General features: G+C 33.8%; 49 protein-coding genes, 1 pseudogene and 2 riboswitches. Of the genes and pseudogenes, 7 read left to right on the forward strand and 43 right to left on the reverse strand.

Annotation, left to right across the window (positions count from 1 at the left end; genetic code table 11):
• On the forward strand, nucleotides 1-229 hold a 229-nt coding region (locus tag BLP68_RS11500), incomplete at its 5' end, for a transposase (RefSeq protein WP_176758958.1).
• A 238-nt stretch (nucleotides 230-467) separates the two neighbouring features.
• Here the strand turns inward: BLP68_RS11500 and BLP68_RS11505 are convergent.
• Together BLP68_RS11505 and BLP68_RS11510 are read right to left on the reverse strand one after the other, a co-directional pair.
• The gene (locus BLP68_RS11505; protein WP_091543602.1) at nucleotides 468-857 is read right to left on the reverse strand and encodes a hypothetical protein; all 390 of its coding nucleotides are present in this window, start codon (nucleotides 855-857) and stop codon (nucleotides 468-470) included.
• 29 nt (nucleotides 858-886) lie between these two features.
• The gene (locus tag BLP68_RS11510; RefSeq protein ID WP_091543605.1) at nucleotides 887-1,297 is read right to left on the reverse strand and encodes a hypothetical protein; all 411 of its coding nucleotides are present in this window, start codon (nucleotides 1,295-1,297) and stop codon (nucleotides 887-889) included.
• A 236-nt stretch (nucleotides 1,298-1,533) separates the two neighbouring features.
• Between BLP68_RS11510 and BLP68_RS11515 the strand changes: the two genes are divergently transcribed.
• The gene (locus BLP68_RS11515) at nucleotides 1,534-2,577 is read left to right on the forward strand and encodes a YeiH family protein (protein WP_091543607.1); all 1,044 of its coding nucleotides are present in this window, start codon (nucleotides 1,534-1,536) and stop codon (nucleotides 2,575-2,577) included.
• Nucleotides 2,578-2,655: 78 nt separating this feature from the next.
• On the opposite strand, the gene BLP68_RS11520 is transcribed toward BLP68_RS11515, so the two are convergent.
• Both BLP68_RS11520 and BLP68_RS11525 read right to left on the reverse strand, forming a co-directional pair.
• Nucleotides 2,656-3,342 (reverse strand): phosphoribosylaminoimidazolesuccinocarboxamide synthase, encoded by a 687-nt coding sequence (locus BLP68_RS11520; protein WP_091543609.1) that lies wholly within the window; start codon nucleotides 3,340-3,342, stop codon nucleotides 2,656-2,658.
• Nucleotides 3,343-3,569: 227 nt separating this feature from the next.
• Nucleotides 3,570-4,109: a DUF5698 domain-containing protein gene (locus tag BLP68_RS11525; protein ID WP_091543611.1), complete on the reverse strand. Its 540-nt coding sequence runs from the start codon at nucleotides 4,107-4,109 to the stop codon at nucleotides 3,570-3,572.
• 620 nt (nucleotides 4,110-4,729) lie between these two features.
• Between BLP68_RS11525 and BLP68_RS11530 the strand changes: the two genes are divergently transcribed.
• Nucleotides 4,730-5,686, forward strand: a complete 957-nt coding sequence (locus tag BLP68_RS11530; RefSeq protein WP_091543615.1) for an NAD(P)-dependent oxidoreductase — start codon at nucleotides 4,730-4,732, stop codon at nucleotides 5,684-5,686.
• Nucleotides 5,687-5,759: 73 nt separating this feature from the next.
• Here the strand turns inward: BLP68_RS11530 and hcp are convergent, their stop codons facing one another.
• The 16 genes and pseudogenes from hcp to BLP68_RS11610 form a co-directional block, all read right to left on the reverse strand.
• Nucleotides 5,760-7,406: a hydroxylamine reductase gene (hcp, locus tag BLP68_RS11535; RefSeq protein WP_091543617.1), complete on the reverse strand. Its 1,647-nt coding sequence runs from the start codon at nucleotides 7,404-7,406 to the stop codon at nucleotides 5,760-5,762.
• Nucleotides 7,407-7,617: 211 nt separating this feature from the next.
• A complete protein-coding gene (locus tag BLP68_RS11540; RefSeq protein ID WP_091543620.1) occupies nucleotides 7,618-9,360 on the reverse strand; it encodes a methyl-accepting chemotaxis protein in 1,743 nt (580 codons plus the stop codon).
• A gap of 42 nt (nucleotides 9,361-9,402) precedes the next feature.
• On the reverse strand, nucleotides 9,403-10,110 hold the full coding sequence (locus BLP68_RS11545; RefSeq protein ID WP_091543622.1) for a zinc metallopeptidase: 708 nt from the start codon (nucleotides 10,108-10,110) through the stop codon (nucleotides 9,403-9,405).
• 73 nt (nucleotides 10,111-10,183) lie between these two features.
• Nucleotides 10,184-10,924 carry a GTP pyrophosphokinase gene (locus BLP68_RS11550; RefSeq protein WP_091543625.1) on the reverse strand — a complete coding sequence of 247 codons (741 nt, stop codon included), beginning with the start codon at nucleotides 10,922-10,924 and terminating at the stop codon, nucleotides 10,184-10,186.
• Between the two features lie 105 nt (nucleotides 10,925-11,029).
• Entirely contained in the window at nucleotides 11,030-12,112 is a 1,083-nt protein-coding gene (locus BLP68_RS11555) for an AI-2E family transporter (protein WP_091543627.1), read from the reverse strand.
• 321 nt (nucleotides 12,113-12,433) lie between these two features.
• On the reverse strand, nucleotides 12,434-13,723 hold the full coding sequence (locus tag BLP68_RS11560) for a sensor histidine kinase (RefSeq protein ID WP_091543630.1): 1,290 nt from the start codon (nucleotides 13,721-13,723) through the stop codon (nucleotides 12,434-12,436).
• The gene (locus BLP68_RS11565; RefSeq protein WP_091543633.1) at nucleotides 13,720-14,394 is read right to left on the reverse strand and encodes a response regulator transcription factor; all 675 of its coding nucleotides are present in this window, start codon (nucleotides 14,392-14,394) and stop codon (nucleotides 13,720-13,722) included. The genes BLP68_RS11560 and BLP68_RS11565 overlap by 4 nt, the downstream gene beginning before the upstream one ends.
• Before the next feature lie 253 nt (nucleotides 14,395-14,647).
• Nucleotides 14,648-15,697 carry a P1 family peptidase gene (locus BLP68_RS11570; RefSeq protein ID WP_091543635.1) on the reverse strand — a complete coding sequence of 350 codons (1,050 nt, stop codon included), beginning with the start codon at nucleotides 15,695-15,697 and terminating at the stop codon, nucleotides 14,648-14,650.
• A 306-nt stretch (nucleotides 15,698-16,003) separates the two neighbouring features.
• A complete protein-coding gene (locus BLP68_RS11575) occupies nucleotides 16,004-17,395 on the reverse strand; it encodes an alanine/glycine:cation symporter family protein (protein WP_091543638.1) in 1,392 nt (463 codons plus the stop codon).
• A 133-nt stretch (nucleotides 17,396-17,528) separates the two neighbouring features.
• Complete coding sequence (locus BLP68_RS11580; RefSeq protein ID WP_091543641.1) at nucleotides 17,529-18,698, reverse strand: M20 metallopeptidase family protein; 1,170 nt, start codon at nucleotides 18,696-18,698, stop codon at nucleotides 17,529-17,531.
• A 485-nt stretch (nucleotides 18,699-19,183) separates the two neighbouring features.
• On the reverse strand, nucleotides 19,184-21,037 hold the full coding sequence (locus BLP68_RS11585; protein ID WP_242876971.1) for a sigma-54-dependent Fis family transcriptional regulator: 1,854 nt from the start codon (nucleotides 21,035-21,037) through the stop codon (nucleotides 19,184-19,186).
• A gap of 160 nt (nucleotides 21,038-21,197) precedes the next feature.
• Nucleotides 21,198-21,950 (reverse strand): ABC transporter permease, encoded by a 753-nt coding sequence (locus BLP68_RS11590; RefSeq protein ID WP_091543645.1) that lies wholly within the window; start codon nucleotides 21,948-21,950, stop codon nucleotides 21,198-21,200.
• Entirely contained in the window at nucleotides 21,925-22,935 is a 1,011-nt protein-coding gene (locus tag BLP68_RS11595; protein WP_091543648.1) for an ABC transporter substrate-binding protein, read from the reverse strand. The genes BLP68_RS11590 and BLP68_RS11595 overlap by 26 nt, the downstream gene beginning before the upstream one ends.
• A gap of 28 nt (nucleotides 22,936-22,963) precedes the next feature.
• Nucleotides 22,964-23,674 carry an ABC transporter ATP-binding protein gene (locus BLP68_RS11600; protein ID WP_242876972.1) on the reverse strand — a complete coding sequence of 237 codons (711 nt, stop codon included), beginning with the start codon at nucleotides 23,672-23,674 and terminating at the stop codon, nucleotides 22,964-22,966.
• 38 nt (nucleotides 23,675-23,712) lie between these two features.
• Nucleotides 23,713-27,720 (reverse strand): annotated as a pseudogene (locus BLP68_RS11605) (acyl-CoA dehydratase activase).
• Nucleotides 27,721-27,924: 204 nt separating this feature from the next.
• A complete protein-coding gene (locus BLP68_RS11610) occupies nucleotides 27,925-28,554 on the reverse strand; it encodes a Crp/Fnr family transcriptional regulator (protein ID WP_091543654.1) in 630 nt (209 codons plus the stop codon).
• A 145-nt stretch (nucleotides 28,555-28,699) separates the two neighbouring features.
• On the opposite strand from BLP68_RS11610, the gene BLP68_RS11615 reads away from it, so the two are divergent.
• From BLP68_RS11615 to BLP68_RS11625, 3 genes are read left to right on the forward strand one after another with little or no spacing between them, the layout of a single operon-like run.
• A complete protein-coding gene (locus BLP68_RS11615; RefSeq protein ID WP_091543657.1) occupies nucleotides 28,700-29,404 on the forward strand; it encodes a GTP-binding protein in 705 nt (234 codons plus the stop codon).
• A gap of 2 nt (nucleotides 29,405-29,406) precedes the next feature.
• Nucleotides 29,407-30,183: an ATP-binding cassette domain-containing protein gene (locus BLP68_RS11620; RefSeq protein ID WP_091543659.1), complete on the forward strand. Its 777-nt coding sequence runs from the start codon at nucleotides 29,407-29,409 to the stop codon at nucleotides 30,181-30,183.
• Nucleotides 30,173-31,117, forward strand: a complete 945-nt coding sequence (locus BLP68_RS11625; RefSeq protein ID WP_091543662.1) for an ABC transporter substrate-binding protein — start codon at nucleotides 30,173-30,175, stop codon at nucleotides 31,115-31,117. The genes BLP68_RS11620 and BLP68_RS11625 overlap by 11 nt, the downstream gene beginning before the upstream one ends.
• On the opposite strand, the gene BLP68_RS11630 is transcribed toward BLP68_RS11625, so the two are convergent.
• The 4 genes from BLP68_RS11630 to BLP68_RS11645 all read right to left on the reverse strand — a co-directional run bounded on the left by BLP68_RS11630 (nucleotide 31,107) and on the right by BLP68_RS11645 (nucleotide 34,401).
• Complete coding sequence (locus BLP68_RS11630; RefSeq protein WP_091543813.1) at nucleotides 31,107-31,841, reverse strand: ABC transporter permease; 735 nt, start codon at nucleotides 31,839-31,841, stop codon at nucleotides 31,107-31,109. The two genes, BLP68_RS11625 and BLP68_RS11630, sit on opposite strands and share 11 nt — an antisense overlap.
• Nucleotides 31,831-32,679, reverse strand: coding sequence for an ABC transporter ATP-binding protein (locus tag BLP68_RS11635; protein ID WP_242876969.1), 849 nt, complete (start codon nucleotides 32,677-32,679; stop codon nucleotides 31,831-31,833). The genes BLP68_RS11630 and BLP68_RS11635 overlap by 11 nt, the downstream gene beginning before the upstream one ends.
• A gap of 19 nt (nucleotides 32,680-32,698) precedes the next feature.
• Nucleotides 32,699-33,091, reverse strand: coding sequence for a 4Fe-4S dicluster domain-containing protein (locus BLP68_RS11640; protein ID WP_207647914.1), 393 nt, complete (start codon nucleotides 33,089-33,091; stop codon nucleotides 32,699-32,701).
• 144 nt (nucleotides 33,092-33,235) lie between these two features.
• Nucleotides 33,236-33,432, reverse strand: a riboswitch (cobalamin riboswitch).
• A 192-nt stretch (nucleotides 33,433-33,624) separates the two neighbouring features.
• Nucleotides 33,625-33,810, reverse strand: a riboswitch (cobalamin riboswitch).
• 159 nt (nucleotides 33,811-33,969) lie between these two features.
• On the reverse strand, nucleotides 33,970-34,401 hold the full coding sequence (locus tag BLP68_RS11645; protein ID WP_091543667.1) for a flavodoxin: 432 nt from the start codon (nucleotides 34,399-34,401) through the stop codon (nucleotides 33,970-33,972).
• 140 nt (nucleotides 34,402-34,541) lie between these two features.
• Here BLP68_RS11645 and BLP68_RS11650 point away from each other — a divergent pair, with 140 nt between their 5' ends.
• Nucleotides 34,542-35,222 carry a Crp/Fnr family transcriptional regulator gene (locus BLP68_RS11650; protein ID WP_091543670.1) on the forward strand — a complete coding sequence of 227 codons (681 nt, stop codon included), beginning with the start codon at nucleotides 34,542-34,544 and terminating at the stop codon, nucleotides 35,220-35,222.
• A gap of 315 nt (nucleotides 35,223-35,537) precedes the next feature.
• On the opposite strand, the gene BLP68_RS11655 is transcribed toward BLP68_RS11650, so the two are convergent.
• The 19 genes from BLP68_RS11655 to BLP68_RS11735 form a co-directional block, all read right to left on the reverse strand.
• Nucleotides 35,538-36,305: an N-acetyltransferase gene (locus BLP68_RS11655; protein WP_091543673.1), complete on the reverse strand. Its 768-nt coding sequence runs from the start codon at nucleotides 36,303-36,305 to the stop codon at nucleotides 35,538-35,540.
• Between the two features lie 89 nt (nucleotides 36,306-36,394).
• Nucleotides 36,395-37,297, reverse strand: a complete 903-nt coding sequence (locus BLP68_RS11660) for a helix-turn-helix transcriptional regulator (RefSeq protein WP_091543676.1) — start codon at nucleotides 37,295-37,297, stop codon at nucleotides 36,395-36,397.
• A 342-nt stretch (nucleotides 37,298-37,639) separates the two neighbouring features.
• Nucleotides 37,640-39,115 carry a protein adenylyltransferase SelO gene (locus BLP68_RS11665; protein ID WP_091543679.1) on the reverse strand — a complete coding sequence of 492 codons (1,476 nt, stop codon included), beginning with the start codon at nucleotides 39,113-39,115 and terminating at the stop codon, nucleotides 37,640-37,642.
• A 257-nt stretch (nucleotides 39,116-39,372) separates the two neighbouring features.
• On the reverse strand, nucleotides 39,373-39,972 hold the full coding sequence (locus BLP68_RS11670) for a class I SAM-dependent methyltransferase (RefSeq protein WP_091543681.1): 600 nt from the start codon (nucleotides 39,970-39,972) through the stop codon (nucleotides 39,373-39,375).
• A 91-nt stretch (nucleotides 39,973-40,063) separates the two neighbouring features.
• Nucleotides 40,064-40,405, reverse strand: coding sequence for a hydrogenase maturation nickel metallochaperone HypA/HybF (locus BLP68_RS11675; RefSeq protein ID WP_091543682.1), 342 nt, complete (start codon nucleotides 40,403-40,405; stop codon nucleotides 40,064-40,066).
• Between the two features lie 45 nt (nucleotides 40,406-40,450).
• Nucleotides 40,451-41,365 (reverse strand): DUF5692 family protein, encoded by a 915-nt coding sequence (locus BLP68_RS11680; protein ID WP_091543685.1) that lies wholly within the window; start codon nucleotides 41,363-41,365, stop codon nucleotides 40,451-40,453.
• 109 nt (nucleotides 41,366-41,474) lie between these two features.
• Complete coding sequence (locus tag BLP68_RS11685; protein ID WP_091543688.1) at nucleotides 41,475-44,162, reverse strand: FAD-dependent oxidoreductase; 2,688 nt, start codon at nucleotides 44,160-44,162, stop codon at nucleotides 41,475-41,477.
• A gap of 37 nt (nucleotides 44,163-44,199) precedes the next feature.
• Complete coding sequence (gene hypB / locus BLP68_RS11690) at nucleotides 44,200-44,868, reverse strand: hydrogenase nickel incorporation protein HypB (RefSeq protein ID WP_091543689.1); 669 nt, start codon at nucleotides 44,866-44,868, stop codon at nucleotides 44,200-44,202.
• A gap of 341 nt (nucleotides 44,869-45,209) precedes the next feature.
• Nucleotides 45,210-46,460, reverse strand: coding sequence for an FAD-dependent oxidoreductase (locus BLP68_RS11695; protein WP_091543692.1), 1,251 nt, complete (start codon nucleotides 46,458-46,460; stop codon nucleotides 45,210-45,212).
• Between the two features lies 1 nt (nucleotide 46,461).
• Complete coding sequence (locus BLP68_RS11700) at nucleotides 46,462-47,520, reverse strand: helix-turn-helix domain-containing protein (protein WP_091543695.1); 1,059 nt, start codon at nucleotides 47,518-47,520, stop codon at nucleotides 46,462-46,464.
• Between the two features lie 421 nt (nucleotides 47,521-47,941).
• Nucleotides 47,942-48,355, reverse strand: coding sequence for a stalk domain-containing protein (locus tag BLP68_RS11705; protein WP_091543698.1), 414 nt, complete (start codon nucleotides 48,353-48,355; stop codon nucleotides 47,942-47,944).
• 23 nt (nucleotides 48,356-48,378) lie between these two features.
• A complete protein-coding gene (locus BLP68_RS22270) occupies nucleotides 48,379-48,510 on the reverse strand; it encodes a hypothetical protein (protein WP_278278221.1) in 132 nt (43 codons plus the stop codon).
• 81 nt (nucleotides 48,511-48,591) lie between these two features.
• The gene (locus tag BLP68_RS11710; protein ID WP_091543699.1) at nucleotides 48,592-49,908 is read right to left on the reverse strand and encodes a Gfo/Idh/MocA family protein; all 1,317 of its coding nucleotides are present in this window, start codon (nucleotides 49,906-49,908) and stop codon (nucleotides 48,592-48,594) included.
• Between the two features lie 332 nt (nucleotides 49,909-50,240).
• Nucleotides 50,241-50,417, reverse strand: a complete 177-nt coding sequence (locus BLP68_RS21790; protein WP_176758991.1) for a hypothetical protein — start codon at nucleotides 50,415-50,417, stop codon at nucleotides 50,241-50,243.
• Nucleotides 50,418-50,651: 234 nt separating this feature from the next.
• Nucleotides 50,652-51,296, reverse strand: a complete 645-nt coding sequence (gene pcp / locus BLP68_RS11715; protein ID WP_091543702.1) for a pyroglutamyl-peptidase I — start codon at nucleotides 51,294-51,296, stop codon at nucleotides 50,652-50,654.
• Nucleotides 51,297-51,373: 77 nt separating this feature from the next.
• Nucleotides 51,374-52,372: a 2,5-dihydroxypyridine 5,6-dioxygenase NicX family protein gene (locus BLP68_RS11720; RefSeq protein WP_091543705.1), complete on the reverse strand. Its 999-nt coding sequence runs from the start codon at nucleotides 52,370-52,372 to the stop codon at nucleotides 51,374-51,376.
• 23 nt (nucleotides 52,373-52,395) lie between these two features.
• Nucleotides 52,396-53,340, reverse strand: a complete 945-nt coding sequence (locus tag BLP68_RS11725; RefSeq protein ID WP_091543710.1) for a DUF979 domain-containing protein — start codon at nucleotides 53,338-53,340, stop codon at nucleotides 52,396-52,398.
• On the reverse strand, nucleotides 53,337-54,035 hold the full coding sequence (locus BLP68_RS11730) for a DUF969 domain-containing protein (RefSeq protein ID WP_091543712.1): 699 nt from the start codon (nucleotides 54,033-54,035) through the stop codon (nucleotides 53,337-53,339). The genes BLP68_RS11725 and BLP68_RS11730 overlap by 4 nt, the downstream gene beginning before the upstream one ends.
• Nucleotides 54,036-54,080: 45 nt before the next feature.
• The gene (locus tag BLP68_RS11735; RefSeq protein WP_091543716.1) at nucleotides 54,081-57,341 is read right to left on the reverse strand and encodes a M14 family metallopeptidase; all 3,261 of its coding nucleotides are present in this window, start codon (nucleotides 57,339-57,341) and stop codon (nucleotides 54,081-54,083) included.
• Nucleotides 57,342-57,671 lie beyond the last annotated feature (330 nt).

A 57,671-nucleotide genomic window follows, 5' to 3' on the forward strand; every position in this document is an offset into this window, starting at 1 on the left:
AGACTTAGCCGATAAGGCTAGAAGATTTATGAAAACTGAAAAAGGTAAGCGTTACTATAAACGCAGAAAAGAAACCGTGGAAAGAATCTTTGCTGACGCAAAGGAATTGCACGGCCTTAGGTATGCCCACTATCGTGGACTCCATTTAGTTCAGATGCAGTGTTTAATGACTGCTACTGCACAAAATATCAAAAAAATAGCCACTAAGCTATCAAAAGTCCAGGAATAATCTTGGGTTTTTGATAGTTTAGTAGCAGAAACAATTAAAAATTTCATTTAAATCAATTTACAAAGAATTTAACCACCAGATTAGATAAAATCTGGTGGTTTGTAATCAACCTCAGGAAAGTAGAACTTTCCTATTAAATAAAAAAACACAAAAACGGTTGTTATTGAAAAATAAGCAGCCGTTTTTATTCTTTTAATTAAATTCATATATAAAGCATTATAAAGACCTATTATTATATTTATGGTTTTAGAATATCATTCCATTTAGCTAGCTCTACTTTGTCATTACTTACATCTTTAATATTAATAGAAGTCTTGAATTCATTAAGCTTCTCTCTAGCTATTCTTGCTGTTTTTAAGACATCCTTATTCTTAGATGTTGATGTTCCTCTAATTAGCTCTATTAAAGCTGCATCATTGATTATTATTACTATCTCTTTATCCATATATATTTCTAATTCCTTCAATAACGTTATTAAAGCATATAAATTTACTACCGCTGGTTTCTTATACTCCTTAAGTATAGATTTTTTGCTTACCAGTTCTCCATCATCATAGATACGATATCTAATCTCTATATCCTCACCCTCATAATATCCTGAAATTGCCACCAAATAGGCTGTAATCATTTCAAACCACTCCTTAATTTTCTTATCTATTACTCTTTAGAAATTCTTCTATTAAAGGTAAATCTATACCCTGAGCTCTCATTTTCATTAATATAGTATCTATAAAATGTTCGAGTGCCACTTTTTCTATCCTTCATTACATTATTTTTTCCTATTTTATCAAATAGTAAAGTTTTAAGGTCATCTTCCCCCGTTAAGATATACTGCAATTTCAAGCCATCGAATCCTCCTTTTATACCCTCCATACATTTAATAGAGAAGAATTTAAGGTGGGCTTTAATAATAGTGTTGGTGGCATTATCAATAATCTCAATGGGTAATTCTTTATTCATGGTATACACCAAGGCTCTTAGAAAGGTTCCATAGTCAGTAGTGGATATTTTCGTAGAATCACAATATGCCAGCAAATTATCTAATTCTTCAGAAGTAATTATTCTCATTTTAACATCCCTTCTTTAATTTAACATTAGTACTATATTAAATATTATTAGCATTGTGTAGTTTTTCTTTTCATTGCATTTTTAGTATTAATTGGATTTTTCTTCTTTTTAATAATACACTAAATATAAAAATTTAGATACATTATGTTATTTATTATAATTCAATTGATTTTGTTTCCATAGATTTTATTCTAATTTGGTGATAGAATCATGTATAGAATAAAGGAGTGGATTTCATGACTTATATTAAAAGCATTACAGGAGGAACTCTACTTGCTGTAGCCCTTGCATTATTATCAATTTTTATAAGCAATCTAATGGCAAATCATATAATAGGTGCAGGGGTTTTTGCATTGCTTATCGGCATGTTATTGAATCCTGTGGTTTCCAAGTATGATATATTTGAAAATGGCTTAAGCTTTACATCGAAAAAGATTTTACGCTTTGCAATTATCCTTATGGGCTTTACCCTTAGCTTCTCACAGGTTATAGAGATTGGCAAATTCTCCTTGATAGTTATGGTGTTTACACTTTTCACAGCATTTGCCGGTGGATACTTATTGGGAAGACTGCTTAAAATGGATTGGAAACTGTCAGGCCTAATATCGGCAGGTACAGGTATATGTGGTGGTTCTGCTGTGGCGGCTATTGCGCCAGTTATTGATGCTAATGATGGTGATATTGCTTATGCAATTTCTGCAACCATTATATTTGATATTATAATGGTTATCCTTTTTCCTTTAATGGGCACATACTTTGGTATGACCGATTTAGGATATGGACTTTGGGCAGGTACAGCCATTAATGATACATCATCTGTAGTTGCGGCAGGGTATGCATTTTCTGACGTGGCGGGTAATTTTTCTGTTATTGTTAAACTTACACGTACTTTTTCAATTGTTCCCGTTGTACTTGTGTTTTCCTATATAAATGCAAGTGTTAAAAGAAGATCCTATAATACTGTTTCTGAGGAAAATCAAGTAGAAAACCCTAATAGAAACAATAAGGTGGACATAAAAAAGATTTTTCCTTGGTTTATTTTAATGTTTCTTGGTATGGTGGCAATTAAAAGCTCAGGTGTAATACCACAAACGGTAAGTGACACCATATCAAGTACTAGTAAATTCTTGATGGTAATGTCCCTAGGAGCCATAGGCCTTAAAACAAATTTCAGTAGTCTGTCAAAATCTGGGTTTACTCCTATACTCCATGGCTTCGTTATTTCTTCATTGGTTGTTATGGTGTCATTTTTTGTTCAAGTGACCCTCGGGCAGGTTTAACCTATCCATGAAAACAACAAAAATTCCCTTAGTCCACCAATCTAAGGGAATAACAATTTCTTAACTACTTTCAAAATACTACTCTCCTAAAACTAATCTCTCTAACTCCAAAGGTTCTATATATCTTCCGTCAGAATAGGCTCGCATATTTCCTCCTGATATTTCATCAATTAGTATTATTTCTCCTGTCTTTTTATCTCGACCAAACTCAAATTTTATATCATATAATTCTATTCCTTTATTAGAAAGCTCCGACTTTACAATATTTCCAATTTTCTTAGTAAGCTCTTTTAGTACTGAGTATTCTTCTTTAGAAAGGATTCTCAGCATATCTAATGCGTCTTCTGAAATAGGAGGATCTTGTCTTATATCATCCTTAAGGGTGATCTCCATAAATGCATCCAACGGTTGTCCTTCTACAACGTATTTACCATAACGTCGAAGAAAGCTACCTACAGCTCTATAACGGCAGATAACCTCAAGTCCTTCTCCAAACACAGTAGCTGGTTTTACCTTCATAGTTGCTTTTTCAATGTTTGCATCGACATAATGGGTTGGTATATCCTTTTCATTAAGCCTTTCGAAAAAGAATTTTGTTAATCTAAGGCCAGCCTTACCTGCACCTTCTATGGTTAGTCCAACTGTATTGGCACCTGGGTCAAATTTGCCGTCTTCTCCCGTTACATCATCTTTAAATTTTAGTAAATAGTTACCATCATCTAATACATACACATTTTTCGTTTTACCCGTATAAATAAGTTCCATTTCTATTAGCTCCTTTTTGATTATTTTTTATCTCTATTTACAATAATATTAATTATACACTATTTTTTTGTTTTTACATATATTTTTAAATATTTTTATGATAATGTTTGTGCTAAAGCTATTTTTATGCCAACTTAGTTAATTTTAATTCGTATTTTGTTGTAATGAATTACAATTGAGTACCTCTTGAATAATAATAGGACGTGATACATTCATCACGTCCCTTTTTATATTGCTTTTACATTTGTAACAGAAATTTTCCCTTCTACCTTATTCAAGTTTTTTATCTTTAAAGTAGGATCTGTTACACCACATTCCTCCATAATACCTTCAAGTATTTTGAATTCTTTTCTTCTAATAACAACCTCTATCTTGTATCTTCTATGTCCATGGCTTCCTCTTGCTAAAAAGTTGTTAACTGTATATCCTTCTTCTCTAAGTTTTTCTGCTATTTGTATCATCTTATCTTTATTATTTAAGAATACATCTACTTCTAAAATACCTAGGGCCAGCTTATCTTCGATTCTATTACCGATGAAAACTCCTAGGGTTTTTCCTAGAGCATATGCAACTGCAAAATGAACTCCTTCTGAATTAGCAACCTTTCCAACAACTGCGGCAAAAATTATTGCATCTGCAAATACTAAAAAATACACTGGATTCATAATCTTCTTTGCCAGCAATATACTCTTTAATGTTGCCAAAATATTGGTCAGTGCTGTTATTAAAAATAAACCCATAAGCGTCAATAATATATGTTGTGTCATCAAGACACCTCCCTTTCAATTACATTTATTCTTCAATTAATGAATATGTTTTGTTAGTATAGTTTCTCTGTAGGTAAGTATAGCAACAAAAAAACTAACATTATATAAATGTTAGCATCGAGTTTCCACAACCAAATAATTAATTCCAAATATTTCAAAGTATACATCACTAATATTACAAGGAAATATCAGTCATTATACTTTAATGAACTAAGAATTAATACAATTATTTATTTTTAATAATTCATATATTGAAAATCAAGAATAGAATAAATATACTTTCATTAGAAATAGAAACATCTCTAATACGCACTAAGGAAGGCATCTAGGTTCTAATAAACCTTAGAGTCAAATAAAAGCATCTTCATATTAATATTGAAACCAATGATAAAATTATTGCAAAATATATAACCAATAAACTAACTTTTTTATTATATCATACATTGTAAATATTTACAAATGATATTTTCAAGTCTCTAAGTCAAAGCTATTATTTCGAAAATTGAACATAATATAAAGACACCCTTTTTCAGTTTTACTTTCTTAAGTTTTTAAATATATATTTATTGTGTATAATATAATTATCAATTTCAAAATATTAAGAAACTAGGGGGGTAACTATGGAAAGAACAGTTTTTCTAAATTCATCAAAGTTAGACTTCGACAACCAACTGGACTTTTTACCATTAAAAGAAATTTGTACTTTCACTAAATATGATGATAGTAGCCATAAAGAAATTTTAGAAAGAGTGAAAAACCAAAATATTATTATTACCAAGGAACTACCACTCACTAAAGATTTAATTGAGCAATTTCCGCCTTCCGTTAAGCTCATTTGTGAGGCTGGTACTGGGTATAATAATATCGATATTGAAGCAGCAGCAAATAAAAGGATTACCGTCTGCAATGTGCCAAGCTATAGCACAGAGGCTGTGGCACAGTTGACAATTACGTTTATACTAAATTTAAGTTCCACTATGATTCTACAGCAAAACATGATAAAGCAGAATAACTTCTGTAATTTTACCGATCGACTACAAGTACCCCATTTTGAGGTGAATAACAAAACCCTTGGAGTTATTGGTACAGGTTCTATAGGCCAACAAGTAATAAAAATCGCACGTGTATTAGGGATGAATATTTTAGCATATAATCGAACTCGTAAAAAATATGATGACCCAAATATAAAATCTGTTTCTCTAGATGAATTGTTAATAGAAAGTGACTTTATTTCAATCCACTGTCCATTAACGCCTAATACAAAACATCTTATTGATCAAAATAAGCTGCAGCTTATGAAACCAACAGCTTTTATTATTAACACTTCCAGAGGTCCAATAATTAAAGAGACTGATTTGATTGAAGCCCTACAAAGAGGTACAATCGCTGGGGCTGCTCTTGATGTTCAAGATCCTGAACCTCCAGAATTGAACAACCCATTGTTTACAATGGATAATGTTATTCTCACACCTCATATAGGGTGGAAATGCTTTGAGTCGAGGCAAAGGCTTATACATCTTTTAGCAAAAAATATATCATCCTATATTAATGGAAATCCGATAAATGTTGTAGGTTAGTAGATTGATGTTAAAATGGAGTAAAATAGAAAAGAGGATCTAAATCTAGATCCTCTATCTATATGATATTTAGTTATTTCATAAGGGAGTTATTCAAATCTTCATCTACATTACCAATAGGTTTAATATTAAAATTATCCACTAAGTATTTTAATACATTGGGAGATATAAAGGCTGGTAGACTTGGACCTAAGTACATTCCTTTAATACCAAGAGACAATAATGCTAGCAAATCAGCAACTGCCTTTTGCTCATACCATGAAAGCACTATGGTGAGTGGCAATGAATTCACATCCGTTTCAAAGGCATCTGCTAGGGCTGTGGCGATTCTAACTGCTGAATACGCATCATTACATTGCCCAACATCTAATAGCCTTGGTAATCCAGCTACTGTTCCAAAATCCAGTTTATTGAATCTATATTTACCACATGCTAAAGTAAGAATTGCACAATCTTGTGGTACCTTTTCTGCAAATTCTGTATAATAATTTCTTCCTGGTTTTGCTCCATCACAACCTCCTATTAGGAAAAAATGCCTTAACTTCCCTTCTTTAACCGCATTTACTATGGTTTCTGCATGGGTTAAGGTGGCATGATGGCCAAAACCTACTAAAATTTCCTTATCCGCTTGATCTTCTTTAAAACCACCTAAATCTAAAGCCTTATTTATGATTTCACTAAAATCCTTTGTACCATCTGCTTTTTCTTCTATGTTCTTAACACCATCCCAACCTACAACGTTAGTACTATATATTCTGTCCTTATAGCTTTCCCTTGGTTTCATAAAACAGTTAGTAGTCATCAATATACATCCTGGTATATTATCGAATTCCTTCTGTTGATTTTGCCAAGCAGAACCGAAGTTACCTATTAAATGCTTATATGCTTTAAGGGACGGATACCCGTGTGCCGGTAGCATTTCGCCGTGAGTATAAATATTAATTCCTTTACCTTCCGTCTGTTGAAGCAACATTTCTAAATCCCTTAAATCATGTCCTGATATAATGATAAATGGTCCCTTTTTTATATTTACATTTACTTTATGAGGTGACGGATTATTGTATGTAGTAGTATTAGCTTCATCCAATACCCTCATGACTTCTACACTCATTTCCCCTGTTTTCATGGTCATACCTATCATATCTTCAACAGTTAAATTATCATCGGTGGTGGCCGCTAAACCTAGAAAGTAATAATGATCTACTTGGTCACTATGATATTTGATAAATCTTGCTTGATGTCCATATGCACTGATTCCCTTTAATCCAAATAGTATTGTGGATCTTAAAGAACGAATATCCTCATCAATGTCTTGGTCATACATAATTCCAGCTCTTACTGAGTCCTTTAACATCTCTTCTTTAGTATTACTAAGGTTATAGGTTGCTGCATCTGGATATTTCCCTTCAGGTGCTTTATCTCTTAATTTTTCTTTTATCCTTTGTGATTCCCTTAAAAGTTTTACATGAACCTCCACCTCAAAATTAACATTAGTTAATGTTGTAAATAATGAATTCTCAACAAATTTGACGATATCCTTATCAATTAGCTCTCCTTGTTCAATAAGAGGTTTTGCATAGCAGGATATTCCTTTCAACTGGAATAGCAGCAAATCTTGTAAATTTGCAACTTCTGGAATTTTTCCGCAGACCCCACTTCTAGTACATCCTTTTCCACCCATAGTTTGTTCACATTGGTAGCAAAACATTGCATTTTCCATATTTAGCTCTCCCTTATAAAATATTTTTCTTCTAAAGACCTATATAATATGTTTAATACCACTTCTCTCCATATATAATCATTTCACGAGATTATAATTAACTGAGTTTAAAGAGAGTTAAAAAAAGAGGTTATTGACAACAATAATGTCAATAACCCTGTTAATAATATACCTTAATGCACAATATTTCTATATTAATAACTTTAAAAGACTATTTAAGCTTTAGTTCACTTAGACTTGCATTTAGCTCATTGGATTTTGCCTCCATAAGAACTACCAACTGGGATAAGTCATTTATGGTTTTTGCCTCGTTATCTATACTTGTTGCAATCACTTCTACAGATGCAGAGTTTTCTTCTGAGGCTAGCTCCAAGCTTTCCATACCGTCTGAAATTATCGCAGTACTTGATGTTATTTCCTGTGTAGATGCAGATACTTCCTCCACCATAGATGAAACCTGCTGTATTGAAGCTGTTATGCTCTCAAATCGCCTCATTACATCCTCTACTTGTAGATCACTAGCTTCTTTTTCCAGTGTCAAGTCTTTCATAGATTTAGAGGCATTTTTAATTCCTCCCCGTATTTCTCCTAAAAGCTTAGATATTTCCCCTGCTGATTTAGAGGATTCCTCTGCTAGTGTTCTTACTTCATCTGCCACCACAACAAATCCTCTTCCATGCTCTCCTGCTCTGGCAGCCTCTATTGAAGCATTAAGTGCCAAAAGATTTGTTTGTCTAGCAATTGCAGTAATGGCATCCACAATACTATTAATTTCATTTGAGTGTTGATCTAGTTTCATCATTAATTCAGTGGTATCCTTAACAGCCCTACCTACATTTTCAATTTGATTTTTCATATTTTTAATAGATTCATTACCTTTAATTGCATTTGTCTGGGTATGTGAGGCTTCAATAGTTACCTGCTGCGAATACTCCGCTATTTCGTTAATAGCTTGATGCATTCCTCCAATTGATCCTGTCATTTTAGACATTTCATCAGTTTGTCCTATAATTCTATCCGTTACATTGTTTACTGTAGAATTCACTTCTTTAAAGGATAGATTAACCTGTTCAAATGAGCGTGAGAAGTGTTTACTATTATTTAGTAGGTGTTTCGAGTTTTCATCCACCTTCAACAGAAGGTTTTGTATTGTATCCAGCATTTGATTGGTGCACATTGCCAATTCACCAATTTCATTGTTTTCTTCAATATCTATTCGTTTAGTAAGGTCTCCCTTTAATTCAGTCATTTCCTTCATTTTTAATACAAGCCTCTCTATTGAGCGACTTTGTTTCATAGTCATAAAACGAACTATCCACCATATAATAAATAGGCTTATTACCATTATAACTACTAAAACACCCAATAAAATCATTTGTAATCTTATAAGTACATCTGCATTTACATCTATCCCTAAAATAGCAACCACTTCATCATTTTGAACTATGGGTATATATGCTGCGACATATGCTTCTTGCGAGATAAAATCCTGCTCTATTTTCGTTATATGTACCTTCATAGTATCATATACCAGATCCCTTTCTATATTATCATAGGGAAAAGCTTCACCTAGCTTTGGTTGATCTTGTTTAGATGCATCTGCAACATAAATCCAGTTGTTGCTACTATTCTTTGCAAAAATATATATATTGGGCAGTATATCTTCTGTTCTTTCAATTATACCCTGTAGAGTATTTGTCATACTATTGTAGTCTATCTTGCTTATGTCATTGTTATCAATAAGCTCTTTGATATCATATTGAGATAGCTCCCTTGCAGCCATTTTACCCATCCCATCCAGCGAAAGGGTCAACATCTGATGTGCAGCCATATTAACCGTCTTATAAATAAAGAAACCAAATCCTAAAAACAGAACTGTAATAAGGGCCATTATATTTCTTGACCATTGCTTACGTAGCGTTGTTTTTTTCTTGCTTTTCATTAAAAGATTCATAAGTTCCCCCCCTAGTAGCACTCAAATACTATTGAATAATTTTTACCGTCTACTACTTCTATTCCTGATTAATATAAGTCGAAGTAGTTGTGCAATTCCACTTGCCATTGCTGCCACATATGTTAATGCTGCAGCTCGAAGCACCTTCCTAACTCCTTTGCCTTCATCACCCACTATAAAGCCATTGGTATCAATTAATTGCATAGCTCGACTGCTGGCATTAAATTCTACTGGTAGTGTAATGATTTGAAAAGCAACTGCTGCTGCAAAGAGGAGAATACCTACATCCATTAGTCCTCCCAAACTAGGAATAAATAACCCTATCATTATAAAACCCCAAGCAGCAGATGATCCGAACCTTGCTACCGGAAAAATCATATTTCTTATTGATAATGGTATATATCCATTTGCATGCTGAATTGCATGTCCCACCTCATGGGCCGCTACACCAACAGCGGCTATAGAGCTCCCTTGATATACTTCTCCAGATAACCTTAGTACTTTTCTTATAGGATCATAGTGATCACTTAATTGCCCTCTTGAAACTTCAATTGGTATATGCTGTAAATTATTCTGATCTAATAGAATTCGCGCTACTTGAACTCCTGTGTACCCCTTTTTTGTTGATATACTTAAATACTTGGCAAAATTTGATTTTACTTTACCTTGAGCATAGAGGGTAAAAATAATAGCGGGAATTAAAATAATCATTGTGGGATCAAATCGAAAAAAACCATAGGGATAAAACATTTTTATCACTCCTTTATATAATTTCTAAACTTAGTTTTACTGGAAAAATACATCTTAATTTAATATTAAATAATTATCTATTTCCCGTACTAAAATGCTGTGTTAGAAAGTCGTAGGGAAGATAGAATCGTTCATTATTAATAAATATTTCTTGCGTACCATTATTAATGTCTATTACTTCTTTAAGTTGTTTTATTTCTTTATGAATGTTCTCCATTCGCTTATCTAATTGCGAAACCGAACTTGCTGCTTCCTTAAGCTCTTTTACCAATCTTACAGGAATGTCTTTATCATACTTATAGTAAATTTTGTGTTCTAAGCTTGCCCAAAAATCCATAGCAATTGTTCTAATTTGCACTTCAACATAAGTCTCTTCTACTCTGTCAGACATAAAAATAGGAATTTGCAATATTAAATGTAGACTTTTATAACCATTGGGCTTAGGGTTTTTTATATAATCCTTACATTCGATAACCTTTAGATCACTTTGATTTTGAAGCATATCACTTAATTCGTAGATATCTGAAATAAAAGAGCAAGTAATTCGTATACCAGCAATATCATGAATATTTTCTTTTATAGAAGATAATGAAATCTCGTAACCTTTTCTATTAATTTTTCTTACAATACTCTCTGGGGTTTTAAGCCGTGATTTAACATGCTCGATTGGATTATAATCATGAACATAGTGAAATTCTTGTTTCAAAATATCAATTTTTGTATTTACCTCATCCAGTGCAAATTTATAGGACATCATAAATCTAGTTAAGTCTGTTTTTATTTTCTTTAAATCTATGTTTTGTTTAATTTCCATTTTCTATCGACTCCTTGTTACTTGTCATTTACCAAGCTGTTTATATTTTACATAACTCTATACTAACTCCCATATATGAACTAATTATGAACTTAAGTCAATATCCTAAAACTTTTCTTTTGATTTTAGCTTCCAGATTTGTATGCCGCGGGTGACTATCACCTTGCAAATAGCAAAGATAGGAACAGCCAGTATCATACCAATTAGACCTACTAAACGACCTACTATTAATATTAGAAACATTATTGTAATAGGATGTATTTCTAGCCTTTTACCAATCACTTGAGGTGCAATAAGATTACTCTCAATTTGTTGAATAATAATAACAGTAATTACTATAATTAAAGCAATTACAGGCGATTGGAACAAACCTACAATAACAGCTGGTATTGTACCAATCCATGGACCGAAATAAGGTATAATATTAGTTATGCCTGCTATCACAGCTAGTAATAATGCATAATTTAATCCAACAACAAGAAAAGCTACATAGCATAAAGCACCCACACATAGACAAACAATTCCCTGACCTTGTATATAGGAACTAAGGGTTTTATCAATATCTCTAAAAATTAATATAACATCTTCCCTTTGACTTTCATTAAAGATACTTAAAATATACTTAGAAAGCTTTTCTCCATCTTTTAACATGTAGAAGAGAGTAAAGGGAACAATTACTAAAGAAAGAACAGTATTTGCCAACATTCCTATAAAGTTTGCCATGTTTATAGCAAGGCTTTTGCCCAGTTGGTTTACAAAATCACCTAATTGAAGAATAAGCCCTTCTATATTTAATGATCCGCTCAGCTGATAACGTTGAAGAGTTTCGCCTTGCTGAATACTAACGAACCTCCGTTGAACATCCGAAATAATTAATGGCATGTTATCTGTTAAACTATAAAACTGCCTCTGTAATATAGGAAAAATTATAATCAATAAACCTATGAGAACAGCAACCAAAATAAGATATACTAATAAAATGGATATAGTTCTTTCTAATTTTTTATTTAGAATATTTACTAGAGGTCTAAGTAAATAATAGAGAAATCCTGAAAGGATAATAGGAATATATAAGGTCTCAAATACAACAACAAGTGGTCGAAATACCCAGTCTATTAATGATGCAATGTATATAATTAAAAACAAGAGCAGTATACCTTGTCCAGTTTTGATTATTTTTGTATTCATTATATTCGCCTCCTTTAATCTAAAAATCATACTAATATTACTTAATGAATGCTTTTCTTCAATTACTTATAAATAATTAAACTTCTTTTTATAAAAGTAAATATCTCTTGTCTTTATTATAAAAAATGGATATGAACTAGATATGAACAATTTCATTAAACCCCTTTATTGAATATAAAAATACTTTTTCAAAAAACAAAGATGTTGCCTATTCTAAATGGTATATACAACCAAAAGAACAGCACAACATCCTAAACCACTATAGAAATTTTTAATAGAATTAACCTATTTTAATTGCTTACTACCTTTTCAATTTTTTCATTATAGTGGTAGCTCAATAGTAAAGGTAGTTCCTGTATTAAGTCTACTTTCAACATAAACATTGCCTTCATTTAAATCTACAATTCGCTTCACAAGAGGTAATCCTAATCCATTACCCTCATAGGAATGAGCTTTATCTCCTTGATAAAACTTTTCAAAAATACGTAATATGGTTTCTTCACTCATACCAATACCATAATCTGTTATTTTTATGCATGTTATTGTAGCTGTTTGTTTAAGACTAATTTTAATTATGCTGTCTTTACTTGAAAACTTAATGGCATTACTTAAAAGATTAATCCAAACCTGTTGTAGTAGTTCTTCATCTCCTTGATACTGGACTTTATCAAGTTCAAGATCAAATTCAATATTCTTTTTGCTCCATTCATATTCCAATAGTAAAATGCATTTTCTTATTTGTTCATCCAAAGAGAATACAGCCTTTTTATCAACTATCTCTTGATTTTCAAGCTTTGATAGTTTTAATATATTAGAAGAAAGATTAGACAATCTTGATGTTTCTTCAACAATAATATTGGTGTATTCCTCCTTCTCCTGCTCTGATAAATTGCCCTTTTGCAGTAGTTTAGCAAAGCCCTGAATTGACGCTATTGGTGTTTTAAACTCATGAGAAACATTAGTGATAAAATCCTTGCGAAGATATTCTATGTTTTTAAGCTCCCTAGTCATCTTATTAAAGTTGTGTGTAAGCTGTCCTATCTCATCTTTACTCTCATTTCCAACCTGTATATCAAAATTACCCTTTGCGACCTCTTGAGTAGCTGAGGTTAGCTTTAATATTGGCTTAACCACTCTTTTAGCTAATAGCATTATTAACAATGTTCCTATTAGAACGTATAAAAGTATCGAAAACCATACACGAGATGCAACAATTTTAAAAATTGTGTTATTAGGATAGAGACTGATTTTAAAATATGAATCCTCTACCATTAGTATTGTGGTTGGATCATAGAATCTATTGTGGGCAACAAAAACAATTTCATGCTTTTGGATTCTTTCAAATTCCTCATTGGTTATTTTCATCAAATCAATATCTTCTATTCTACGGACATCATACATAGAAGTAGGCATAATATTAACAATATCGTCTACAGTTAAATCGGTTTTTTCATCTAACTCTAATATGGCAATTGCTGTTGCCTCCTGATTTATCTTTACTTCACTTACTATATTATTTGTATAAAGTGTTGATACTAAAAATGACAAGAGTGAGGAGATACATATTAGAACAATAAAAAACAAGACTAATTTTACAGCAATCTTTTTCATACTTTTATCTCCGCCTTATAGCCAAGACCTCGGACTGTAATAATCTCAAATTCATTTGAATCAGCAAATTTTTCCCTTAACCTTTTAATATGCACATCTACTGTCCGTTCATCAGCTTCTGAATCCATACCCCATATTTCATCCATAAGTTGTTGCCTTGTAAATATATGCTTCGAGTAACTAAGAAGTTTAAATAGTAGATAGAATTCTTTTTTAGGTAAAATAGTAGCCCTGCCATTTTTACTGATGGTTAAAGCATCATAATCAAGCTCTATGTCACCAATTATTAACCGACGCTCATTGATTATTCGTGACCGACGTAATAAGGCTGCTACCCGTAAAACCATCTCATCCATATCAATAGGTTTTACCATATAATCATCGGTTCCCACAATAAACCCCTTCTTTTTATCATCAAGTGTTTCCTTAGCAGTTACCATCAGAATCGGTAAATTATAGTTGGATTTTCTAAGTGCATCAGTCAAATCATATCCATCCATATTTGGCATCATTATGTCACTAATAATTAAATCCACATGGGAAGTGTCCAATATATCTAAAGCTTCCAGGCCGTCTTTCGCACTTAAGACTTGATACCCATGTTGCTTTAAGACAGCCACCATCAATTTTTGAAGATTTTTATCATCCTCTACCACTAAAATATTAACCATGTTTACCCCACCTACCTAATGTATTTCTTGCAACTATATAACTCTACACCAACCTTTGCTTAATAGTTATATATCCTATAATAAAAAATCAATATGAACTCAGTATGAATAAAATCTTTTACTTAATAAATTTAAAATATTCTTCAACAGTGATACCAAATATTTTGGCAATATCCATTGTTAGCTTTAAACTCCTGTGTAACGAAAGAATCCCCTAACCTTTTTTTGGTTTGAGGGGATATAAGTACATTTGTCACTTCAGGATATTCAATAATTTATCTTGAGGTATTGCGTATACCTGTCTTTGTTTTTGCCCTTTTATAGTTTCTGCCATACACATAGAATTAATTATAGCTTCTTCAACTGCTTCAATTGCCCCTTCAAAGATTGCATCCAGTTGCTCTGAGGGAAACATTTTTATAGAATAAATTTCTTCATTACCATAAGAGTAGCAATTACCTGTAGAAAAAGTAATAAAAAAATCTCCACTACCTTCTTCTCCAATACCTCCCAATTTTGCCATTGCCAATGCAGCTCTCTTAGATATTCTTTTACACTGTAAAGGTACTAAAGGTGCATCTGTTACCAAAGTAACCAATAACGAACCATCATTCTCTGGGGTATCCCAGGGTAGAGGAACTTCCTTCTCATTTAATACCTCTCCAACTGGTTTGTTGTCAATAACAAGGTCTTGTCTTCTACCAAAGTTCGTTTGCACAAGTGCACCAACAGTAAAGCTTCCACAATCACATTCAATTATTCTAGAAGACGTTCCTATTCCACCTTTGAATTCAAAACAGATCATTCCTGTTCCGCCACCTACATTGCCTTCTTCAACCACTCCTGACTTAGCATTTAGTATTGCTTCCTCTATGTCTTCATATTTAACTGAGGTTTTTTCTAAATCACTTAACCAACCATCCCAGGTTTCAGCAACTATTCCATTAGAAAATGGCTCCAGATTATTAATCCTTCTTGTGGCTAATGAAAGATGGTGGTGTGTTAGTCCTAGCAAATGACTACCTGTAAAAACGATGGGCGTCACCAATGTCCCCGTTTCATCTATCCAATGACTACCTGTAAATTCACCTGTTCCATTAAAGGCAAAAAATCCTGCTGGGAAATGACTTCCTTGTAGTTTTCCGTTATTGGGCATTATAACAGTAAGTCCTGAACAAACATCTTTTTCAATAATTGATTTATGTCCTACAATAATACCTTCTACATCTGTAATTGCATTAAATTTTCCTGTTTTTAATTTACCAATATTAACACCTAATTCTCTTAATCTTTTTCTCTGCATTATGTTCTCCCATCCTGTTATGTATTTGACTATAAACTGAAAACTGTTAATCATATTAAATAGTCTACACTCATATTTTATTTTAAGCTATTATTACCTTTATATTTGCATTATTCATAGATATAATTTCCCTTTATATGAACAATATACCATGTGATACTTTTACACAAACATTATATTTCTTCAAGATATTCTTGTCAACAGCCAAAGCTAATAGCCAAACTACTCCTGATGATATGAAAGTAACCGCATTAAAAGGTGATCATTTGCGACCACCTTTTAAGTAAATTGCTTTAATTTTATCCTTTAGCTACTTCTCTCTGCACTTTTTCCTATATCCTTCAGGTAATATTTTGTTGAAGTAAAGAACTCGTTTTTCAGTTCAATTACTTCACTGCTTAATAGCAATATTGCGATCATATTGGGAATCACTATTGCTGCTAAAGTAATATCTAAAAACTGCCAAATTATTTTAGCTCCACCTATGGCTCCAATAAATATTGAAGCAACATAAATATACTTCATAAACCTTGAGAACTTTAATCCAAGCAAAAATTCAGCTTGTTTCTCTCCATAATAGATTAGTACTACTATAGTTGAAATAACGAATAGTAACAGAGATATCGTAACAATCATACCACCTACATTACCTAATGCATTGGAAAATGCTATCGCCGTTAAGCCTGATGCATTATCCATAGCTCCTGGAGATGTCCATACGCCTGAAACCAACACAGCAAATGCCGTTGCAGAACAAATTACTATAGTATCAACAAAAACCTCTGCTACAGACCATAGCCCTTGTCTTACAGGATGATCTGTTATGGCACTGGCATGGGCGATTGGAGCGGTGCCTAACCCAGACTCATTTGAATAAACGCCTCTTGCAAATCCCCAGCGTATTGTTGATGCAATTACTGCTCCAGCAAATCCACCTACTGGTGCCATTGGTCTAAAAGCATGGGTGAAAATTAATCCTATAACTGAAGGTATTTGTCTAAAGTTTAGCATAATTACTAAAAAGGCTGTACCTATATATAAAAATGCCATTAATGGAACATATTTTTCTGTAAACTTTCCTATTCGTTTAATTCCACCGATTACAATCAATCCAACAACCACCAATGCTAAAATACCAGAAACAGAAGGATTAATATTAAATGTAGCTGCAGCAGAAGCCGCTACTGAATTTGCCTGTACCATAATACTTGGTATTACTTCTATCATAAGTCCTAAGGCAAACCATACTGCTAACCATCTTTTATTTAACCCCTTATTGATATAATATTGTGGTCCTCCAACAAATTCCCCTTCTTCGTTCTTTTCTCTGTATTTTACTGCCAAGACAACCTCTGTAAACTTAGCTCCCATTCCGACCAATGCAATAACCCACATCCAGAAAATTGCTCCAGGTCCTCCAAACATAATGGCGGCTGGTACACCAACTATATTACCTGCACCCACTGTACAAGCTATAGCTGCTGTTAATGCTTGGAAAGGCGATACTGTCCCCTCTCCTCCCTCATGTTTTTTAAACATTTTACCAAAGGTTTGACTAAATATATAGGAAACATACTTAAATTGAAAGAATCCAAGTTTTACAGTTAAATACAATCCACCGAAAACCAATAAAATGATTAGAGGCGGTCCCCAAAGCCAGTCTGATATAACTCCAATCCAATGCATAAGCATATCCATTTGTTTTTCCCCCTTTTTTATGTTTTTCATTAATTCTTCATTCTATTATACAAACTTAAGTCCATCATCCCCCTTCAAAATTATTGAGATACTAATTCGCAATTCCCCTTTCATTTTTAAATTAATTTGATGTCTATTTTCTGTTTAGATATTCCAACGCTCCTCTAATGTGCATTTCTACTCCTATAGGAAGTACATCTTCATCAATATTAAAGAAGGGATGATGATGAGGATAATTGGTGTTTTTCTCTTTATTTCCTACACCCAAAAAGTAAAATGCACTAGGTACTCTTGCAGCAAACTCTGCAAAATCTTCTCCTAACATAACATTTATATTTGATTGAGTAATGTTTCTAGGACCAACTACTTCCATTGCAACCACTTTTACCCTTTCCGCCATGATAGTATCATTATTTAATAAAATATTTCCACACTTGATTTCCAATGCATACTCTGCTTGATGGGCTTCACAGGTGCATCTTATAATACGTTCAAATCTTTGTTTGACTTCTTCAAACCCTTCATGCAGGCACCTTATTGATCCCTCCACCTCCAATTGCTCAGGTATAATAATAGGAGAAGACCCAGCCTGTAGCTTACAGAAGGTTATAATAGTTGGAGCTAATGCATCTACTTCCCTTGTTTGAATTGCTTGCACTGCTTGCATAACATGCATGCCACAATTTATAGGGTCAATTGACAGATGGGGTGCTCCACCATGACCGCCTTTACCTTTAATAGTCAATTTAAAATAATGACTTGAGGCCATAATAGGTCCGTTACCAATTCCAATTTTACCGCTTTCAATTGGAGACCATAAATGCAGGCCAAGAGCAGCATCCACTTTGGGATTTTCCAAGACACCCTCATTAATCATTATTTCTGCACCTGCATCCTCTTCATTTGGTTGAAAAATAAATTTTATATTTCCTTTGATTTCATTCCTATGCTTCGATAATACTTTAGCAGCAACCAACAACATTGCTGTATGTCCATCGTGACCACAGGCATGCATCTTTCCTTCATATATAGATTTATAAGAAATATCATTTTTTTCTTGTACCGGCAAGGCATCAATATCTGCCCTTAGCATGATGGTAAAACCAGGTTCACTCCCCTTTAGCAACCCTACAACACCTGTCTTCGCTATATTTTTTACTTCCAGATTGCATTCCTTTAGATAGTTAGCAATTATTTCTGATGTTCTAAATTCTTCAAAGCCTAACTCAGGATGCTTATGAAAATCTCTTCTAAGATCAATTAATTCCTGATTAAGCTCAGCTATCTCCTTCTTAATGTCCACAAAACCCACTCCTTAGATTAATAATGTAAATATCGAATTCTGAATTAAATAAGCTGCATATAAATATTAATTCTGAATTTTCAGTTAATTATTACCAATGATTCATTAATCATATTTATTCATCAGACCCCTCAAACACCGATTTATACCTATGTTTCATAATAAAACCCCTCACTACCATTTCATGGTAATTAGACTTTACGAAACTATTATTGCAAGTTACGCGCCAAAAATGTTCAATTTTTATGTCATTCAGAAATAGTCTAAATTTTTCCTCTGGATTCAATGCTAGTAGAATCTTTTTTATTTGATATATTTATTGAATTTCTATCTGTATCTACTATATAAATAAAACCCTTGCATTCTATTAAAAAAAGATCTACAATTTTAAGTCAAATTCAACTTAAAATTGTAGATCATATTACTTTTTTCATATTATAGATGCCTTAAGTCATTAGTGATTTAACAAGTCGCCAACAACTTACTTATTGATTCTCAATATACTGTCTTATTTTTCTACTGGCTGTTGTTTGGCTTATTTTTAATACTTTAGCGACTTTGTAGCTGCTTGGATACTTTGAATAGGCCATCTTAACAAGTTTTTTCTCTAATTCTTCCTTAGCTTCTTCTAGAGGCATAATATTATCTGACAGGTTGGAATGGGTGCTATAATTATTGAATAATTTCAAATTAAAAATATTAGATTTATCATTATCTTTTTCAATTATTGCTGAAGGGTTTGTAACCACTAAACATTCTATAGCATTTTCAAGCTCCCGTACATTGCCTAGCCAATCATATTGTATCATCATATCCAATAGGCTCTTTCCCATTACAACTTCTTTACTATACTTTTCATTATACTTCCCTAAAAAGTACTTAATCATAGCCAGAATATCTGATTTTCGCTCCCTTAATGGAGGGATATTTATAGGAATGACATTTAGCCTATAAAATAGATCTAATCTAAACTTACCCTTATTTACCATTTCCTGTAGGTTTTTGTTTGTTGCTGCGATAATTCTAATATCTACATCTATTGGTTCTGTTCCACCTACACGTATTATTGATTTTTCTTGAATAACCTGAAGGAGCTTCACCTGTAATTGCAAGGACATTTCTCCTATTTCATCTAAGAAAAGTGTTCCGTTGTTGGCCAATTCAATTAAGCCTCGTTTTCCACTTTTTTGAGCTCCGGTAAAGGCTCCTGCTTCATACCCCAGTAATTCAGATTCCAATAAGGTTTCTGGAATAGCACCACAGTTTATTTCTACTAATCTTCCTTTTTTTCTTATACCATTATTATGTATATATCTTGCTATAACACCCTTTCCTACTCCTGATTCACCTGTTATCAAAATAGTTGAATCTATATCCTTTAATTCATTTGTCAACTGTATAATATTTTTCATGCTTTCGCTTTCATAAATAATTTTTACATCATGACTCATCTTACTTGTGTTGTTTTCTTTTTTTTGTTTTATATAGTACTGGTTTATGGTATTTACTTCCTTGATATCTACTGCATTAGTTATTATCCTAAATATCTCCCCTTTATCATCAAATACTGGCACTCCCGTCACCAATGCTTCTTTATCATTTTTAATCTTTTGTATTACAGAAACCTTGCGCTTTTCTTTCCTCACAAGACTACCAACTGCTGGGCTATACATACCCCTTTCTTCCATCTTTTTTACATCTATACCTATAGCTTCTTCTCTTTTTATGTCAGTAATATTTTCAAAGGCTTTATTTACTCTTAATGTAACACCTGTACCATCTAGAACAGCAAATGAGTTAGGTGAGTATTCAAATATTTGATTTAATTCCTTATTCCACAAATTCATCTGATTCAGGTCATTAATTAATCCCTCAATATTATATTCTCTGATGCTATAATCATCATTAGTATATTCTTTTTTAATTTCGTCAGTTCTATTTTTTTCAACTTTAAACTCTTGGATCTTTTTCTTAGCTTCCTTATAAAAATAGTTTATAACTACTTCCCTTGTTATTACTTCTTTTGGCTTTAGTGATTTACTCAAAACAATAATATATCTATTTGAATCTTCCTCCAAAATGTTGGTTATTTCATCTAATTTATAATTATGATTGGCAAAGGCAATATTATTATTTGTAATGTTTTTAACACCTGTATTTAAGGGGATACCAGAAAAATATGCTTCTAATAACTCGTTTTGAGTAACAATTCCCATTAAATTTTCATCTTGAGAGACTACAATGAATTTAATATTTTTTTCCTCAAATATTTTTGAAACAGCTTTTATTGAGGTCTCAGAGTTAACATTTTTAGCCTTAAAGCCTTCCATATTTTCCATAGACACAACAGTACTCCCCCATTCAATATTTTATTTGTATATTCTCCATCTTGGCCTACATCCCTTTTTACTTTCAAATAAAATATTAAATAAAGAAAAGAACCAGCTGGAGTGTTATTGCTAACCTCCCCTTGTCTGGTTCTTGTTTATAATACTGACTCTAATGCTTTTTCATTAATTTAAGTGTTTGCTCTAAAATTCCTGCTAAAAGTATAGTTATGAGGGCCCATGCAAATACTCCTGCTGTATTAAGACTTGCTTTTTCAATTTGAAAACTAGTTCCCATTGATATTCTTGGCTGACTTAGAACCTCTGCTGCAATTATTATTTTAAGATTCAGGCCCATGGCTGCAACCATTCCACCGTAAAGATAAGATCTGATTGAGGGAACATATAGATCTTTCAATCTGTCCAATTTACCAACACGATATATATTCATCATTTCAACCAGTTTCACATCAACATTCCTAATTCCTTGGACTACATTTTCATATATTACCGGGAATATGACTACAAATCCTACTAATATAGGGGCTTTTTCTGATTCTAGCCATATGAGGGCAAGCAATATCATGGCCATTGTAGGTACTGCTTTATTAATTAATACAAAGGGTCTTAGAAGATAGTATATTGGTTTTGAAAAGCCCCCCATCATTCCTAAACTGATTCCTGCTGCTAACGCCAGCAAAAATCCTATTAGCGCCCTTTTTAAAGTGTTCATGACTGATACTAAAAAATTAGTCGACCTAATAATTCTTATAGTCTCAATAAAAGTCTTTTCTGGGGAAGGAATCAAAATTTCCTTATCCACTACCATCGATAGTATCTTCCAAAATATTAATAGTATTAATATAGATAGTATTGAATATAATAATTCCTTTGAATTATTAGTTTTCAAAATAGAAGCCTTCATCTGGAAGCTTCCCTCCTATTGATTCTGGAGAATATTCCAATAGAACCTTTAAATATTGTTCAATGGCTTCTCTAGCTCCATTTGTACTACGGTATTGTATATTAGACCTTTGGAGTCCATTGACAACCGCTGCTTTTGATAATCCTGTTTGAAGCTCTTCATTATATTCCCCTGCCTTTTCAGCATTGGTAGATAACCAGTTGATGCTGTTTCCATATTCTTGTAAAAACATTTCTACAAACTCTGGATTTTTTTCAATAATTTCATTCTTAATAATTAAAGAAGCTTGAGGATAACTTAAGTCACCTTTATTCAATTTGCTCCATTCCTCCTGTATATCTAACAATATCACAGTATCTTCTTTTTTCATCATAACATTTGAAAGTACCGGTTCAGGAATAACTGATATAGCACTTTTTCCTGCAACAAAAGTTGAAGCCAGCTCTGTAGCATCTGCCATATATGTTAATGTTACATCATTGTCAGGATCTATGCCATTACTAGATAGAATATATCTTAAAACTATGTCTGGTGTAAGACCTCTTCCTAGAGTGTAAATTTCCTTTCCTTTTAATTCTTCCCAATCGTTAATTTCTTCATTTCCAACTACGTAAAGAACACCCCACACACTTGATGCAGCCAGCTTATAATCTATACCCCTATTATAAAGTGTGGCAGCTAGATTGGTAGGCACCACTGCAATATCAATTTCTCCAGAAATAATTCTTGAAGCCATTAAATCTGGTGATTGTACAGACTCGTAGCTTATTTCCACATGTTCTCCAAGGGATGGATTTTCTTTGAACATTCTTATCATGCTTAGGGTGGGGGCACCAGAGGGGGCAGCTACCTTAATACTAATATTTTCAACCTCTTTAACATCAACCTCCAATGGTTCAATTACTTCCTCCACCTTAGATGTGCATCCAGATAGTATTGCTAATGCTACACTTAAAATCAAAATAATAGAAATTACTTTTTTCATTATTATACACTCCTCATATTTTATATTTTTAGGCACTCTTAAATGTGCTTTCTTTCTTTTGCTTTGAAAGTATTTTTATTAGCCTAGTTCTTACCCCTATTAATTCTCTATCATCAAGGCTCCTTAAATGCTGTGGGATATTTATATTTACTATGGTGTCAACAGTGCAAGGATTTTTAGATAAAACAACAATTTTATTTCCTAATAATATAGCTTCATCTATTTCATGGGTAACAAATACAACAGAATTATTCCACTTATGCCATATATCGATTAAGCTCTTCACCATTTTTATTCTAAGATCATAATCTAGCGACTTGAAGGGTTCATCCATTAATAGCATTTCTGATTCAAAATTAAAAGCTCTTGCTATTGAACACCTCTGCCGCATACCACCGCTTAATTGAGCAGGGTATTTATTCTCAAAATTATTCAGTCCTACGATATTTACTAGATTTTTTACTTTTAAGTCGGTGGCTTTTTTATTAACTATCTTGATGTTTTCATACACAGTTTTCCATGGTAAAAGTCTATCCTCTTGAAAGACATATCCTACTTTATTTTTATTATCTTTTAAGACACCTCCATCAGGCTTTATAATTCCTGCCATTATATTAAGTACAGTAGATTTTCCACAACCAGAAGGTCCTAATATACAGGTTATTTCTTTTTCATCTACTGTTAGGTTTAAATTGTGTAATACTTTTATTTCCTCAAAGCTTTTACATATTCCCTCCATTCTCAACTTAAGAGCCCCCTTTATTGGTTGATTCCTAACTATTCTTTAAGTGCATAATAGATAAAGGAATCTATTTTAGATTTATCAATCTCATTCACATTTCCATCAAAGGTCATATTTAATACTGGTACTTGTGAAGCTTTATCTGCATCTTGAGATAGTATATTTAAAATAGTATTAGTATTTTCATACATAGAAGAAACTGTTATCACTCCATGTGCATAGCTTGGTTGGCCTTGGGTTTTAGCATATCTATATCTACCATTCCCTCCTGAATAGAGTCCTAAGCCTTCATCTGATTTTGTCACAAGATCTTCAATGATCTTTTCAAAGGTGCTCTCTCTTACTAATATTTTAGATATAGATTTCATGTAGGATGCAAATTTACATAACTCATTAAAGGCTGAAGTTTCTTTTCGATTACTTTTTTGCGATAAAAATTCTCTCCACATAAGCCACATATATTCACTAAGGGGTGCGTACAATAATTGTATCCCTTGTTCTTCCATAGTTTTGAAGGTATTATTATTCATAAAATCATTAAACAGAACATTTACTTCCCCTACAACAAAAATTTTCTTTGAATTGTTTAGCTTTTCCTTGCATTTACAAATTTCCTTTGCGATATCTTTTAAACTATCTATCACCAATTCATTTTTCACCACATGACCATAAATTCTATCAAGATATTTTTTTCTTTTATTTCGTGGTGCAAGATTTATTAAATCTCCAGCTAACAGCATTAAAAATAAATCTTCAGCAAAAGTACTATCCTTTATAACATCCTCCATGAAAGGAGCTACTATTGCTGCATTCTGCAGATTTTCTTCATCCAGTTTATCTCTAATTAATCTATAGTATTGACCTCCCACCTCTGACCCCTCAGTTGTAGGAATTATAAATCCGTATTTTTTGTTTGATTTCTCTAATTCTGTTGCTTTGCTTAACACATCTCCTACTAGTCCTGTAAAGGAAATATACTCCTTTGACAATGTAAATTTTCGTCCTACATCTAAAGTCTTTTTGCTAGTCATGGGTAGTACCTGAACCTCATAGCCTTTGCTCTGTAAGTAGCAAGCTATTATATCGGAGTATGGATATAAATGAGGTAAATATAGAACTGTTGTTTTATCTATTTCATTTAGCTTTGATTTAACATTTGTAGCTTGATGAATTACTAAATCTGAGTACTGCTTCAGGGATAAAACTTTATTCCGTTTAACCTCTTCTGATTTCAAACTATTTACAAAGGCTTCTACTCTAGTTAACACACCTACACTAGAAAAATGTTCGTCCACTTCTATATTTAAATAGGGCTTACCCTTCATTTCTTCTTTAAAATAGTGGGCCAAAACAGTATCTGGTCCACAGCCATGATTTGTTATATATATTGGATATAAATTTGGATGTTGTTTAATAATTTGTGCTCCAGATAATATGTGCTGTCCAAATGGCCAATACATGTTGGGGTGTTCCTTTGAAGTATCATGATCATGGGCTGGTAAATTAGATAGTGTTAAAACCTTATAGCCTAATTTTTCTAGCTTTTCTGGAATACCCATATTTAATATGGGATCACTTATACCGTAGGCTCTAGTTACAATTACAAAGGCTTTTTCATCTTTCCTCAAACTTTTTATTGTTTCTTCTCCTAATTTCTCAACTTTCAATTCAAAAGCTTTTAATCTCTTCATTCCCTTTGTTAGAGCTAGGGCAATCCCAACTGGATTTTTTCCCAATTTCTAACCAAGCTTCATTAAGGTTTCCATCATATACTGCTTCCCAAACTCGAAGGAAAGCTCTGGAGACAATAATTCTATACCTCTACTATCTAACTCCATAGTTTTATTAATAAGCTTTGGGAAGCACTGCATATATACACATCCGTAGTTTTGTCTTGTGGTTGATATTGGATGGGACATCGTATAAAGGCTAGGTAAAAAAATATAGTCAACCTTCATATCTATCAGCTGTGCCACATGACCATTGATAAGCTTAATAGGGTAGCAGGTTTCCTCCATTGAAAATTCTTGGCTTAATTCTACAGTTTTGTAACTACTGTTATCTGACAGAATTACATTGAATCCTAACTCCCTGAAAAAAGTATTAAACAAAGGAAATAGTTTATGTAGGAAAAGCACTCGAGGAATTCCTATTGTTTTCTTTGTATTGTCTAATTTTTCCTCATACCCTTCCATATAATATCTTTCTGTTTCTTCAAATACCTTTGTTTTCTTGTTTTCTTTCTTATCTTTAAGTTTTTTACAATCATGATTTTCTTCTAAATTAAAGCCTTTGAATAGTGAAGCAGTACCTTTCATTTCATCCTTAGCTAAAATTGCAGCACCGTAGGCTCCCGTTACACTGAAAAACTCTGGTATTTCCACTTTATCTCCTATTATAGTCCTAAAAGCATTTACAACAGCCTGATTATAAGCTACTCCACCTTGAAAAAAAACCTTCCTTCCAATTTCTTTTTTCCCTACCACTTTGTTTAAATAATTCTTAACAATTGAATAGGATAAACCTGCTGCTATATCTTTGATCTTTGCTTCATTACTAAGACTGGCGGCAATATTTGTTTCAATAAATACAGTACATCGATCACCTAAATCTATAGGATTTTCTGATTCCATAGCCAAATTACCAAATTCATCTATAGGTATATTGAGTTTATTGGCTTGTTCCTCTATAAATGATCCCGTCCCAGCAGCACAGATTTTATTCATTTCAAAATCTGAAACAACTCCATTTTCTAGTTTTATGAATTTAGAATCTTGCCCACCGATTTCTATTATTGTATCAACTTCTTTGTCTATTGTATGAGCTGCTTTTGCTTGAGCAGTTATTTCATCTATAATTACATCTGCCCCTACAAAGTTACCTGCCATATATCGTCCTGAACCAGTAGCACCTACTCCCAAAACTTTTATATCTTTTCCAATATCCTTTTCTATTTCCAACAATCCTCTTCTCACAGCATCAATAGGATCTCCTAAGGTCCTTAAATACTTAAAAGCAATTACACAATTATCTTGATCCATCAACAGGACATTGGTGCTGGTGGAACCAATATCAAGACCTATATAACCACTTACCTGGGATTGCAAATCAATAGCTTTGCAGTTGTGCTTATTAATGCTATCATTTTTACCATACTGCGCTAATGTTGGAAAGATAACTAAATCTTCTGTTGGATTCACTATACTTTCTGTTTCTAAAACTATAGTTCTTAATTTTGATAAATCAATTGGTAATTTATCTTTAATCCCTATAATTGCTGCCCCTAAAGCGGCTATGTTACCACAATCATCAGGTACTATTGCTTCATCATCTTTAATATTAAGAACGTCTTTTAATGCTTTTACAATTGCATTGTTGTAGGCAACGCCTCCTGTAATTAATATTGGCTTTTTAATAGGATTTCTCTTTACTACATTTGCTCTATAATTCTTAACCAGTGCATAAGCAAGCCCTAGTAATATATCCTTCGAATCTGTCCCCTCCTGCTGATGGTGTATAATATCTGTTTTAGCAAATACACTGCATCTGCCTGCTATCCTTGGTATAAAAGTAGCTTTTTCAGCATGCATTGAGTATTCTTCCAGTTTAATACCTAGCCTCGATACCTGTTCTTCTATGAATGATCCTGTCCCAGCAGAGCAGTTTGAGTTAATGGATATCTTAATGCTTGTATTATCTGACTTACTCATATTGGTTATATATTTTGAACTTTGTCCTCCTATTTCTATAACAGAGCTAATATCTTTATTTAGATTCCAACTTCCTTCCACCAACGAAGTCACTTCGTTAATCCAAGAAATAACTTTTTTTTCTGATATAAATTTACTTCCCTGACCTGTGGCAGCTCCATAGATTATTTTTTCACATCCATATTTATCAATTAATTGCTTTACATATTGATGTATCTCTTCCTTGGTTCTTCCTTTATGTAAAATATAAGCACTATCAAGCACTTTCAATTCTTCATTTATTAATACGAATTTTATAGAAGAATAACCAATATCTATTCCTAAACTAAGCAAAATCCAACCTCTCCTTTATCGAAAACAAATTGAATTTGATAATCATTATCATTTATTCTATAGAGAGATTATACAATTTAATTAGCAAGAAAAAAGTATCTCACGATACACTTTTTTATATTTATTATTTTTTTTAAGAAAGATCCTTCTCTATGACTTAATCCTTCTCATGATATTTCCCTTATGCTTTTTTTGTCAACTTCACTAGAATAGTATATTAATACCTTGAATCTTAAAATACTTCTCCTCCTCTAATTCCTTTAGTATCCGATATAAAGAAGGTCTACTTATACCTAAATAATCAGCCAACTCACATTTAGTAAGTAAAAGTTTCACTTGAGTTTGATTATTTTGCTGAACCTTTAGCTGCTCAACAAATTCAATAACCCTGTCTCTTATTTTCTCATGGGTAAAACACTCAACTCGTTGATTTAGAAAATAAATTCTTTGACTAACATAGTATAGATACTTTTTTAATAGTATGTGGTCTGCTTGAAACAATCTAAATAAATCATTTTCTTTAATAAAAAAAATAGTTGCTTCATTTACAGCCAGTAAAGAGGTAACATTATTGGGATTATCATGAAAAATGTAGGCAATTCCGAATATATTACCTGCCTTCAGCTTATTCATGATGATTTTTTTTCCTGCTAAAAGATTTTTCTGGACTTCTATTTTACCCTTCAGAACTATACCTATTTCACTATTGAAATTTTCTATATACTGACCTTTACTAAAGGTCAGTGTTCTACATTTAACATTCTTCATAAGTAGATTATATTCCTCAATACTCAAATGTTGAAATAATGGACACACCTTTAATAAGTTATACAAATTCCTTCCCCCTTATAAAAAACACAATCAGTTTTAAAATAAAAATAACTGTCTTAAATAATACATTCATTTTGGTTTGATTGTATTATAATACAGCTAGATAATCAATAATGATTTTCATTCTTAATATAAGAGGAGGAATTTTATGATTACAATCATAGTCGGAGGAGCCCCCGCTTCCGGGAAAACTGGTGTTTTAAAGCATGTAATTCGTTATCTTCAATTGCAACAACATTATCCTGCTGTCTGTAAAATTGATTGTATTCAAAGCAACGATAAAGAAGACTATAAATCTTTAAATATTCCTGTTATTCAAGGTTTAAGCCTAAATATCTGCCCTGATCATTTTCTAGCAACAAACATTATAGATATTTTTGAATGGGGTAAAACCCAAAAAGCCACTCATCTATTCATGGAGACTGCCGGTTTATGCAACCGATGTGCACCATTCATAAATCGAGCACTAAATATATGTGTTATAGATTCTATGGGCAGTATTAAGGGACCTGAGAAATTAGGCCCTCTTGTTTCAACAGCGGATATTTTGGTGCTTGCAAAATTTGATTTAGTATCTCAAGCAGAAAGAGAAGTCCTAACCCATCACCTATCTCTGTTAAATCCCGAAGCTTTTATCATAGAGGTAAATGGGCTTTCTGGATTTGGAGTACAACGTTTGGCTAAGTATATTTTAAACAAAGGTCAATCGGTAGACAGTTTAGAAGAGGATCAGCTTCGTTATTCTATGCCTGCTGCCAATTGTTCATATTGTGTTGGTGAAATACGTATAGGACGAAACTATCAGCAAGGAATAATTAATCGAATAATTTTCGAAGAGGAAGTTGAGGAATAGTTATGTTAAAAAAACTAGAAATTCTAGGTGGTTACGATAAACATGGTGGAAAAGAGTCTGTTAAATCTTTAGTACTTGAGAAAGGTAATATATATACCATTGTAGGAAAAACAGGCTCAGGAAAAACTCAATTGATAGAGGATATCGAATCCCTTAATAATGGAGAAGGTATTACAAAACGTACCATACTTATAGATGGAGTTATCCCTGATGATTCCTTCCATCAAGGATATAGAAGTCAATTTATAGCCCACTTATCACAAAATATGAATTATATCTTGGATATGCCTGTGGTGGAATTTTTAAAACTTAGAAATAGTCTGCAGGGCCATAATAACTTAGAAGGATCTCCAGATAAACTTCTTGCTACTGCCAACATGTTGGCAGGCGAAGAGATTCAGCCCTTTCAGCTATTAACTAGACTTAGTGGCGGACAATCAAGAGCATTAATGATTGCCGATGTCGCCCTTAATAGTAAAGCTCCTGTGATTTTGATTGATGAAGTAGAAAATGCTGGGATTGATAGGATTAAAGCCATGTCTTTATTGATTGGCCAAGAAAAAATTGTATTAGTTGTTACCCATGATCCATTATTAGCTTTATACGGTAACAAACGAATTGTATTAAAGCATGGGGGAATATGCCATATTATTGAACGTACAAATGAAGAGAAACTTTTATTAAATAAGCTAACTAATACTCATGACGCAATGGAAACTATGCGTAAACTTATTCGTAACGGAGAATCAATAAAGGGAGTGAATTATATTGGAATATAAAATATATTGGAACAATATATGCCTGTTAAGTGCCATGGAAGAAACTTTTATCAAACAGCAAAGCAATAAATATAATTATTTCCCATTTACCTTTGAGTATTATGGTTTAGGAAAACCCTATTCGATGACAGAAAAGATTAAAGCGGATGTAAGGGAAGGTGGAATTAAAGGTGATATTATAGTCTCGACTGATTTAGATGTTTTTCAAGATAGGGCTATGGCAAAGGACTTTAAAAGTGATTTTCAACAAACCAATTCCCTATTTAGAATTAGAGAAACCATAATGAATACAACTATTCCAGACCCCAACCGTTTTTTTCATCCATTTATTGTTATTCCACTAGTAATGGTCATCAACACAAACCTAGTAAAGGAATCGGAAATGCCTGCAAGTCTAAAAGATTTACTTCATCCTTCCTTTAAGCATCGATACGCCTTTGGAGGGGTAAATAATTCTGCTGGTCGCTCTCTCATTAAGTCTCTATGGTATTTGTATGGAAGTGATGCAGCAAAAAAATTCCTTTCAGGATCACTCATAACCTCTATGCCGGCCCAGGCTTTTCAGAGGGTTATTACGGGACAGGTTCCTGTGGCTATAGTTCCTACTATTTTTGCCCTACGCAGAGGTATTCAGGGTCTAAAAGCCTGCTGGCCGCTGGAAGGGGCCGTAGCTATACCATCCTATGTTGCAGTCAAAAATAGAGTGAATAATAAGGATCTGCAATTGTTTTTAGACACCATACTAGGAATGAATCTTCAGCAACAACTTAGAAATTCAGGAGATATTATCCCTGTTCATCCTGACATTGCCATTTCTCCCTTTACTTTGGAAAATGATTGTAAGCTACTTTATCCAGAATGGAGCTTTTTCGACACATTTGATCATGAAGAGTTTTATCACCTGTGTAAAGACTACCAACCGGTTATGCCGTAACCTTATAACATTGTCTTATAGCCAGAGAAAATAGAAGTGTAAAAAAAACTGACAATACAAGGATATTGACCCAATTGAAAGGGGTTTCTAAAGCTATACTTCTAAGTCCTCTACTGGCATGGGTTAATGGAAGCAGATAAATTACCTTTTGAATGGTTGGCGGCATATTTTCTAGTGAGAAAAATGTCCCGCATAAAAAAGTCATGGGCAGGAGAACATACGTACTGAATCTATTCATATCGGCATGGGAATCCACCACCAATGCAGCATAAAAACCTAAAGATGCAAAGGCAAGTCCGTTAAGAAACATTATAAATACAAATATAAAGGTTACTTTAATTTTTACCCCCGCTAAAAAAGCAATGGTAAGTATTATAAATCCAGCATACATCCCTCTAAATGAGCCCGCCAGCACTTTTCCCAAAACGTATTTGTATATTGGTAAAGGTGCTATTAAATATTGCTCAAATGTTTTATCGTACAGTCTATGAATATTAAGCAACACTGCCACAGCAGAATAACTTGTGTTCATTGTAGCCATAGCAACAATACCTGGTACGATGAAGTTAATGTATGGATGTCCGTTTATATACATGTCCTTTCCCAAACCCCAACCAAACGCAACCATATATAGCAGTGGGCTTATCATGGCACTGGCAGTAATATTCCAAAATTTTCTCTTAAAGACAATCCATTCTTCCCATAAAATTGCTTCAAATTCCAATTGCATCACCTGCCTTTTTATTTATTGATATAAATACATCCTCTAGGTTGCTTTTTCTTACAATATACTTGTTATTCATTTTAGATGAAAATTCAACTGCATCCTTATGGCTATAAAAGAAATAATGCTCTGAGTTATCGGGATCAAAAACTTCAACTGTATATTTCCCTGTATTAGCAATGAGCTCCTGAGGTATTCCTTCAATTAGTCTTTTACCTCCATTTAGTAAAAGTACATTGTCACACAGTTTTTCTGCTTCCTCAATATAATGAGTGGTTAAGATAATGGTCATTCCTCGGTTCTTCAATTTTTCCAGAAGAAGCCATATGTTCCTACGACTTATAGGATCTAGACCAACTGTTGGTTCATCTAAAAACAATATTTCTGGGTTATGCATAATGGCCCTAATTAGCATTAATTTTCTTTTCATTCCACCGGATAGTTGTTTTGCTATTTTATCGCTTTCTTGATGTAAATTTGCAAAATGGAGTAATTCATCAATCTTATCATGTCTTTCTTTTCTTTTCATAGAATGCAATTTACCATGAAGTTCCAGTATCTCCCATACTGTCATTTCGCTTTGTAGGCTATAATGTTGTGAAACCATACCAATCATTTTTTTTATGTCGTTGCTATCTCTTGTTACTTCCTTATTATTAATTATTACCGTTCCACTATCTGGCTTCAATAGAGTGACAAGCATTCTAAAAGTGGTGGTTTTTCCTGCACCATTGGGACCTAATATCCCATATATACTACCTTTCTTTATGAAAAAATCCAGCTTACATACAGCATTTTTATTATTAAAGCTTTTTGATAAAGAACATACTTTAATCACTTCTTCATCTCCATTTGTTTTATTTATAGTAAATATATTTTTCAAAATCTTTCTTAGGTGGAAAATTAATTGCATCCTGTAAACATTTTTTCACGCATCCAGTACATGCAATTACACAACTATATGGATTTTTAACATATACTTCTGAATCCCTTTCATTAATACCATATACCTGTTTTGGACAAAACTCATAACAAATTAGGCAATTATTACACCTACCTTTATTAATTTGAGGGAACCATGGTATGTTTTTTCTAGGAATGGTATAGCTTTTCCTCTCCCTTGTTTCTTTTAGGCAGCTATCTATTTCATCTTTATTGCTATGATGATTTTTAAGAACATCCCTTATTCTATTTCTTAAATCATCCGGCATATTGTATTTGAGAACACTTTTCAAATGCTCTATTCTCATTAAATCTCTCTCCCATCAGTATATTTCTATAAAATAAAAGAACCCCATCTTTTAATCTCGATTGGGGTTAGCTGATATTTCTAATAACAAACATATCAAGTTATAATATGTTTTATATAGATTCCTCCCCCATCCGCGTAGGTAGTATGTCTGTTGAAATAGGTAGGTCTCCTGACTTAGGATCATTACAACTTTAACCCTTCCCAGGCTAAAATAGAGCCCAGTGGCTTTTTGTAAAGCTGTTCTCCCATACAGTGGCGGGACCGTTCCGGTATCTCACCGGATTCCCTTTTAAGCACTGCTCCTTACAAAGCAGTAGCACCTATTTAAATATGATGACTATGATTTTTTTGTACTCCAATCTAAAGCTCCTTCCCTCCTTTATTAATGTACTTTTTACGGTATAAGTACCTCTTTCAAAAAAGAGAGAGTATTTATATCATACTAACGTATAAAAATGCCCAATCTCAAGGATTGGGCACTAATCAACATAGCTATACTGTTAAGTGAGTTCCAGTCCTCCCCTCCGAAGGAAATTAACAATCGCACAGGCAGGTCTCCTGACTTGTAGTTCGTCTGCTTTCAATTGCCTTCCCAGTTTACCAGTGGCATCATTATTGAGAGCATCCCTACTTACAGTAGCGGGGGCTGTAGCGGATTCTAACCGCTTTCCCTTTTAATCTGTATTGATTAACAGAACCTGAGCTTTCATATATTTTATTAAGGCTATCATACTATAATCATAATGAATATTCAAGTAATTTTTACCAAGCATTATAATTACCTAAATACTCCTTCCTCCAGCAGCCTTCCTTAATGCCAAGAATCTCTTGGTACTCGAATCTAAAATAATAATGGTCGGGATGTTGACTACTACTCTATATGAACTTACTTAAATTTTCTCCTAAATCCTTACACTTAATTAACCCTTCATCTGTTGGTGTTAAATGTAGAATTAACCCTTCATCAATTAATTTAGCTCCGTAATTCTTAATTCTTTCTTCCCAGTCCTTCATCCATTCACCGTTACCCCAGTCATAGGAGCCAAACAATGCAACAGGTTTTTCAGAAACAACTTTTTCTAATGATTCTACAAATGGTTCCATTTCTTCTTCTTCAAGGACTTCTGCCCCCATAGATGGACAACCTAATGCAATTGCATCAGCTGTTACCACATCATCTAATGTAGCTTTTTCTACACTTAACACCTTCACTTCTTGACTATTCTCTTCTGCTCCTTCTGCTATTGCTTTAGCCATCATTTCTGTATTTCCAGTTCCACTCCAATAAATTATAGCAATCTTTTTCATAAAAAATCCTCCTTTAATATGTTTACGTTTGACATTGATTATCATTTTCATTTATACTATATAGTAGATTATACCCTTAGTATCATAATAGAAAAGTATCCAGAGATACACTTCAAGATATTTTTTTAGGAGGTAACCTTATGCATAGTATCATAAAACTTCTTGGTAATTGTACTCTATTTAACCATCTATCTATAGATGAACTAACACAGTTATTATCTGATATTACATATAACATTAAATACTACAATAAAAACCAAGTAGTATTTTCACCTCATCATTCTTCTGATACACTAGGAATTATCTTAGATGGCAGTGTTGACGTTCAAAAAATATTTGCTTCTGGAAAAGCAGTCACGGTTAATAGAAAATTCCAATACGATCTTATTGAAGATGCATCAATATTTGCCAATATAGATTATTATCCTTCTTCTATTTCCACTTGTGAGAACAGTAGAATTCTATTGATAAATAAGAATAACATATTGAAACTTTTTTCTAAGGATGAAAAAATTATGTTTAAATATTTACAATCTGTTTCAAATAGGGTTCTGGCACTAAATACCATTATTGAAATTCTTTCCTTAAATTCTGTTCATGCAAAAATAGCGTATTTTTTACTGGTGGAGAGAAATACACAAAATAGTAATATAATAAAATTGAAATTTTCTAAGAAATCTTGGGCTGAACATCTAAATGTATCTAGACCAACTTTATCAAGAGAGCTAAGAAATATGAATCTTGAGGGTATTATCTCCTTTAATAAAAGAACGATAGAAATACACCAAATAGAAAAACTTGAAAAGCTATGTTCAATATAGATGCGAAACAAGTTATTCATTCAATTAACTGGAGTTTACACTATAATACTATTTGGATAAAATACTTAACTTCTCTTTTCATTTATCCATATTATAAAAAAAATCAATCAAGGTAAATAAACCTCAATTGACTCCTTCTTTAGCATAGATAAATTGAAAGCTAGATTTCTCTATGGACTTCTTTATTTAGTTTTCGTAGTTTTGGCCTGCTTAGGAGCTTTCTTTACTATATTCTTCTTTTTCTTTAACTTATTTGGGTTTTTAAATGACATTCCATTCACACCTTTCAAACCAGCTTAATTTCCTTGACCCGTTTCACTTGTTTTTTTCCATAATCTTATCAAATCGACTATCCATACAAACACTAATATCAGTTGTTATGAATTTCCCTTTATAAAAAAGACTGAAAATCGTGGCTGGTGAAGGAGCTGATTGAGCTTGTTCCATGCTTTCCAGCTTAACTATCTTCAAGGGTAAATTTCGCTTTGTTGTGGCCTCAATTAATGAATTTTTAACATGATACTCAGAATAAGGACAGCGATTAGAGTAATAGGCAACATAGCCAGTCTTTTCTATACATTCTCCTGTTTTCACCGACTCATTAAAAACAGGTGTCTTACCATTAAGATTTATGAATTTAACCATTAGACTAAATCCAGAAGGGGTTGTTTCACATACTTCAAACCCCTGTCTTAGCAACCATTTTTCATCACTCATAAAATGGTATTTTTTTGCGCCAGCAATAGTTACTAACCCATCCTTTCCTTGTTCTGTTGCATCATCAATGGCTTGTTGCAACAGAGCTTTACCATGTCCATTTCCTTTATATTTTCCTGAAACCCAGAAACAATTCACCATTATGTAGTTTGGAGCTGTTACGGGAACCCACGCCATTTCAGCAGGTCCATACTCAATGAATACTTTTGCACGTTCATTCAGCCTTCGGAAAACATAACCATTATCAAATTCTTTTTTAAGCCACTGTATTTTTAGTTGGTAGCTATCCTTGCACTTTTTATCGGAAAACCCACAACAAATATGCTCAGAATCAATATTCCTCTTATTTACAGTTATATATTGCATTTTCTTTCACCTCTTCTTTTATATTAAAGGTGCATAGGAATGACCTTTTCCCTATTATATCAGCGATAATATGACGACATTATGTCATATTACAAATATTTTTTTAATCCCTCTTCAAGCATTCCTTTTATATTCTCTCTAATATATTTTGGCTCTAAAACCTCGACAGAAGGACCATATGACAATATATATCCGTACATCCATTGACTTTCTGGAAAAGCCACCGATACAGTAAAGCTTCCATCATCATTTTTTTCAATACATTCTTGATGGAATTCGTCATATATTCTATAAGACATTTGTGATTCAATTTTTAAAACCAGCATTACCAGCTTATTATCATGGTCACAGAAATTATTCCAATCAACCTTAAGTATATCTCTTTGAAAAGTTTGCTTAGTATTAACAAGATTTTTCATCCGAGTTATTTTAAAGAATCTAAAATCACCTTTAATTTTACAGAACCCCCAAATATACCAACCATGTCCTTTAAAGAGAATCTTCATAGGCTCAACAGTTCTCTCTGTTTTTTCCCCATATGAGCTAAAATAGTCAAAGGTAACAATATTGCCATTTAAAATTGCTGTTTTCAGCATATTAAATTTCTCTTTTTCTACTGTATTACTGCCCCAATACGAAAAATCCACATCGATCCAGCTTGTATTATTTTTATTAAATATAGTAGCTAATTTTTTTATCACTGGCTCTATATCCGGGACATTTAGAGCATTCAAACCTTGGAGTGAGGATAGTATATCAACCTGTTCTTTTTCTGAAAGTATAGATTTGTTAAGTACGAAATTATCAAGCAGGCTAATACCTCCTCCTTTTCCCTTACTAGTATATATAGGTATGCCTGCAGCACAAAGATAGTCTATATCACGATAAATAGTCCTCTGAGATACTTCAAAACGCTCAGATAATTCTCTAGCGGTTACCAACTTTCTTTCAAGTAAAATATATATAATTTCAAAAAGCCTATTAATTTGCATTTTACACACCCTAAATAATTATATCACATATATATGACAGCATATGTCATATATATATATAGCTTAATCTAAAAATCAAAGTAAAGTAGACTCAGATGAAAAATAAGTATAGTGTGATTCACCAAGGTTTGATAATCCTAGACAACCAACTAACCCCAACCAACTAACCCCAACCAAATGAATTAAATAACTTACTTAATTAAAAATAAGCCTTGTAATCTTTTAATTTTCAAGGCTTATTTTTTTACTATTCTCTTATTCAAAAACAATGTTGGGTCTATAAGTTATAGTCTACATTACCAACACATTTAAGGGATTAACTAGAGTCCCTCTAATTCTAAATCATGTGCCGCAAAAGGTCCTGTAGGGACGAGTGGAGGTGGGGGGTAACTGGCAGTACTCAACCTGTTGTTGAGAGTGGGCATATGGACTTTTAAGTACTTCAAGAAGCCTGTCCATCACACTTAAATCTCCTTCTTGTACTGCAGCTTCAAGTGCTTCTTCTACCCTGTGATTACGAGGGATTATAGCTGGATTTGATGTCAACATTAACCTATGTGAAGATACTTTTGGCTCCTGTTGTCTACTTAATCTAGATTGCCACAGCTGCTGCCATTGAGAGAATTCTGCACTTTTAAATAGGGAGGTGTCCTCCATAGTGTCAAAGGTTAGTGCTCTAAAGGTATTTGTATAATCTGCATTATACTCCTTCATTATACTGAGCAAACCATCAATCAAGGCTTCATCCTGTTGCTCCTCGTTAATAATTCCTAGTTTTCCTCTCATTCCCTTAAGCCAATTATGATGATACAACTTACTAAAATTTGAAATTTCATCCTCAGCTATTTTAACAGCCTGTTCCTGATCGTTATGCAAAAGCGGTAATAGAGTCTCTGCAAATCGCGCTAGATTCCATCCAGCTATTTTAGGTTGATTACCATAAGCATAACGGCCTTGATGGTCAATTGAACTGAATACTGTTGCTGGATCATATGCATCCATGAAGGCACATGGACCATAATCTATAGTTTCTCCACTAATGGTCATATTGTCTGTGTTCATCACACCATGTATAAACCCCACAAGTTGCCATTTAGCTATCAGCTCGGCTTGAGCCTTAATAACTTCCTGGAGTAATGAAAGATATCGATTCTCACCAGCTTCAACCTCTGGAAAATGGCGCTTTAGTGTATAGTCAGCCAAAGCTTGGAGTTCATCTACCGTTCCCCATTTTGCAGCGTATTGAAAGGTACCTACACGTAAATGGCTGGCTGCCACACGGGTGAGGATAGCACCAGGTAGATGAGTTTCCCTTATAACTGACTCACCGGTTGTCACCACTGCTAGACTACGGGTGGTAGGAATACCAAGGGCATTCATCGCTTCACTGATGATGTATTCCCGCAGCATCGGTCCAAGTGAGGCTCGCCCATCTCCCCCACGGGAATATGGCGTTCTACCTGAACCCTTCAGTTGAATATCAACTCGCTTACCAAGGGGGGTAATTTGCTCACCAAGCAGCAACGCTCTACCGTCCCCTAGCATCGTAAAATGTCCGAATTGATGACCTGCATAAGCTTGAGCCAGGGGCAGAGCACCCTCTGGAATCTGGTTACCAGAAAACACATCAATACCTTCTTTACTCTGCAATGTTTGTACCTTTAACCCTAAAGATTCTGACAAGGAATGGTTTAGAATGATTAGTCTCGGTGAGGGTACAGGGCTTGGATTTAAGTTTGAAAAAAATACTTTCGGCAGACCAGCATAGCTATTATCAAAGTTCCATCCTGTTTCTATTATTGCTTGCCTTTCTGTCATTTTATCTCCTCTTCACTCTTTTTTATTTTTTTTATCCTAGTTTATTTGTTTTAAACAAAAACAATAATTATAACCCTTTTAGTGTCTACTTCTGAAAATTTATTATACCTGTTTACTCATAGATGTGTCTTTGAAATGCTACTTTCAGCCATGGGATATTAAACTTTCTAATATTTTTCGAATTGTCTTCATTAAAAAAAGCTTCGAAATATTAATTTCAAAGCTTTTTGATTTAATTTATCTAACCCTTCCTCTTGTTATGAGCCGAATCTATTTCCGATAATCACAAACATTTCCTCATCATCTACTTCCTTAATGACATTCATTCCAGCACCAATATAATACTGTCTAACGATTTCAATTGCAGGTAAATTGTCTTCTTTAACAGAATCATCTGCCCTTTTATGAAGATTGTTGATGGCTTTTCTACTTTGGGAATGGCAGATGGTAAGTTTTCCTCCAACTTTTAATTTCTGAGAAAGCTTTTCAATCGCTTTTTCTTTCCTTTGAAAATGAGGAAACATGGAATAACAGATGATGTGATCATAACAATCCTCGTCACCGTTTGTTTCCAGTACATCTCCACATTCAAAGTCGACATTTTCATACTTATTTTTTTGTTGAGCTACTTCTATCATTTTTTCTGCTACATCAATAGCTTTAACCCCGCCCAATTGTGTGACTCGTTGAGATAGGCTAGGTATAAGCACCCCTGTTCCGGTACCTACATCTAAAACTCTGCTTCCTTCTTGTATCCCAACTAAGTCCAAAATAGATTCTACTTTCTTCATATCATGATTGCACATTTCATCCCACGAGTTTGCTACACGATTGAAAAACTCTTTCTGTGATTTCATATGAAACTCTCCTACGTTGCTTTTATATTTGATTTGTTGTTAGGTGAAACTAAAAATATAATAATATCTTTAATGTCTAACTTGTGAATATTTAGCAGGCAATGACTTCTTTAATCATAAATTCTTTACCGCACAATAACACCCAGTCCTCACTTCCACAGCTTGAACACTTATTGCTATTCTCAAGCAAATTAAACACTTTTTGGCACTTTTGACATATGGCATTGCCGGGTATTATTTCAATTTTTAATTGTGTCTCTTGTAATAACGTGCCATCAACAGCAGCCGGGTAACAAGCTTCTATATATTTGGGAATCATCGATGAAAGCTCGCCAATTTGGAGAACCAATGTATCGATTTTTGTTAAACCATTTTTTTTTGAGAACTCTTCAACTGTTTTAACGACTTCAATCACTACACCTAATTCATGCAAATGTACTCACCTCTACTGGTCTAAGTTTAAAAGACTGAAGGGAATCTAATTCCCTATATGAATTGTTCTTGTATTCTTTGAATCGGTCCAAATTTCGTCCTTCAAAGGGTTGAAACGATACTTTACAATTCGATATACTTGCCAAATAGCAAGACCGGCATTAAGTGCTAAAGATATCAAAGCCAGAGTCCAGTTAGCTGCAGCATTGTAGCTAACACTTACGTTAAAAGCACTTCCTGTTGCAAAGAAATATGGGAAGGTCATTACCCACATCATCCAAAATGACAAAGTATGTGCACGATTTTGCATCCATGTTCCTTTAGCCCAAAATAGAGCAGGAATAATTGGTGCTATATTCAGTGCTACACCTGAATAGAAGGCGTTACCCGGCGCACATGAGTATACATATGAAATATTCCATACTGCGTAGGCTATAATATACATAATGGTCTGATCAGGCCACACCATATCCTTCCGCTTGCCTGTAGTTCCGTAAATACCAACCCAACCACAGATTAGCAGCATACTAAGGATACCAGCGGCGGCGTTGGCATAGTTCCAACCACCAGAGATATAATACATACCATCAACTAACCCATTAAAGCCAGCTAAGCCAACCTGTAATTCCCTTACGGCTGCTTCTAAAATGTTTATTGCTAGAATGGCTGGAACCAGTACAATGTACCACTTATGCCTCTTGTGGTAATCTGTAAATCTTATAACCATATAGATTAAACTTCCTGCAAGGGCCGAATATACCTTAACCCAAGTAAACCAAGATGTAATTTCATTTCCGCCCCTCATCAACCAAATGGAAGTAAGTATCACTGGTAAAACCATAAACATGGAAATACTCACCAATTTACTTGATCGTACGAACTCATTCAGTCCGATTAGAATTCCCAATACTACCAACCACACAATAGCATTATACAAAGGAATTGCTTCGAAAAAGAACATAAAATAACACTCCTTTCAGATAAATATTTTATATGCTAATTAAACACCAGTTACTTAGAACCATATTAGCAGACGCCGGCCATCCATTTTCATCTTGATTAAAATTAAACTAGTTAAATAATCTTCTTAATGAATTTTTTGCCTTTTTAACTGTAATTTTTCCTTTACGCTTAATTATATTTTTAACAACTAATGGTTTAAGCTTTTCAATGGGTACACTTTCAGCATCATATTCTCTGACAAGCCCAATAGCCTCAAACTTACATCTAGTTGTACATGCACCACAGCCTATACACAAATACTCATCGACAGTTGTAGCGCCGCAGCCAAGACAGCGTTCTGTTTCCTTTATTACTTGCTCTTCTGTAAATGTAGAACGTAAATCCTTAAAGGATACTTTAGCCTTAGCACCATCGACATCATCTATTTTTTGTCTTGGAATACGGTCATACCCCTCCAGATTTAAGTTTTCTTTATCAAAGGCACGATATTCTCTCCTGTCACGACCGATAATCAAGCTCTGTCCCGGTTGAACATATCTGTGGATTGAAATTGCAGCTTCTTTGCCCATAGCAATGGCATCAATGGCAAAACTTGGACCTGTCATGGAGTCTCCTCCAGCAAATACATCTGGTTCTCCTGTTTGAAGGGTAAAGGAATCTGCCTTTATGGTCTTGTTAGGATTCAATTCTATTTTACTGTTTTCTAACAATTTGCCCCAATCCATTGCTTGACCTACTGAAATCAGTACATTATTTGTTTTAACAATTTTAATGTCGTTTTCATCAAACACTGGGCTAAACTTTCCATTCTCATCTAGAACCGAAAGACATTTTTTGAATTCTACAGCAACAACGTGTCCATTTTCTGTAATTAAACCCTTAGGACCCCAAGAGTTGTTAATTTCGATATCTTCTGACAATGCTTCTTCAATTTCTTCTTCAAGAGCTGGCATTTCCTCACGACTTTCTAAACAGAACATATCTACTTTTGAAGCACCTGTTCTAGTAGCTGTTCTTGCAACGTCAATAGCTACGTTACCTCCACCAATAACAATAGCATTTCCTTCAAGTTTTATATCATTACCGAGGTTTACATCCCTTAAGAAATCAATACCTGTAACCACACCTTCAGCCTCTTCCCCTTCGATACCAAGTTTTCTGCCTGCCTGAGCACCAATTGCAAGATAGAATGCTTCATATCCTTGACTTCTTAGTTCTTTAAGACTTATATCTCTTCCGACTTCAACACCTGTTTTAAACTCAACGCCTAATTCTCTTAAAATGTCAATTTCAGCGTTTACAACTTCTTTTTCCAATCTATAGGATGGAATTCCCAGAGTCAACATACCCCCAAGTACTTTTTGTTTTTCAAACACAGTTACTTTGTATCCATCAATCCCTAAGTAGTAAGCACAAGAGAGACCTGAAGGACCACCACCTATAATGGCAATTTTTTTACCGTATTCATGTCTCAATTTTGGTACATAACGGTTAGCGATATTTAAATCTTGTTCTGCGATGAATTTTTTGATTTCATCTACAGCAACAGGATCATCAATATCACCTCTAGTACAATCGAATTCACATTTTTTGGGACAGATACGTCCACATACTGCTGGGAAGGGGTTTTCATGCTTAATTAGTTCAAGTGCTTCTTTATACCTACCTTGAGATGCCAGTTTAATATAACCTTGAACAGAAATGTGGGCTGGACACTGTGTTTTACAAGGACTAGTTCCAGTTTCAACCACATTTTCCCTATTGGTACGATAATCTGCATTCCACTTGTCTGGACCCCATTCTGTATTAGATGGAAACTCTTCTATTTTCTTCGGGAGAATTGGTGTTTTTGTACATAATTTCTGTCCTAGCTTTAATGCATTAACCGGACAAACCTCAACACACTCTCCGCAAGCAACACACTTATTCTCGTCTACCTTTGAAACATAGTTTGATCGTACCATATCACTGTTCAAGAACATTCCAGCTATTCTAACAGCAAAACAGGAGCATCCGCAGCAATTGCAAATGGCATGTGTTTCTCCAGGACCATCTAAATTAGGTATACTATGCATCAATCCATTTTCTTCAGCCTTCTTAATAATCTCAAAGGCTTCGTCCCGGGTAATCTCCCTACCTCTACCTGTACGAATATAGTATTCAGCAGCGTGACCCATCTGAATACACATATCTTCCTTTAAATGACCGCAGCCTTCTCCCATAGCTTCTCTTGATGTACGACATGAACAATCGGAAACTGAGAAAATAGTATTATCATTAAGATATTTAGAAACCTCCTCATAGGATGCTCTTCTTGTTTCTCCTTGAATGGCTGTTTCGATAGGAATAACACGCATAGGTCCTGTTCCTACAGAAAAAATGCCTGCTCCCTGTGGCCCTTTTCTTAATCCGTAATCACTGAAGGCCTTGGCGATTTGAGGATACTTGGCAACGTTTTCCTTGTTGTTGGCCATCATTTCCATGTGGCCTGGAACCCAAAGGTCAATCCAGTATTTATCAACACCATCAATTTTATTGACAAAAGCAACCCCATCAACGGCCAATTCCCATAAGAGTTTGGCTGCTTCCTCTACTGGTTTTCCACACTGGACAGCAACTTCTTCTGCACTCATGGGTTTTCTGAATTCAAGACAAAGTGCGGCTTCTGCCATTTCTTCTGTAACAACTGGCTCCAGAATTTTGTATTCTGGATGCTCAGGCTTGATTTCTGTTTTTGAACCTCGTTTTGTTCTACTGATCTTATTGGCAAGATCAAGTACCTTTTCTTTTACCATATGTATCCCCCTCCCAAATACAGTTTTAAATCCTCAATTATTCGTTCCAATTTTTTACTTCATTACGTATCCAATCAGCCCATTCATTAATTCCTTCTCCTGTTCTAGCAGAGATTGGAATAACCTTGATATTGGGATTCAATTTTATTACACGTTCTTTAACTGCCTCTAAATCAAAATCAAAATAATCTATTGCATCTATCTTATTAATTAATAAAACATCAACAATTGAAAACATTAAAGGGTATTTAAGAGGTTTATCATCACCCTCTGGTACACTAAGAATCATGGCATTCTTTGATGCGCCTGTATCAAATTCAGCTGGACACACCAAGTTTCCAACATTCTCTAAAATGACAAAATCAACGCCTTCTGTTTCTAACCCCAATAGTCCTTGTTTGGTCATATCTGCATCAAGATGACACATTCCCCCTGTATGCAGTTGAATTACCTTTGTACCCGTCTTGGCAACCGCCTGTGCATCTACATCCGAGTCAATATCTGCCTCCATAACGCCAATATTCATCTCAGCCCTCAAGGCTTCAATGGTTTTTAGAACAGTTGTTGTTTTACCGGAGCCTGGTGATGACATTAAATTCAATAGAAAGGTCTTGTCTTTTTTCAATTCTGCCCTCAGCAAGTCTGCTTGTCGATCGTTGTTTTCGAATACGCTTTCTTTTATCTCTAGAATTTTAAATGTATCCATATCATATCCCCCATTTTATTTTAGATTTTACCTGTTTCAATTGATAAACTTAATTAGTTGATTAGAATCAATTAGTTCTATCTATTGTTCTCATTTGATTGTTATTATTTTGTCACTTTCAGTATATTAATAAAAAATTATGCTGTCAAAAACGATAAACCTTTGAAATTGAAACATTTAGCTGACTTTATATCTTATGTATGGTTTACACTTTTATAATGCTACAAGCCTCTCTCTAATCACTCATACGATTACTCCCTGAGCAAGGGAGTGTAAACTATACTTTAAAACAAAAAAGTTGCTTGGAATGATTTAGAACCATCCATGCAACCTGTGTTTTTCTAAAAATATTTATTTATCAAGTAGTTAGAATATCGAATGCAATTTTCCATTGATACGGTGCTCATGATTTCACCTGCTAAGAAAATGTTATTTTTGCCTTGCATCATTTCCATTTTATCATAGAATCCTTTTTGCAATACATGGGTATCAACATATGGACCCTGCTTCCAGCTTTTATAGCGATGTAATTTTAGATTTTGAATACCCAATTTTAGCAAATCTTTCTCTAGTACCATTAAGGATTCTGCCTTTGATAGCTTAGGATGATTGTAGGCATAAGTTGTTAACAGACCTTCTTCACTGATTGAATCCCAGCGGGAATTCCATATGATAAGGTGTCCCTTATTATTATTTGATAAATTTTCTAGTACGCAGCCACAGCCTTTTGGTATTTTTTCACCAGTAAATGCATATACAGTATAATCTTGATATCTGATACATCTAAGAAAATCTTTCATCTCATCATCATCAAAAATATCTGCAAATTCATCAAGAGGAGCTGTAATGACAACACGATGAAATTCAAGGGCCTCAAACTCTGTATGAAGATATAACGTATCACGTTCTGATAGAGCAATTCTTTCTACTTTTTGTCCCAGTTTAATATTTTCCACTGTCTGACTTAAACTCTCAATTAGAGAAGAAACCCCAGCCTTCCATGTGAAAAGCTCTGGTACTTCTAAAAAAGACATTACTGTATCGTAATTCAAAATACGTAAAACATATAGAGCAGGAACTTGATTGATATCTCCCAGTCCGTAGCTGGAAAAATGATGCATATAAATGCTTTTTAAAACACTAAATTGATGGATATCACACCACTTTGAGAATGGTAACATTAAAGATGTCTCAAGATGATGAATATTAACCCTTTCTAATGATTTATACTCCTCCAAAACATCAGGCAGACGATCGACTTCTTTAAGAAAATCACCCAATGTCTCCTTGGGAATTTGCATAATTTTATTGCCGTTAATATCATAATTTACTCGGGACAAACTTGGACCATCAATTTTTATATTAAATTCCTTCATAAGACTTTGCAGTTGCTTCTGAACAGGCAAACCAAAAATAGCTCCCAATTCATAAGATTTTTCCTTATACCATATAGTATGCAGCTTACCACCTAGCCTATTGTCTCTTTCAAAAACAGTAACATTTCTATATCCTTTTTTTTGTAAACCTGCTGCTATTACAAGGCCAGAAAGTCCACCACCTATCACCGCAACCTTACAATCTATTTTATTCATTTTAATCAACTCGTTTCGTTTGATTAAGCAGGGCTAAAATCCATAGGGGTAAAGTATCGAAATCCACATTATTTTCAGCCGCCCTTTCAAGTATAACCTCTGCTGGTGTTTTTCCATAATTACTACCACTTGATATGGTTCTAGAAAAGTTGTAATGTCTCAGAAATTTATGAAATGCCCTTTCAATCTTAACAAAGGAATCAATACTTTTATCAGCTCCAATTTTGCTATAAAACTCTTTGACCAAATACTCATTAAATTCATCCATTGCATTCATTAGGGTACTTTTTTCATTTTCAATAAAGCAGTGTTTGATATTTAAATTCTCAGTAACTTCTTTATACTTATTCCCTTTAATAAAGTAAGGTATAAACTCCTTCGTTTTTTTAGTGATTAAATTATCAATTTTTAAGTTGAATGTCTTTAACAGGTACACGATTTTCAGCTGAAAAAAATACCATACATCTATATCTTGCTTTTTATTATACAGTTTTACAACCCCTAATTTGGAATAAACATCATAAAAGCTATATTGATATATTTTGCCAATCCCATCGAATCTCCCTATAAAATCAATACGCTGTATTATAAAATCACCTGGGTAAGCTGCTTCTTTATGTTCATTGATGGGGGGCATCAACTGTTTCTTATTCTGCTTTCCATTTATATGTAGTTTTTTGTTTTTTGAATATATCACTCGTTGAGCTTTTCTTGATAAATTATGCCGTTTTAAAACATTGTATATTCCAGATTCTCCAATACTAAGTCCTTCCGATTTCAGTTCATAGTAAATTCTTTTTGGACCATCGGCAGGGCAGCTCTCAACATATGCTAAAATTTCATGCTCAACGGATTTGCTAACTTTATTAGGCATTTTAGGCTTTTGAGGCTCTTTGTTTTTCAATCCAGTCATGCCATACTTCTGATAAGCTCTGTACCAGTTATAAAATGTAGTCCTGGAGATACTAAACAATTTACACGTGTGGGAAACATTATTTTCTTTCAAAGCGTGTTTTAAAATCATATATTTGCTATGGGCATTAAACCCTTCTGATTTCATATTGGTCCCCCTTATACTGACCAGCAATTAACTAGTGCATCTGGTATAATAATTCCTCGTCATATAGATAACATCTCAGTTAAGTCAGTAATTACGAAGAATATTGTTTGAGACATCTATATTTTATCCTTTATTATTACATACTTCCATAGGTTTTCGATATTTTTTTAAAATTATGTTAGATTCTTATTTATCCAACAGCTGATTTAAATATAGTTAGTGAGCTAAGGTGAGGTTGTTGAAAAAGTCAACAATATCCATACTGTTCAAAATTCTTCAGATTCAAGGCGCAAGAAAACCCAGCGACTACAGCGTATACATAATACGTAAAGGTGCTGGGTTTTTGCAACAACGAAGAAGATGGAGGATTTTCAACAGTCTGACCTCAGAAATAATTCTGAGGTCATATTGATTGTATACCTTATTTTACTATCATAATCTCTCTAGTCTCCGGATCATACTCCACTGTAGCACCCAAGGCTTCACAAATAAAACGTAATGGTGCATAGGTGCGTCCTGGAGGCAAGATAACTGCCTCGCAATCAATCATGATGACTTCTCCATTTACCAGTACCTCCTTTGAGCCAATAGTCAGAAGGATTTCTTTTTCTCCATCCTTGATTAAAACCTGCCTTGTTTCTGGTAGCCAGATTACCTCTGCTCCTAAGGCTTCGCTGATGAATCTGATGGGTACCAATGTCCTGTTGGAGGCTCCATCAATAAAGGGTATTGCATCCAACAAATGGGTTTTTCCATCTATTTTTATTTCATTTTTTCCTAGAGCCACGGGGACGTTTTGTTTGCCACCAAAGTCAAAAATACTTGATAGTGGCATTTTTTAAATAATACTTTAAACTTTTACTCAGATCTTTTGTTTATTTTATTCTCTAAATCTTGAACTCTCTTTTCTAATTTATTCACTTTAGATTGAAAATCAAAATAGAAGTATACAACTAAAACAAGTAGTCCAGAACCAATCACTTCCACCATAGCTTTACCTCCTTTACAAGTACATAAATAGGTTTCATACTATAATGTAACAAGTGAATATTTCGCATATCTATTTTCGTGTTATTCTCTGTAGGTTTTATTTTTACTACAATACTCTATAAATTCCTCAATAAGGATAGTTTTCCCAGTAATTCGAGCTTCTTCTAATGCCAATGCTACAACATGACTGTGGACTGATTGTGATATAGGAGTAATGCTCTCCTTTTTAGCCCGATAGCTTTCAAACGCAGATTTAACAAAAAGACGGTCAGCGCCTCCATGTCCGAAATACTTTGAAACATCCCATGGCTTGTATAACCTAATTCTTTTGATGATTTTGCGGTCAAGATGAAGAATGTGTTTGAGAAAACCTTTGATTAGAGGTTGCAGATCAAAAGTGGAGACTTCAATCTTTCTTTCGTCGGCTATGATTTCCCCGTATTCACACATTACCTTAATGAATCGATGCATTTTTCTAGTGAAGGCATTTAAATTGAAGGTAGCACATACTCCGTTTTCAAATTCCAAAATAGATGATTGATGATCGACCACATTATGATCCATTGTATAGATGCATCGACCGTAATCAGTGGATCTCAGACCTTCTCTAACAGCTTTTCTTGTATATTTATTTTTTGTGAACAAGGGATAAAAACCACCAAAGGAGGTATACATTCTTTCCCCTTCATATCGGCAGTCCTTTTTCACAGCGCAGCTTTCACAACGCTCCCCGTGACCTATTGGAGCGTTTTCTGAGTGGAAATAGCTTAATGATCCAAAAGACGCAACCCGTTTGACCCTGCTACCCACAAGGTAATAAAGAAGATCAATATCATGACTGGATTTTGTCAGAACCAATGGACCACTTGTTTCCTTTTTCCTCCAGCTACCTCTTGCATAGCTGTGGGCATAATGATAATGCCCAATGTTCTCATGGTGTGAGATAGTTATTATTTTTCCAAGCTTTCCTTCATCCACTATCTTTTTTATCATCTGCCACATCTTATGATATCTAAGCACATGACATACAATAACAGTTCTCCCAAGTTTATTAGATAGTTCCTCCAACTCAAGCAATTCTTTTACATCCAAAGCAACAGGTTTCTCCAAAATAAGGTCATATCCTTTATTCAGGGCCTTTTTTGCCAATTCATAATGCGTTGTATCCTGTGTTGCTATTATCAAGAGATCGCTCTGTTTAGGCCTTAAGAAGAACTCATCTGTAGACTTATAAAGAGATTCATTTGAAACTCCGAAACGCTTTTGAAATTGGGAAAGTCGTTCTGGATCCTCATCTATACAACACAGAAACTTTACATCATCAAATTCTTGCTGTGCTATGGTAGCGTAAGTATCTAGGCCTCTATTTCCTGCTCCTAAAAGCGATACTGTTATCATTTATATACCTCCATCGACACACATCATTTTCAAGTTAAAATGACACATAAACATATCTCCTTTAAAAAAGCAGATAAAGAAATATATTAATTCCAAAGGAATTACATGAATTTACAATATTATTATATATGATTTCAATGAAAATATATAAATTTAATGATGAAATAAAGTATGCAATTAGTGCAATTGCAGTTGCTGCATTAGTGTTTTAAATTAATATAAATGAGGACTGCTTTTGTAATATTAAAAAATCATTTAAAAGCAGTCCTTATACCTAGACAAATGGAACACTTAAAAATAGAAAAGATTTTCCTCTGAGTTGATTAGAGTTACTAATCTTGATACCCAGATAATTGTTGCTGGGCTGCGTTAAGTGAATTTATTGCTTGTTGAATCTTATTCTTGTTATCTGGTTTCTCTGCAGAACTAAGTGCTTGTTGTAATGTACTAACAGTAGTTTGTACTGATGACATACTTTGATCAACATATTGTTTTGCTTTACCTGGCATATATCCACCTCCTTCAATAATAAATTCAAGTATAGTATTTTCTAAAATTTACTTACTATACACAAATACATTCTTTATATAACCAAGAAGAATTCTAAAATGATTATTAAATAAAATTTTGCGAAAAAAAACCGCTTATGAGAGGTTTTTTTCCTCTTTAAAGCGGTTCACAAATATGCGATACCATAAAACATCCCAAAATCAAAAGTATATGACTTTAATCCTATGAATCAGTTACATTATTGTACCCATAACTTCCTTAGCTTCTTCTTTATTAACTATAATGGCTTCAACCGCAAACTCCAATGCCTTTGCAATAGTTTCTACTGACATGCATGCAGTTCCATCTGGTTTACCAACGGCCTGTTCTATTGAGAAGGGGACGTGGATAAAACCTACACGAATGTTCGGGTATTTTTTATGTGTCATATATAGTGTATTGTACATTATACTATTACATACATATGTACCTGCAGTATAGGATATATTTGCAGGAATACCATGTTTTCTAATATTTTTCACCATAGCCTTTACTGGAATTGTTGCAAAGTATGCAGTTTCTCCATCTTGCTGTAATTTTTCATCCATAGGCTGTTCACCATCATTGTCTGGGATTCTGGCTTCTGCAAGATTAATTGCAACCTTTTCTACAGTTATATTAGAACGTCCGCCTGCTTGCCCTACGCTGAGCACAACATCTGGTTCATACTTATTAATTGCTTCTTCGACTGCTATAGTACTTTTCGAGAATACAGTGGGAATCTCAATTTTTATAATATCCCCGCCTGCTATCTTATTTGGAAGGAGTTTTACAGCTTCATAGGCAGGATTTACTTTTTCTCCTCCAAAGGGATCAAAGCCAGTTACTAGTATTTTCATACATATGCCTCCTCATTTCATCTATCTTTTACTTACATACTTCCTTATAATTAGAGTTATTTATTAAAACTAAATAATTAGTATACTTCTGGTTCTGGTATTATGATCCTTCCTTGTTGCATTATTTTTCTGTTGTCAGCATAAATATCTGGTTCTAAGCTTACCAAATCAAAGTGTCCACTTGCCTCATGTACTCCTCCAAGTGCTATGTTTCTTCCAAAACCTATGTGAAAGGTACCATAGGCAGATTCGTCCTCAATGTAACAATTGCCTTCACATTTGGAATAGGAATTTAATCCTATCCCAAATTCTGAGGCAACATACATCTGGGGGTCATTATATTTTTTAATATATTTACTTAATAAGATTCCACTTTTATTCTGCTGTATCTTCTGAATTTTTCCTTGAGAAAATGAAATCTTAATTGGTTCCTTGGGTCGTCCAATATATCCAAGGGAGCCGTCAACTACCATTATTCCTTCTGTCTTTGTTTCCTCTATTGGTACATAAACTTCAAAGCTTGCGGATGAGTATCCATTTCCGTCTTTTACCACTCCATTGAAAAATCCTGGTGTTCGGTCTCTTTTATAGACCTTCAAATTAGTCCCAGCTTTTGTTGTAATTTGAAGCATAGATGAATTATGAATATATTTCATGATTACCTTTGCCATCATTTTGCTCTTCTTGGTGTCCATTGCTATAAAATCATAGGATAGCATGGATTTTTGATTATTTACAGAAAGGGGAAGAGAGAGAAACATATTTCCACTTTCTATAGCCCTTTTTGTTGCCCGGGTTGTTACCAATGAATAATCTGTAGCACCAATGATAGCAGTATAGTTATCAAATATCAATTCATTTTCATCAAAAAATACACCTACTTGTATTCCTGTTTTCTCCATAATCATCATATCTACAGAAGCTTTTCTTTTTAGAGCGTATTTTTTAAGTGCTGAAGACTCTAATATATACTTGTCACTAGTAACAATTAATAGCCTATCTCCTCGTTTAATTTTCATCCAATCCTGTATTACAATTTGTGCTCCACGCTCCAAACGCTCCAAGTAATCGTTCATGCTATCCCTCTATCTATATCTTCTTATTTGAACATAATCATGTAAGTAATCTGGAAAGTAATCAAAATTAATGCTGGTATTACTTGATTTTTAATTACTCCCATTCTGTCCTTCATATCAAGCATGGCCACTGGAACAATATTAAAGTTTGCAGCCATAGGCGTACACAATGTTCCACAATATCCTGATGTAAGTGCAAGCATACCGATTACTACCGGATCAGCTCCATAAGCAAGTACAAAGGGAGCACCTATACCCACAGTCATAACAGTAATGGCAGCAAAAGCATTACCCATAATCATTGTGAATAACATCATACCTAGTGCATAGACAATTATACCTACATTAACATTCCCTTGTGGAATTATATTACCAACTATTGAAGCAATTACTTGACCAACTCCAGCTGCTGCAAATACGGCTCCAAGGCTTGCTAAAAGCATTGGCAACATACTAAGTGGTCCTACTGAAGACAATAATCGTTCGGAATCCTTTAAAAAAACCTGTGGTGTATTATTAGATGAGAACATCATCAACAGTATTGTGGATACTAGGATTCCTGCACCTACTCCAACCAAAGCCCCCATAGTTGTGAAAACAGCAAAGATAATTGCACAAATACCTATTGCCAATGCAGGAATAAATATTTTCATTCCAATTTTATCAAAGGCTGCTTTTGATTCTTCTTGAGTTGGTGGATTCTGCTTACCAATTTTTACTTTTTGCATAATAGATGGTATTGTCATAGTAATGATCAATACACCATTAAACATTGGTGGAATCCATCTGCCAAATGCAATTACAATACCTAACGAGCACCAGAAAATGGCTGTTCCCATTCTAGAAGGATTTTCCTCATCCCTTCCATTTTTAACACCAGTATAAATAGTAATTAATCCAATAATTATATATATAACCTCTAATAATTTTGCTCCTATCATAATTTCTGAATTCATGAAAAATGTCATGCTGTTTCTTCCTCCTTCCTATCCTTGCTGTAGTATTTCTTGCAAAGCTTCTTATCTTTAAGATAGTAATAAACAATTGCAACTGAAACAGCAACAATGGCTACTGGTATTTCTACCTTAACCAAATCGATTAATTCAACATGGTAACCGAGGGAAGCTAATGTTGATTGCACCAACAGTCCACCAGCGCCACCGACAAATAGTACCTGACAGAAGAACCATGCAATATTCTCCATACCTGAAGCCATTCCTTTTATTTCATCCAAATGATCTTCATTTACTTTTTCGCCTTTAGCTTCAATGGAACCTGCCGCCATAGGCATGATAATAGGTCTTACAAAACCAGCAACTCCACCAAAGCTTACATTGAAAGCACCAAAAATACCTCTCATAATACCATAAGCTCCAATAACCTTACCAGGAGAAGCACCCTTTATTTTTTCTATAAGGCTTGCGGCTGCATCTTTAAGACCATTTCTCTCCAATGTTCCTGTTACAAACATGATTAAAATGAATATTGCCATGGCTCGATTAGCAACAAATGAAGTTCCGAGGGTATTAAGAAGTCCTGTTATTCCAAGCCCTCCTACTAATGCTGTCACTATTGCTGCACATAAGATTATTAAAATAGAATCTTTCTTAAGTGCAAATCCGATAATGACAATAAGAATTCCTAGCAGTTTAATAAGTTCCATGTTTTTCCTCCTTTATCTTATTAGATTTTTTATTTCAAAGCTACATTAGACAATTATTGGTCTATGTCTAATACAACTAATTGAAATCTTGTTTTCTGCTATTTCGCATTTACGTTCATATGCGCAGGTACAATTCATCAGCATTTCAATTACTGCTTCATCATGGGCTACATGTGCTTTTGCACAAAGGTTCAAATAATCTCCTTGAGCTGTTTCATCTGCAACCTCACTTGTATAAGCTACAGTTGTAATCCAAGGAAATCGAATTGATGGATATCTGTGGGAAGGATCAAATGAAAAGGGTATCCAATAATTAATCATATTTTTATAATAATCAGCTGGAAACAATTTCGGCATCCATCCATGGGCATATTTCTCGAATTTTGACATCCATTCTTTGTTCCACTGGGTAATTTCGTCATCATGCTGAATTTTATCTGCAATAACCTCTTCAATTTTTTTATTCACAGAATAATTACTCTTATAATCATCATCATTAACTATCCAAAAATATCCATATAGTAATGAACGAGGTAACCAAAAGCCTTTAAAGGAAGGTGAAGTATATCCTGAAAACTGTTGTTCCCACTCATGACTTGGAACACCATGGTTATCAATAATTATATCCGGCAGGTACTTCTCCCACAATCTAGTAAGGGCCATAGCTTCGGTATGAATAGTATCTGACTTAAAATGTTCATGATAAAATTCTTTTCCTATTGCATTAAACCTTGCAACATGTAATTTCCATTTTGGGTTATCCTTTTGAAGCTCATAATGTATCGCAGCTCCATCCACATTCTCCATTGGAACAATAACAAGATTCAATTTACCTGAAATAGATTTATATTTTTCTTCTGTCAGCAGCTTCTTTAATAGCATAAAGGCGGCATTAGTGCTGGAGACCTCATTTGCATGATGTCTAGAATTAATTATTTGCGAAGGGAGATTAGTAATACGTTTTGTTCTTGAGACATAGCCTTCTTCTTTTGGTAGTAACTCAATTGCATAAATATCTCTTCCTAAATAAGATGTAGCTATAGGATACACGTTAATTCCAGGTACATGCTTTAATTGATTTATAATCTCTATATACTCCCCATAGCCTATCAAAGTATGTTCCATTAAATCTATATCCAAAATACTAAGATTCTTTTCTAATACATGCTGTTCTATAATGCCAGCAGCATAGCAGTTTTCTTCAGTTAATATCTTCAGAGCATCTATACTCTTAAATTGCTTACTTACTTTAAGTAACTGATGCTCTAAGAGATACATATAGCTCTCTATAATTTTCTCTTCTTTAATATTGGTTTTCAAAAATGCCGTAATTTTACCATCAGCATAACTTAACTTTTGTAAATATAACTCCACTTCCTCCCTTTTTAAATGGCTTTTAATTAATTTATTGTTTGCTTTTATGCAAGGAGTTTTTTCTTCTTCATCATATAGCGTTACCATAAATTTGGGCTTCCCTATACCCTTTTTTATAACCGGAAGTATTAATCCCGGTGCGTCTATCAGGTTTTTACTGCTTTCCATACCATAAACCTTAAAATAATCTGCCCCGACAAAATGTATATCTTCATGCAAAGAGTCCAATGAAGAAATCAAATCTTCCCTAAAGGGTAGCGGGTAATCTGGCTCACTTGCATCAACTTCTAAGCGTAGTTGAGAAAAAAAAGGCTGTGATTCTACGCTAATATAACCCCCTGTCTTTGTCTCAATAAATTTTTTGCATTTTGGCAATACTTCTGCTTGATATATATTCCAAATATTTTCAACATCCGTTGCAATATATTCGTTAACAACCTCTATTCCATTTACAAAAACCTTTATAAATCCTGTTGAAGGGTGTACTTTCCCCATCTGTGGATAGTCATCTAAGTAAGGCCTTTCTGAATATGAGGCTTTATAAACTGATGTCAACAATATTTCCCCTTTGGCTCCAAAGGCTTTTACTTCATAGGTTATGTCATGTTCACCATCATATGTCACAAATTCAACATTATCTCTATTTATTTCAAGCTTCTTTTCAATGATATCATCCACTGGGTATAATTCTTGCAAATACCGAATTGGTATATCAAACCATTTATCGGGACAATCCGCCTTCAAGTTATGATAAGTAGGTGTAGCTCCATCTTCATCTACCCACTCCGTTACTCCATCTGGAAGGAATGGTTTAAAGGCAATCTCCATCTTTTTTACTTTCTTGCCCTCCAATTGTGGCAGTATCACTTCTTCAATCCATGAAAAGCCCTGTTTGTAAGCACATATTACCTGAATTTCTTTTGTTCTAGCCTTAACTTTTCGAAGTTCTGCTTCTACTTCTTTAGTTAGATGGCTTCTGACATCCTTTTCTTCACTGAGGGCACCATAGATTTCAACTTCATCCCCTGGCTTTAATTTATGATATAGCTTCTCTCTTAAAATGTCTTTAAAAACATCTACTTCCCATGGAATGTCATAAATCTTTTCGTATATCTTCTTCTTTCCTTTATGATTCTTGAATTCCACCTTTGGAAAAATAGGTTGAATATTATTTATAGCTTCTTCAATTTTAGGGGATACATATGCAGTAATAACACCTTCTAATTCCTTCTCATATGCTCTTAGATATGACAACTGTCCATCTAAGTCTTTCATTACTAAGCTATCTGTCATGTCCTTCAACTGTTCTACCCAGGTCCTGCCATCTGAAAGCAAAGGAAAGCATTGGCATATATCTGCTGAAAATTTTTCAAGCTCTTGATCCTGTCCAAATATTCGGATAATTTTTCTTTTATCTTTTTCTATAAACTCCATACCACATTCATTATTTTTTTCGAAGACCAGAAGATTTCCATTCCAACTATCTTCGGCTATTATTGGTCCTTCATAGGCAGTAGTCTCCATTCCGAATCGAAAAGCAAAATTGCATGCCGCTGTCAATACGGAAAGATCACAATCATTTGGAATTTCTATTTTAAAATTTAACTTATCTGGTAATTGGTCAAAATTATCATCTTCCAAGAACATCCCCTTGGAAAATAGAGTTTCTAACCCTTTCTTCTTTCTCCAGTCAAACTCCATAATTGACTTTGCTTCTTTAATGGCTGAAGTGTAATCTTCTGGCCATTTTTCTGGTATAACGCTATATTTTTTATGTAATTCAGCTAAGCTTTCTGGGATTTTCATCCCTTCCTCCTTAGATATAACTGGAAACTTTGCTGAAGTTGAATAAAAACCATTAATTAAACTGACCTCAACAGCCCTTTTTTTTTGTTCCCAGCTTAAACCTTCATCTACCAAAATCTTATTCATATACCATACCTCCATAAACTTTTTATATAAACAGAAGCATTTCATATGCTAACTTAATAGTCACATTATTATTTATACAACAGATTGGAAATTTTTCCATTTACAACGATATAGTACCGCGTTCCGTTCTTCGTTTCTATTTTAATATTATAATATGCTAGACTCTTATGTCAAGGTCATTTAAAAAGCACATATATGATTTATCAAGATAATTCCCAGTAAAAATTATCCTTTTATTCTTTGAATATTTTTTGCATAGGATTAAAATATTGATAATTCTGAAATTAAAAGATATTAAGTTTCCACATATCAAAATAATCTACTAATATA

Origin of the sequence: Alkaliphilus peptidifermentans DSM 18978 (assembly GCF_900101495.1) — a bacterium.
In the GTDB taxonomy this organism is placed as follows: Bacteria; Bacillota; Clostridia; order Peptostreptococcales; family Natronincolaceae; genus Alkaliphilus_C; species Alkaliphilus_C peptidifermentans.

What these genes read in the sequence shown, in the direction of transcription:
- BLP68_RS11575 (WP_091543638.1), bottom strand. Translation starts at nt 17,395, where the DNA reads ATGGATATGCTTATGCATTGGATTGGAGTTATATCAGACTGGCTTTGG.
- BLP68_RS11570 (WP_091543635.1), bottom strand. Translation starts at nt 15,697, where the DNA reads ATGCAGAGAAAAAGATTAAGAGAATTAGGTGTTAATATTGGTAAATTA.
- BLP68_RS11585 (WP_242876971.1), bottom strand. Translation starts at nt 21,037, where the DNA reads ATGGAAAATATGGAAGGCTTTAAGGCTAAAAATGTTAACTCTGAGACC.
- BLP68_RS11680 (WP_091543685.1), bottom strand. Translation starts at nt 41,365, where the DNA reads ATGTTCTTTTTCGAAGCAATTCCTTTGTATAATGCTATTGTGTGGTTG.
- BLP68_RS11590 (WP_091543645.1), bottom strand. Translation starts at nt 21,950, where the DNA reads ATGAAGGCTTCTATTTTGAAAACTAATAATTCAAAGGAATTATTATAT.
- BLP68_RS11645 (WP_091543667.1), bottom strand. Translation starts at nt 34,401, where the DNA reads ATGAAAAAGATTGCTATAATTTATTGGAGTGGAACTGGAAATACAGAA.
- BLP68_RS22270 (WP_278278221.1), bottom strand. Translation starts at nt 48,510, where the DNA reads ATGGTGGAAGTGATTGGTTCTGGACTACTTGTTTTAGTTGTATACTTC.
- BLP68_RS11525 (WP_091543611.1), bottom strand. Translation starts at nt 4,109, where the DNA reads ATGACACAACATATATTATTGACGCTTATGGGTTTATTTTTAATAACA.
- BLP68_RS11540 (WP_091543620.1), bottom strand. Translation starts at nt 9,360, where the DNA reads ATGAATCTTTTAATGAAAAGCAAGAAAAAAACAACGCTACGTAAGCAA.
- BLP68_RS11650 (WP_091543670.1), top strand. Translation starts at nt 34,542, where the DNA reads ATGCATAGTATCATAAAACTTCTTGGTAATTGTACTCTATTTAACCAT.
- BLP68_RS11615 (WP_091543657.1), top strand. Translation starts at nt 28,700, where the DNA reads ATGATTACAATCATAGTCGGAGGAGCCCCCGCTTCCGGGAAAACTGGT.
- BLP68_RS11520 (WP_091543609.1), bottom strand. Translation starts at nt 3,342, where the DNA reads ATGGAACTTATTTATACGGGTAAAACGAAAAATGTGTATGTATTAGAT.
- BLP68_RS11685 (WP_091543688.1), bottom strand. Translation starts at nt 44,162, where the DNA reads ATGGTAAAAGAAAAGGTACTTGATCTTGCCAATAAGATCAGTAGAACA.
- BLP68_RS11545 (WP_091543622.1), bottom strand. Translation starts at nt 10,110, where the DNA reads ATGTTTTATCCCTATGGTTTTTTTCGATTTGATCCCACAATGATTATT.
- BLP68_RS11655 (WP_091543673.1), bottom strand. Translation starts at nt 36,305, where the DNA reads ATGCAATATATAACTGTAAATAAGAGGAATATTGATTCTGAGCATATT.
- BLP68_RS11665 (WP_091543679.1), bottom strand. Translation starts at nt 39,115, where the DNA reads ATGACAGAAAGGCAAGCAATAATAGAAACAGGATGGAACTTTGATAAT.
- BLP68_RS11695 (WP_091543692.1), bottom strand. Translation starts at nt 46,460, where the DNA reads ATGAATAAAATAGATTGTAAGGTTGCGGTGATAGGTGGTGGACTTTCT.
- BLP68_RS11505 (WP_091543602.1), bottom strand. Translation starts at nt 857, where the DNA reads ATGATTACAGCCTATTTGGTGGCAATTTCAGGATATTATGAGGGTGAG.
- BLP68_RS11700 (WP_091543695.1), bottom strand. Translation starts at nt 47,520, where the DNA reads ATGAAATCAGAAGGGTTTAATGCCCATAGCAAATATATGATTTTAAAA.
- BLP68_RS11550 (WP_091543625.1), bottom strand. Translation starts at nt 10,924, where the DNA reads ATGGAAATTAAACAAAACATAGATTTAAAGAAAATAAAAACAGACTTA.
- BLP68_RS11530 (WP_091543615.1), top strand. Translation starts at nt 4,730, where the DNA reads ATGGAAAGAACAGTTTTTCTAAATTCATCAAAGTTAGACTTCGACAAC.
- hypB (WP_091543689.1), bottom strand. Translation starts at nt 44,868, where the DNA reads ATGGATACATTTAAAATTCTAGAGATAAAAGAAAGCGTATTCGAAAAC.
- BLP68_RS11510 (WP_091543605.1), bottom strand. Translation starts at nt 1,297, where the DNA reads ATGAGAATAATTACTTCTGAAGAATTAGATAATTTGCTGGCATATTGT.
- BLP68_RS11710 (WP_091543699.1), bottom strand. Translation starts at nt 49,908, where the DNA reads ATGATAACAGTATCGCTTTTAGGAGCAGGAAATAGAGGCCTAGATACT.
- BLP68_RS11660 (WP_091543676.1), bottom strand. Translation starts at nt 37,297, where the DNA reads ATGCAAATTAATAGGCTTTTTGAAATTATATATATTTTACTTGAAAGA.
- BLP68_RS11560 (WP_091543630.1), bottom strand. Translation starts at nt 13,723, where the DNA reads ATGAAAAAGATTGCTGTAAAATTAGTCTTGTTTTTTATTGTTCTAATA.
- hcp (WP_091543617.1), bottom strand. Translation starts at nt 7,406, where the DNA reads ATGGAAAATGCAATGTTTTGCTACCAATGTGAACAAACTATGGGTGGA.
- BLP68_RS11565 (WP_091543633.1), bottom strand. Translation starts at nt 14,394, where the DNA reads ATGGTTAATATTTTAGTGGTAGAGGATGATAAAAATCTTCAAAAATTG.
- BLP68_RS11595 (WP_091543648.1), bottom strand. Translation starts at nt 22,935, where the DNA reads ATGAAAAAAGTAATTTCTATTATTTTGATTTTAAGTGTAGCATTAGCA.
- BLP68_RS11515 (WP_091543607.1), top strand. Translation starts at nt 1,534, where the DNA reads ATGACTTATATTAAAAGCATTACAGGAGGAACTCTACTTGCTGTAGCC.
- BLP68_RS11640 (WP_207647914.1), bottom strand. Translation starts at nt 33,091, where the DNA reads ATGAGAATAGAGCATTTGAAAAGTGTTCTCAAATACAATATGCCGGAT.
- BLP68_RS11670 (WP_091543681.1), bottom strand. Translation starts at nt 39,972, where the DNA reads ATGAAATCACAGAAAGAGTTTTTCAATCGTGTAGCAAACTCGTGGGAT.
- BLP68_RS11555 (WP_091543627.1), bottom strand. Translation starts at nt 12,112, where the DNA reads ATGAATACAAAAATAATCAAAACTGGACAAGGTATACTGCTCTTGTTT.
- BLP68_RS11725 (WP_091543710.1), bottom strand. Translation starts at nt 53,340, where the DNA reads ATGACATTTTTCATGAATTCAGAAATTATGATAGGAGCAAAATTATTA.
- BLP68_RS11620 (WP_091543659.1), top strand. Translation starts at nt 29,407, where the DNA reads ATGTTAAAAAAACTAGAAATTCTAGGTGGTTACGATAAACATGGTGGA.
- BLP68_RS21790 (WP_176758991.1), bottom strand. Translation starts at nt 50,417, where the DNA reads ATGCCAGGTAAAGCAAAACAATATGTTGATCAAAGTATGTCATCAGTA.
- pcp (WP_091543702.1), bottom strand. Translation starts at nt 51,296, where the DNA reads ATGAAAATACTAGTAACTGGCTTTGATCCCTTTGGAGGAGAAAAAGTA.
- BLP68_RS11730 (WP_091543712.1), bottom strand. Translation starts at nt 54,035, where the DNA reads ATGGAACTTATTAAACTGCTAGGAATTCTTATTGTCATTATCGGATTT.
- BLP68_RS11600 (WP_242876972.1), bottom strand. Translation starts at nt 23,674, where the DNA reads ATGGAGGGAATATGTAAAAGCTTTGAGGAAATAAAAGTATTACACAAT.
- BLP68_RS11735 (WP_091543716.1), bottom strand. Translation starts at nt 57,341, where the DNA reads ATGAATAAGATTTTGGTAGATGAAGGTTTAAGCTGGGAACAAAAAAAA.
- BLP68_RS11720 (WP_091543705.1), bottom strand. Translation starts at nt 52,372, where the DNA reads ATGAACGATTACTTGGAGCGTTTGGAGCGTGGAGCACAAATTGTAATA.
- BLP68_RS11705 (WP_091543698.1), bottom strand. Translation starts at nt 48,355, where the DNA reads ATGCCACTATCAAGTATTTTTGACTTTGGTGGCAAACAAAACGTCCCC.